47 protein-coding genes (2 of these 47 running past the window's edge) are annotated in these 57671 nt (G+C 54.6%); 25 read left to right on the top strand and 22 right to left on the bottom strand.

What is annotated here, in order from left to right; translation table 11 throughout:
• Positions 1 to 2791: the 5' portion of a S41 family peptidase gene (locus VGM48_RS23440; RefSeq protein ID WP_331583128.1), read on the bottom strand. It extends 446 nt beyond the left edge of the window; the window shows 2791 of its 3237 coding nt (coding positions 1-2791); it begins with the start codon at positions 2789 to 2791; its stop codon lies beyond the left edge, outside the window.
• 148 nt (positions 2792 to 2939) lie between these two features.
• On the opposite strand from VGM48_RS23440, the gene VGM48_RS23435 reads away from it, so the two are divergent.
• The gene (locus VGM48_RS23435; RefSeq protein WP_331583126.1) at positions 2940 to 3491 is read left to right on the top strand and encodes a DinB family protein; all 552 of its coding nucleotides are present in this window, start codon (positions 2940 to 2942) and stop codon (positions 3489 to 3491) included.
• Here the strand turns inward: VGM48_RS23435 and VGM48_RS23430 are convergent.
• Positions 3484 to 4050: a dihydrofolate reductase family protein gene (locus tag VGM48_RS23430; protein ID WP_331583124.1), complete on the bottom strand. Its 567-nt coding sequence runs from the start codon at positions 4048 to 4050 to the stop codon at positions 3484 to 3486. The two genes, VGM48_RS23435 and VGM48_RS23430, sit on opposite strands and share 8 nt — an antisense overlap.
• 239 nt (positions 4051 to 4289) lie before the next feature.
• Here VGM48_RS23430 and VGM48_RS23425 point away from each other — a divergent pair, with 239 nt between their 5' ends.
• A complete protein-coding gene (locus VGM48_RS23425; RefSeq protein WP_331583122.1) occupies positions 4290 to 6947 on the top strand; it encodes an outer membrane beta-barrel protein in 2658 nt (885 codons plus the stop codon).
• A 96-nt stretch (positions 6948 to 7043) separates the two neighbouring features.
• Entirely contained in the window at positions 7044 to 7190 is a 147-nt protein-coding gene (locus VGM48_RS23420; protein ID WP_331583120.1) for a hypothetical protein, read from the top strand.
• Between the two features lie 18 nt (positions 7191 to 7208).
• Here the strand turns inward: VGM48_RS23420 and VGM48_RS23415 are convergent, their stop codons facing one another.
• Positions 7209 to 7589, bottom strand: coding sequence for a response regulator (locus VGM48_RS23415; protein ID WP_331583118.1), 381 nt, complete (start codon positions 7587 to 7589; stop codon positions 7209 to 7211).
• An 81-nt stretch (positions 7590 to 7670) separates the two neighbouring features.
• Between VGM48_RS23415 and VGM48_RS23410 the strand changes: the two genes are divergently transcribed.
• Entirely contained in the window at positions 7671 to 8522 is an 852-nt protein-coding gene (locus VGM48_RS23410) for an NAD(P)-dependent oxidoreductase (RefSeq protein ID WP_331583116.1), read from the top strand.
• A 58-nt stretch (positions 8523 to 8580) separates the two neighbouring features.
• On the opposite strand, the gene VGM48_RS23405 is transcribed toward VGM48_RS23410, so the two are convergent.
• On the bottom strand, positions 8581 to 9381 hold the full coding sequence (locus VGM48_RS23405; protein WP_331583114.1) for a hypothetical protein: 801 nt from the start codon (positions 9379 to 9381) through the stop codon (positions 8581 to 8583).
• A gap of 116 nt (positions 9382 to 9497) precedes the next feature.
• On the opposite strand from VGM48_RS23405, the gene VGM48_RS23400 reads away from it, so the two are divergent.
• Positions 9498 to 10481 (top strand): NAD(P)-dependent oxidoreductase, encoded by a 984-nt coding sequence (locus tag VGM48_RS23400; protein WP_331583112.1) that lies wholly within the window; start codon positions 9498 to 9500, stop codon positions 10479 to 10481.
• Between the two features lie 43 nt (positions 10482 to 10524).
• Positions 10525 to 11010: a hypothetical protein gene (locus VGM48_RS23395; RefSeq protein ID WP_331583110.1), complete on the top strand. Its 486-nt coding sequence runs from the start codon at positions 10525 to 10527 to the stop codon at positions 11008 to 11010.
• Here the strand turns inward: VGM48_RS23395 and VGM48_RS23390 are convergent.
• The 3 genes from VGM48_RS23390 to VGM48_RS23380 all read right to left on the bottom strand — a co-directional run bounded on the left by VGM48_RS23390 (position 11007) and on the right by VGM48_RS23380 (position 16077).
• Entirely contained in the window at positions 11007 to 13802 is a 2796-nt protein-coding gene (locus VGM48_RS23390) for a TonB-dependent receptor (RefSeq protein ID WP_331583107.1), read from the bottom strand. The genes VGM48_RS23395 and VGM48_RS23390 overlap by 4 nt on opposite strands.
• A gap of 107 nt (positions 13803 to 13909) precedes the next feature.
• Positions 13910 to 14602, bottom strand: coding sequence for a response regulator transcription factor (locus tag VGM48_RS23385; protein WP_331583105.1), 693 nt, complete (start codon positions 14600 to 14602; stop codon positions 13910 to 13912).
• The gene (locus tag VGM48_RS23380; RefSeq protein ID WP_331583103.1) at positions 14599 to 16077 is read right to left on the bottom strand and encodes a HAMP domain-containing sensor histidine kinase; all 1479 of its coding nucleotides are present in this window, start codon (positions 16075 to 16077) and stop codon (positions 14599 to 14601) included. The genes VGM48_RS23385 and VGM48_RS23380 overlap by 4 nt, the downstream gene beginning before the upstream one ends.
• A gap of 115 nt (positions 16078 to 16192) precedes the next feature.
• On the opposite strand from VGM48_RS23380, the gene VGM48_RS23375 reads away from it, so the two are divergent.
• Both VGM48_RS23375 and VGM48_RS23370 read left to right on the top strand, forming a co-directional pair.
• A complete protein-coding gene (locus tag VGM48_RS23375) occupies positions 16193 to 16918 on the top strand; it encodes a GLPGLI family protein (RefSeq protein WP_331583101.1) in 726 nt (241 codons plus the stop codon).
• 30 nt (positions 16919 to 16948) lie between these two features.
• The gene (locus VGM48_RS23370) at positions 16949 to 18436 is read left to right on the top strand and encodes a hypothetical protein (protein WP_331583099.1); all 1488 of its coding nucleotides are present in this window, start codon (positions 16949 to 16951) and stop codon (positions 18434 to 18436) included.
• 3 nt (positions 18437 to 18439) lie between these two features.
• On the opposite strand, the gene VGM48_RS23365 is transcribed toward VGM48_RS23370, so the two are convergent.
• The 7 genes from VGM48_RS23365 to VGM48_RS23335 all read right to left on the bottom strand — a co-directional run bounded on the left by VGM48_RS23365 (position 18440) and on the right by VGM48_RS23335 (position 31076).
• Positions 18440 to 21409 (bottom strand): protein kinase domain-containing protein, encoded by a 2970-nt coding sequence (locus VGM48_RS23365; RefSeq protein ID WP_331583097.1) that lies wholly within the window; start codon positions 21407 to 21409, stop codon positions 18440 to 18442.
• Positions 21410 to 21432: 23 nt separating this feature from the next.
• Positions 21433 to 22368: a PP2C family protein-serine/threonine phosphatase gene (locus VGM48_RS23360; RefSeq protein ID WP_331583095.1), complete on the bottom strand. Its 936-nt coding sequence runs from the start codon at positions 22366 to 22368 to the stop codon at positions 21433 to 21435.
• Positions 22369 to 22370: 2 nt separating this feature from the next.
• Positions 22371 to 25268 (bottom strand): tetratricopeptide repeat protein, encoded by a 2898-nt coding sequence (locus VGM48_RS23355; protein WP_331583093.1) that lies wholly within the window; start codon positions 25266 to 25268, stop codon positions 22371 to 22373.
• 27 nt (positions 25269 to 25295) lie between these two features.
• Positions 25296 to 26180, bottom strand: coding sequence for a hypothetical protein (locus VGM48_RS23350; RefSeq protein WP_331583091.1), 885 nt, complete (start codon positions 26178 to 26180; stop codon positions 25296 to 25298).
• A 12-nt stretch (positions 26181 to 26192) separates the two neighbouring features.
• Positions 26193 to 27362, bottom strand: coding sequence for a hypothetical protein (locus tag VGM48_RS23345; RefSeq protein WP_331583088.1), 1170 nt, complete (start codon positions 27360 to 27362; stop codon positions 26193 to 26195).
• 195 nt (positions 27363 to 27557) lie between these two features.
• Positions 27558 to 29978 (bottom strand): serine/threonine-protein kinase, encoded by a 2421-nt coding sequence (locus tag VGM48_RS23340; RefSeq protein WP_331583086.1) that lies wholly within the window; start codon positions 29976 to 29978, stop codon positions 27558 to 27560.
• Between the two features lie 66 nt (positions 29979 to 30044).
• A complete protein-coding gene (locus VGM48_RS23335; protein ID WP_331583084.1) occupies positions 30045 to 31076 on the bottom strand; it encodes a hypothetical protein in 1032 nt (343 codons plus the stop codon).
• Between the two features lie 87 nt (positions 31077 to 31163).
• Between VGM48_RS23335 and VGM48_RS23330 the strand changes: the two genes are divergently transcribed.
• From VGM48_RS23330 to VGM48_RS23310, 5 genes are read left to right on the top strand one after another with little or no spacing between them, the layout of a single operon-like run.
• Positions 31164 to 32063, top strand: a complete 900-nt coding sequence (locus tag VGM48_RS23330; protein WP_331583082.1) for a serine hydrolase — start codon at positions 31164 to 31166, stop codon at positions 32061 to 32063.
• 48 nt (positions 32064 to 32111) lie between these two features.
• Positions 32112 to 32768 (top strand): cytochrome b/b6 domain-containing protein, encoded by a 657-nt coding sequence (locus VGM48_RS23325; protein ID WP_331583080.1) that lies wholly within the window; start codon positions 32112 to 32114, stop codon positions 32766 to 32768.
• Positions 32765 to 33514, top strand: a complete 750-nt coding sequence (locus VGM48_RS23320) for a hypothetical protein (RefSeq protein WP_331583078.1) — start codon at positions 32765 to 32767, stop codon at positions 33512 to 33514. Before VGM48_RS23325 ends, VGM48_RS23320 begins: the two co-directional genes overlap by 4 nt.
• A 49-nt stretch (positions 33515 to 33563) precedes the next feature.
• Positions 33564 to 34133 (top strand): ORF6N domain-containing protein, encoded by a 570-nt coding sequence (locus tag VGM48_RS23315; RefSeq protein WP_331583075.1) that lies wholly within the window; start codon positions 33564 to 33566, stop codon positions 34131 to 34133.
• Positions 34072 to 35421 carry a c-type cytochrome gene (locus VGM48_RS23310; RefSeq protein ID WP_331583073.1) on the top strand — a complete coding sequence of 450 codons (1350 nt, stop codon included), beginning with the start codon at positions 34072 to 34074 and terminating at the stop codon, positions 35419 to 35421. The genes VGM48_RS23315 and VGM48_RS23310 overlap by 62 nt, the downstream gene beginning before the upstream one ends.
• A 1-nt stretch (position 35422) precedes the next feature.
• On the opposite strand, the gene VGM48_RS23305 is transcribed toward VGM48_RS23310, so the two are convergent.
• On the bottom strand, positions 35423 to 37177 hold the full coding sequence (locus tag VGM48_RS23305) for a cytochrome c oxidase subunit I (RefSeq protein ID WP_331583071.1): 1755 nt from the start codon (positions 37175 to 37177) through the stop codon (positions 35423 to 35425).
• 169 nt (positions 37178 to 37346) lie between these two features.
• Between VGM48_RS23305 and VGM48_RS23300 the strand changes: the two genes are divergently transcribed.
• The gene (locus VGM48_RS23300) at positions 37347 to 37826 is read left to right on the top strand and encodes a hypothetical protein (RefSeq protein ID WP_331583069.1); all 480 of its coding nucleotides are present in this window, start codon (positions 37347 to 37349) and stop codon (positions 37824 to 37826) included.
• Positions 37827 to 37974: 148 nt separating this feature from the next.
• Positions 37975 to 38952: an EndoS/ChiA family endoglycosidase gene (locus tag VGM48_RS23295; protein ID WP_331583067.1), complete on the top strand. Its 978-nt coding sequence runs from the start codon at positions 37975 to 37977 to the stop codon at positions 38950 to 38952.
• On the opposite strand, the gene VGM48_RS23290 is transcribed toward VGM48_RS23295, so the two are convergent.
• The 3 genes from VGM48_RS23290 to VGM48_RS23280 all read right to left on the bottom strand — a co-directional run bounded on the left by VGM48_RS23290 (position 38949) and on the right by VGM48_RS23280 (position 42567).
• Complete coding sequence (locus VGM48_RS23290) at positions 38949 to 39797, bottom strand: aminotransferase class IV (RefSeq protein WP_331583065.1); 849 nt, start codon at positions 39795 to 39797, stop codon at positions 38949 to 38951. The genes VGM48_RS23295 and VGM48_RS23290 overlap by 4 nt on opposite strands.
• 4 nt (positions 39798 to 39801) lie before the next feature.
• Positions 39802 to 42042 carry a P1 family peptidase gene (locus VGM48_RS23285; protein WP_331583063.1) on the bottom strand — a complete coding sequence of 747 codons (2241 nt, stop codon included), beginning with the start codon at positions 42040 to 42042 and terminating at the stop codon, positions 39802 to 39804.
• A gap of 123 nt (positions 42043 to 42165) precedes the next feature.
• Entirely contained in the window at positions 42166 to 42567 is a 402-nt protein-coding gene (locus tag VGM48_RS23280; protein ID WP_331583061.1) for a heme-binding protein, read from the bottom strand.
• 107 nt (positions 42568 to 42674) lie between these two features.
• On the opposite strand from VGM48_RS23280, the gene VGM48_RS23275 reads away from it, so the two are divergent.
• Positions 42675 to 43268, top strand: a complete 594-nt coding sequence (locus VGM48_RS23275) for a hypothetical protein (RefSeq protein ID WP_331583058.1) — start codon at positions 42675 to 42677, stop codon at positions 43266 to 43268.
• A 13-nt stretch (positions 43269 to 43281) separates the two neighbouring features.
• On the opposite strand, the gene VGM48_RS23270 is transcribed toward VGM48_RS23275, so the two are convergent.
• The 4 genes from VGM48_RS23270 to VGM48_RS23255 form a co-directional block, all read right to left on the bottom strand.
• Entirely contained in the window at positions 43282 to 44073 is a 792-nt protein-coding gene (locus VGM48_RS23270) for a polysaccharide deacetylase family protein (protein ID WP_331583056.1), read from the bottom strand.
• 224 nt (positions 44074 to 44297) lie between these two features.
• Positions 44298 to 45386 carry a DUF2652 domain-containing protein gene (locus tag VGM48_RS23265; protein WP_331583053.1) on the bottom strand — a complete coding sequence of 363 codons (1089 nt, stop codon included), beginning with the start codon at positions 45384 to 45386 and terminating at the stop codon, positions 44298 to 44300.
• A gap of 118 nt (positions 45387 to 45504) precedes the next feature.
• The gene (locus VGM48_RS23260; protein ID WP_331583050.1) at positions 45505 to 46764 is read right to left on the bottom strand and encodes an alpha/beta fold hydrolase; all 1260 of its coding nucleotides are present in this window, start codon (positions 46762 to 46764) and stop codon (positions 45505 to 45507) included.
• 40 nt (positions 46765 to 46804) lie between these two features.
• A complete protein-coding gene (locus VGM48_RS23255) occupies positions 46805 to 47728 on the bottom strand; it encodes an alpha/beta hydrolase family esterase (RefSeq protein WP_331583048.1) in 924 nt (307 codons plus the stop codon).
• A gap of 212 nt (positions 47729 to 47940) precedes the next feature.
• On the opposite strand from VGM48_RS23255, the gene VGM48_RS23250 reads away from it, so the two are divergent.
• The 9 genes from VGM48_RS23250 to VGM48_RS23210 form a co-directional block, all read left to right on the top strand.
• Complete coding sequence (locus VGM48_RS23250; protein ID WP_331583046.1) at positions 47941 to 48957, top strand: sensor histidine kinase; 1017 nt, start codon at positions 47941 to 47943, stop codon at positions 48955 to 48957.
• Positions 48954 to 49727 (top strand): LytTR family DNA-binding domain-containing protein, encoded by a 774-nt coding sequence (locus VGM48_RS23245; protein ID WP_331583044.1) that lies wholly within the window; start codon positions 48954 to 48956, stop codon positions 49725 to 49727. Before VGM48_RS23250 ends, VGM48_RS23245 begins: the two co-directional genes overlap by 4 nt.
• A gap of 104 nt (positions 49728 to 49831) precedes the next feature.
• Positions 49832 to 50077 carry a hypothetical protein gene (locus tag VGM48_RS23240; RefSeq protein ID WP_331583042.1) on the top strand — a complete coding sequence of 82 codons (246 nt, stop codon included), beginning with the start codon at positions 49832 to 49834 and terminating at the stop codon, positions 50075 to 50077.
• 20 nt (positions 50078 to 50097) lie between these two features.
• Complete coding sequence (locus VGM48_RS23235; protein WP_331583040.1) at positions 50098 to 50478, top strand: hypothetical protein; 381 nt, start codon at positions 50098 to 50100, stop codon at positions 50476 to 50478.
• 359 nt (positions 50479 to 50837) lie between these two features.
• Positions 50838 to 52001, top strand: a complete 1164-nt coding sequence (locus VGM48_RS23230) for an ATP-binding protein (RefSeq protein ID WP_331583038.1) — start codon at positions 50838 to 50840, stop codon at positions 51999 to 52001.
• Between the two features lie 134 nt (positions 52002 to 52135).
• Positions 52136 to 53392 (top strand): lanthionine synthetase C family protein, encoded by a 1257-nt coding sequence (locus VGM48_RS23225; protein ID WP_331583036.1) that lies wholly within the window; start codon positions 52136 to 52138, stop codon positions 53390 to 53392.
• A gap of 63 nt (positions 53393 to 53455) precedes the next feature.
• The gene (gene mnmH, locus VGM48_RS23220; protein ID WP_331583034.1) at positions 53456 to 54574 is read left to right on the top strand and encodes a tRNA 2-selenouridine(34) synthase MnmH; all 1119 of its coding nucleotides are present in this window, start codon (positions 53456 to 53458) and stop codon (positions 54572 to 54574) included.
• Positions 54565 to 55605 (top strand): selenide, water dikinase SelD, encoded by a 1041-nt coding sequence (gene selD, locus VGM48_RS23215; RefSeq protein ID WP_331583032.1) that lies wholly within the window; start codon positions 54565 to 54567, stop codon positions 55603 to 55605. Before mnmH ends, selD begins: the two co-directional genes overlap by 10 nt.
• Positions 55606 to 55741: 136 nt before the next feature.
• A protein-coding gene (locus VGM48_RS23210; protein WP_331583030.1) for a hybrid sensor histidine kinase/response regulator crosses the window boundary here: on the top strand, positions 55742 to 57671 show its 5' end (the start). 2186 nt of this gene lie beyond the right edge of the window; the window shows 1930 of its 4116 coding nt (coding positions 1-1930); the start codon lies at positions 55742 to 55744; the stop codon falls past the right edge of the window.

Raw genomic sequence — 57671 nt, 5'->3', positions numbered from 1 at the left:
CGCGCAGTCGCCGGATCATCAGGTCCACCATATAGTCATCGAGCGATCCGCCGCCGTTGAACCGCTCGTCGATCACCGCGCCCTGCTTATCCTGCTGTGAAAAAAAGTACCGGTTGAACGACACGAAGCCTGGCCCGCCGGTATTCGGCACCCATACATAACCCAGCTTGCCGCCCGACAACTCATCCACTTTCCGCCGGTTATCTTCTACCCAGGCCCGCTGCCGCAATGCCGCCTCGGAACCCACCGGTTCCACGCGGATCGTCCACGCCCCTTCTTCCGAAGGCTTGCTATTCACCAGCAACATCGTCTGCTGTCCCACCTTCCCATCGAGCAACGAATAAGGATCGACATCGCCGCCAAGTGATACGCCATCCACCGCCAGAATATAATTCCCCTCCGTCACCTTCAATCCCGGTTGGGCCAGCGGCGCCTTCAGCTCCGGGTTCCAGCTCTCGGCGCTATAGATACGTTTTATCTGCCATCGTCCCGAAGCCGGAACGAGATCGGCGCCTAACAAACCCACACGGAGCGTATCCACGGCCGGGAAGTCACCCCCAAACACGAAGCTGTGACCCACGCTAAGCTCCCCGCCCAGCTGATCCAGCAGATAGGTCAGATCGCTTCGATGCCGGATATACGGGATCATCGGCGAGTAATACGCCCACACTTCGTCCCAGTCACGGCCGTGCAGCGCCGGATCGTAGAAATAATCCCGCTCGTATCTCCATGCTTCGGTAAAGATCTGTTTCCATTCCTGGGTCCGGTCGAGGTTCATCCGCAGGTTCACCGCCACCGTGCCTTCATTCGGCGCCGGCGGCTTGCCCGCGGCCACGACCCGGAAGCTGTTCCCGGAATGGATCAGCAGCTTTTCACCGTTGGCCGACACATCCGCCTGCCCGACATGCTGGGCATATTCTTCCAGTTTCTTTGTGTCCAAAACAAACCGGCTAAGCGTTCCTTCTCCGGTGAGGATAAATACGGAACCCTTCGGGCCGCCGATCATCCCCCGGTAGTTCGCGACCGGTATCGGCAGGGCAACGGTCCGCCGGTCCAGATTTTCAAAATCGATGCGCACCGACGATGCCAAACTATCTTTCTTCGTACTGTCCTTCTTTGCCGTGCCGGCGGCAGCGCCGCCCTCCGCCTCATCATCACTCTTCAGCGGAAACGGCGCACCGTCCTCTTTCCGCAACACCACCACGTACCCTGCAAAACCCGGTCGCGCCAGGATCGCACTCGTATTGGCCCAACCCGAACCCAACGCCGCATCCGTGCTCGCCAGGAAATACAAATGCCGCCCATCTCTATCCCAGGCGGGCTGTGTCGCATCGGCAAGCGGATCGCTCAACGGGGCGATCTTCCCCGTTGCAAGCGACCATACCATGATCCGGCGGAAATTATTTGTTCCGGTCTTCGAATAGGCCAGCCACTTCGAATCCGGCGACCACACCAATCCCATTCCACCGCGCTCGATATTGGCCCCGCCGACATCCACCGGCGTGATCTTCCCCGTCGCCACCTCCACGACGCGCACCCGCACCTTATTATCTTCAAATGCGATATACTTGCTATCCGGCGACCAGCAAGGTTCCCATGCCAGCTTCGACTCGCCGATCGAAATTTTCTTTGGTTCACCCTTGCCTTCCTGGCCGGTAAGATACAAGGCGTACCCCGCGCCTCCCTTATCCGAAAACCAGGCGATCTGCTTCCCATCCGGCGACCACAACGGCGACCGGTCGGCGGCATCGTTGCTATTCGTCAGATTCCGCGCGTTGCCGTTCTCCACCGGAACGGTAAACACCTCACCCCTCGCTTCCACCAATATTCGCTTGCCCGTCGGCGATAGCGAAACCGATGTCGAACGGCTGGTCACATTCTCCCAATGCGATTCCGCCCACGGGAAATCTCCATGCACGGTGATCTCCAGCTGGCGGCTTGCGCCCGAGGCCGGGTCCAGCAGGAACAGATAACCGCCATGCTCGTAGACCAACTCCTTCCCGTTGCCGCTCAACCATTTGATATCTCCGGTCTTCAGATGGGTCACCTGCCGCAGACTCCCCTTACTCACCGAATAGGCCCATACATTCATGATAAAATCCCGGTCGGACAGGAAAAACACTTCGTCTCCCTGCCACACCGGGTGAATATCCATCGTCCGCTCACCCGGTAATTCCGTCTCGGCGAGCGACTCCAGGTCCAGGATGCGTAACGGGGTGTTCTGTCCGCCGCGATAATGACGAAACTCCACATCCCACCGGCTTACCCGGTCGACGACCATCTTCTTTCCGTCCGGCGACAGGCTTCCGTCGAATCCCCAGGGCGCCGGCAGAAGATCCGAAGCCCCGCCGCCGGAAGCTACACTCCACAAGCGGTTATAGTTGACCGGTCCCGTCTCTCTTGCCGATGCATATATTATCCGTTTCCCATCCGGCGTCCAGCCCCGGGCGGAAGTGGGCGCGGGATACCAGGTCAGCCGGGTCGGGTTGCCGCCTTCGGTACCAACGACATACACCGCCGTCGTCCCGCTTCGGTTGGAGGTAAAGGCGATCCATTTTCCATCCGGTGAGAAATGTGCATCACTCTCGGTCGCTGCCGTGCTCGTGATCCTTCTGGCCTCGCCGCCGTTCTTGTCCACTACCCAGATATCACCACCATATTCAAAGGCGATCTGCGTCGCGCCCAGGCTCGGCTGCCGCAGCAGTCGCGTACCCTGCGCCCATCCGCTTTGTGAAAGAACCAGCAACAGGCCGGCAAGCGTCGCCGTCATTTTTCGAAAAGGAATAGACATATTTGTAGGGGTTGATGTCCCTAAATATACTATTACCTGCCAGAAAAGCCGGTGAAAAGGTCAAACATCACGGTATCCCCTCCACTTATCAAACAGTCGTTACCCCATTCCCAGGAAAACATAAATTTGAGAAAATATCTGCTAAGCCATGCGTAAACATCTCTTATCCATTGCGATCCTAACTCTTACCCTCACCGGCAGCATTCTGGTCGCCACGCCTGCCGCCGCCCAGCAAAAAGAAGCCACGCTGCGCTCTATCCTCCTGGAACAGTTCCGCAATACCTGGAACAAAGAGGACTGGTATGCCCCCATTTCCGTCGCCCTCGAAGGGCTCACCGCGAAACAGGCCATGTGGAAGCCGGCCGACTCCGTCCATTCCGTCGGCCAGCTGGCTTATCATCTGTTGTTCTGGAACCGCGACCAGCTGGACAAATTCTATGGCCGCAAACGGACCCCCTTCAGCGGCGATAACAACGAGACCTTCGCCTTTACAGAGGCGTCCTGGACCACCACTGTCCAGCAACTCAATAAAGTCATGGCAGATTGGGAGAAAGCGATCGAAACTTGCGATGACGCAACACTGAAGAAATGGGCCTCGGCGATCGATCACGTAAACGCCCATACGGCTTATCACACCGGACAGATCCTGATCATTCGCAAACTCGCCGGCAACTGGGATCCCGCCAAAGGAGTTAAATAGGCTTATACTGCAACACGACGATCCCGCACTCGAACGGTGTAGCCGCAACGAGACCAAACTTCTTATACCTTTCAAGCCCGCCAAATATCGTCAACCCCTTGCCGATCGCCGCCGGGTTCACAAACAAATGGTATTCGTCGATCAGATCCTCTTTTAAAAGGCTCCGCACAAACCGCTCGCCGCCATATGCTATGATGTCCTTCCCCGGCTTGCTCTTCAGGTCACGGATCACGGACGCCGCGTCACCCGCTGCCAGCTCGCTGTTATTCCATTCCAGCGGCTGACCCTTCAACGCGGAAGAGAATACAACCTTCTTCATCGCATTAAAACCCTGCGCAGCCGCATACATCTCATTGTCCGGTTTGATCGCCGGCCAATGGGCTGCCATTCCCTGGTATAATACCGTACCCAGTATCATCGTGTCGGAAGACCCGGTAAGATCACCGACATATTTCTTCAACTTCTCATCCCAGTTCCATTCCAGGAAGTCCATCTTGTGATCGGGGGTAGCCATAAAGCCGTCAAGGGAAAGCTGAACCTGCAATTTTACTTTTCTCATAATTTTTACTTTTTCTCAAAACTAGATGGAAAATTCCGCTTCAAAGGGGCGTAAATGCGTAATTATAACGGGGGGATTGCGCCGCAAAGCGCGCTATCTGACCCGTTTTCCGGCGGGTAACGCACCAATTTCGTTTGCCGACAGATTTATGCCGTTTACCGCGTTTTTTGCTCCGTTTGCAGTATTGCTGTCGAAGGAACCAAACACCGAAATTACCTTTGTCATCTAAAATTACAATCGTGAGAAAATTAGTTGCTATCCTTTTCCTTTCTTTCCTGTTTGCTGACCTTGCGCAGGCTCAGGCTCCCGGCGGACAAGGCGCCCCGGGTGCAAAACCCGGCGCTCCCGGCGGAAGACCCGCCGGTCCTCCGCCTTCCATCGGTCGGGCATTCGGTAAAGTGACGGACTCGGCGGGCCAGCCTGTCCAGGCAACGGCCGTCGTATTGAAGTCCACCACCGATCCTGCTACAAAAAAGAAAAAGCTCGTTCTTATAAAGGGGATGGACACCAAGGCTAATGGCGAATTCAATTTCGAAGATCTTCCCATCGTTCAACCCCTTGTTGTCCGCATTTCCGCTACGGGGTACAAACCGCAGGACGTAAACTTCACCATCATACCCGCCGCTGCGCAGACTACGCCGGGAAAGGGCAATAACAATCCGTATGGTGCCATACCCTCTTTCGAAAAGGACCTGGGCGCGGTGAAACTCGTTACCGATGTCGCTCAGCTGGCGACCGCGACGGTTACGGCCAAGACTCCGCCGATGAAACTGGAACTCGATAAAAAGGTGTTCAACGTCGCGCAGAACATTGTCAGCGCAGGGGGTACCGGGGTGGATGTTATGCGTAATGTTCCTTCGGTGAACGTCGACATCGACGGCAATCTCTCCCTCCGCGGCGCGACGCCAACGATCTTTATCGATGGCCGTCCCACGACGCTGACCCTTGATGAGATCCCGGCTGATGCTATCGAAAGCGTTGAGGTCATGACCAATCCCTCCGCCAAATACGATGCGTCCGGCGGTGGCGCGGGTATCGTCAACATCATCCTCAAAAAAAATCGCAAACAGGGATATAATGGCAGTGTTTCGGCCGGCTTCGACTCCCATGGGCAACCAAACGCCCTTGTCGGCCTCAGCCTGCGCCAGAATAAGGTCAACTTCACGCTCAACGGCATGTACAACGGGATGAATCCAAGAACGATAGGTACTACCGATCGTACGACCATCCTTCGCGACACCACGACTCATCTCTATCAGTCGGATCTGCAGCGCAGCAAAGGACATTTTGAGTTTGGACAGGTCGGCATGGACTGGTTCGTAACGAACAAGACCACTCTCTCCGCTTCCTATATTCATGTTCAGGGTTCGTTCAAGCCTACGGATGTTTCGGACATCAGGACGACGATCGTCCCCCCGGTTGGTGACTCCTCGGTCGTCAATTCGCTCCGCAATTCGAATAACGAACGAACCTTCAATGTCAACGGCGTACAAACAGGGATGAAGCATACTTTCGAGAAGAAAGGCGAAGAGTGGACGATCGACGGCTCCTTCTTCGATGTCAAATCCTCGTTGAACTCGCTCTATACAACAGACTATTACACGGACCCTTCCAAAAGCACTATCGCGTATACGACCCGGCAGTTGCAGACGGGAACCGCGGCACCCAGTTTCTATACTTTCCAGACGGATTATGTCAACCCGCTCGGTGAAAAGACCAAGCTGGAAGCCGGTCTCCGCACCAGCATCCAGAAACTGGCCAACGACAACAACACGTATACCCTGGACGATAAAGGCGACCGGACATTCAATCCCCTGGGCGTGAGTGACTATACCAGCACCAGCAACGTCTATGCGGCGTATGTCAACTTCACCAGCGCCATCGGTAACTTCGGCTATGCCCTCGGGCTGCGCGGCGAAAGCTCCCGCTATACGGGCGATCTGCTGAATAACGACCAGCATTTCAAGAACTCGTATCCAACCGCGCTCTTCCCCTCCATCTTCCTTAGCCAGAAGATGAAACACAACCAGGAGCTGCAGCTTAGCGTAACCCGCAAGATCAACCGCCCGGGCTTCTTCCAGCTGATCCCTTTCACGGATTACTCGGATACCCTTAACATCACCCGCGGTAACCCCAATCTCGTACCGGAATTCACGTACAACACCGAGTTGACCTACATGAAGACCTTCCCGCATAACAATACCCTGCTTGTCTCGGCATATTATAAACACACGACCAATCTCATCACGCGTTACCAGGACAGCGGCATCAACCCCATCGGTCAGCCCGTCCTCATCAACACGTACGAGAACGCTAACAACGCCTATACCGTAGGCGGCGAGATCACTTCCACCGACAACATCACCAAGTGGTGGGACATCTCCCTCAATGTCAACGTGTATAATTCGCATATCAACACGGAAAATCTGCAACAGGCATCGCAGGCGGCGCTATGGAGCTGGTTCGGGAAATTCAACAGCAACTTCAAGATCCCGGGGAATTTCACGGTGCAGCTGACGGCGATCTATCAGTCGAAGACCAATCTGCCGATCAACCTCAACAACAACCAGTTCGGCCCTCCCGGAACCGTCCAGCAAAGCTCGGCCCAGGGATATATAAAGCCTTACTATGGGTTCGATCTTGCGGTGAAGTACAGCTTCCTGAAACAGAATGCGGCGTCGATAACGGCCACTATGACCGATATCTTCCGCAACCGCTGGTCTGATCAGTTCAGCAGCAGCCCCTTCTTCTCGCAGGAATTCGATCGGTTGAAGGATCCCCAGCTCTTCCGCCTCGTCTTTTCCTATCGCTTTGGGAAGATGGACCTCAATCTGTTCAAGCGCAAGAGTATGAACGGCCAGGGCATGGGTGATGCCGGTTCCAGTATGCAACAATAATTCACGGAAATCTGTCTTTAGCCGTACCGGTTCGCTCCGGTACGGCTTTTTTATTATTTTTAATCACCATAAGGTACGCCCAGCAGGGGACCGTATATGATCTATGGCCGCGAACACGAGACCGAACTAAAAACAAAGTTCAAGGCTGAAATGCACGGAACGAAGCCGGAGGACTGGCTCTATAACGGAGCCAAATCGCCGCATGCCGATCTCGGCTTCCTCACACGTTCGGCGTATTATTAAACAGGGCCCCGCTCTTGCTTAATTCAACAGGCTGCTCACACTGGTCTTCAGCTGCAACTGGGTAAATGGCTTCGACAGGAAGGTATCGGCCCCGGTCTCCAGTGCCGCATCTTTTGCGGCTATATCGACGCCTGAGATCATCAGGATCTTAATCGCCGGATACTGTGCCTTGAGATAAGCGATGAAATCGATCCCCAGTCCATCGGGGAGCCGGTTGTCCAGCACGATCAGGGAAGGTTGTTCTTTCTCGAGGAATTCCCTGGCGTCCGATAAGGATCGGACATGATCTACTTCCATTCCTTCGGTATCCAGCAACAACTCCAGCAGCAGACACATATCGCCTTCATCTTCAACGACCAAAACCTTTGTCGTCGATTTTTTTCCATTGGTGCGGAACATACTCATTCTTTTAGTGTTAACCCCTTGCAATTCCTGTACCATTCCTCGCCGGTGTTCACAAAAGATTCGCACCTTTGCGGAATGAACAATACAAAACTCGGCTGGATCGGTCTGGGCAATATGGGTGCGCCCATGTCCCGGCGTCACCTCAACGCCGGCTACCCGGTCACCGTCTACAATCGCAGCAAGGAAAAAGAGTCCGCCCTCAAGGCCGCCGGCGCCACGATCGCCGCCACTCCCGCGGAACTGATAAGGAATACCGATATCGTTTTTCTCATGGTCTCCGATGACCAGGCTATCCGGGATTGCTTCACCGGCGACAACGGCTTGTTAGCCGCAAAGACATCCGGGAAGCTGATCATCAATATGAGCACCATCTCTCCCGGCATCAGCCATGAATTCGCTGCGGCCTGCAAACAACAGGGCAACGAATATCTCGATGCGCCGGTAAGCGGCAGCGTCAAGCAGGCAGAAGAAGGTCAACTGGTGATCATGGTGGGAGGATCGGCCGCTGCCTATGAAAAAGCGACCCCTGTTCTCCAATCCCTCGGCAAACTCACCCTTCATCTCGGCGACACCGGCGCGGGCAACACCGCCAAGCTGGCCATCAACCTCCTGCTCGGCCTACACACCCAGGCGCTGGCCGAAGCGACCCTCTTCGCCGAAAAGCACGGCGTCAGGATAGAAGACTTTATGAATATCGTTAACAACGGAGCGATGGCAAACGCATACGCGAAGATAAAAGGCGACCTCGTCATCAATAACAATTACAAGGCGGCATTTGCCCTGAAATGGATCGTCAAGGATCTTGGCCTTGCCCGTTCCGAAGGCTGGCAGACGCCGCTGGCCGAGCAGGCCTTCCAATCTTTCCGTGAGGCGCAAGCCCAATTCGGAGAGGAAGATCTTATCGCGATAAGAAAAAGCCTCGGCTGATAGTTTATCCGAGGTTCAATAAAGGGCTGCGGACGGCCCCGGGCGGGTGGTCCGTTCTTCAATTCGCAAAGGCTCCGCGCTCGAGGCGTTGGCGAGCCCATACCCGCGTCTGCCGGCAGATGGTAAAAGCAGCCCCGCATACCGCCAAAGCGACAAACAGACTCGACCACTCGGGCTCTGCGGTTAACTTTCCGATAGCCCGGGGTCCATGTAATAACAATACCCAAAGCAGGAACATGATCCCCAGCAGCGCCGACGCCAGCGAAAGCTTCAACCCGGTGAAAAAACTCAGGGCGGACAACAAAAAAGCGGCGATCACGACATAGGACAGAAATACATGCCCCGGCATCCATGCCGGGATCAAGGTCTGTATATAATCATTGTATTTGATATGCAGCACGGCAAACACGACGAGCCCCACGGCAAACAGGTACTGGCTCACCAGCCCCATAATATTCAGGGGCTTATCCCATCTTGCATCCCCGGGACCCGAATTGACCAGGTAGGCGGCGATCACGAACCCCCCGCTTCCCAGCATCAACGCTTCGAAAGGCGGAGTCCACACTACGGGGTTGTACAGGTCACCCAGCAGTTTCGGCAAATGCAACAGAAGAAAAAAGACAAAAAAACTCGTTCCCGCCAGCGCCGCGGCAAGATACTTCCGGCCAGGAAAGAGCATTCCCACTGCCGCAAGCAGGAAAACGAGGCTGCTCAGGATCATCCAGACTTGGCGTAGCGGTAATCCCGCGGGCACCGGGAACAAGCCCGTCAGAAAATCTTGCGCCAGCAGCTGATTGACGCCAAAACCGGCGACCGCGATCGCATAAAAGATGGGTCCTAATTCAGTTAGCTTTTTCATACTTCTAAATTTCCCCCAAAAACCCCGGAAACCCCGATCATCCGGTGTACATCTCGGTACAAGATCGTACAAGCGACCCAAAATCCTTACCTTCATCGCTGAATAATCGCTAATCGATGAAAGCTCTCGTCACAGGCAGCGCAGGCCATCTTGGGGAAGCCATGGTCCGAACGCTGAAAGCCGGTTCCACCTCCGTTCTCGGTCTCGACATCCTCGAATCTCCTTTCACCCACCGTGTCGGCACTATCGTCGACCGCGACTTCGTCCGTCAGTGTATGGAAGGGGTGGACACCGTCTACCATACCGCCACCCTCCACAAGCCGCATGTCGCGACCCATACCCCACAGCTGTTTATCGACACCAATATTACCGGGACCCTGAACCTCCTGCAGGAAGCGGTCGCCGCCGGTGTCAAACGCTTTGTTTTCACCAGCACGACCAGCGCTTTTGGGGACGCGCTCATTCCACCCGCCGGCGAGCCCGCCGAATGGGTCACCGAAGACACGCGATCCATCCCGAAAAATATCTATGGGGTGACAAAGGAAGCGGCGGAGGATCTCTGCCAGCTCTACCATCGCAATTTCAGGCTGCCCTGCATCGTCCTGCGGACCTCCCGCTTCTTTCCTGAAGATGATGACAACAAAAAGATGCGGGAGATCTATACCAGTGACAACCTCAAGGCCAATGAATATCTTTTTCGCCGGGTGGATATCGAGGACACCGTCACCGCCCTCCTCGCCGCCGCCCAAAAAGCGGAGTCTCTCGGGTTTGGCAAGTACATCATCAGCGCAACAACCCCTTTCACCCCCGAAGATCTGGCTCTTTTGCGCACCGACACTCCCGCCGTCGTGAGGCGCCTCTTCCCCGGCTATGAAGAGGTATATGCCAAACGCGGCTGGAAGATGTTCACCGGCATCGACCGGGTCTATGACAATGCCCTCGCCCGAATCGAGCTTGGCTGGCAGCCCCGCCACGACTTCGGGTACCTGCTGACCCGGCTGAGTGCAGGCGAGACCCTCCAAAGCCCCCTTGCCAGAGCCATCGGCTGTAAGGGTTATCACGAAGAAGAATTTATGGAAGGCCCTTACCCGGTGCACTGATCCGTAATCTTCGTATCTTCCCGTCAACTCCAAAACCAACACTATGCCCAACCATCTTTCCACGCTCGGGATCATCCATACCGTCATCAGCATCCTGGCTATCATCGCGGCCTTCGTCGCCCTCTTTCAAAGCGGCCGGATCGATCCCCGTTCCTCCGCCGGCCGCTGGTACGTTATCCTCACCTTCTTCACCTGCCTCACCTCCTTCGGCATCAGGAAGACCGGTCAATTCGGGCCACCACATGTTGTCTCCGCGCTGGTCCTTGTCCTTCTGGCCCTGGGCATCTATGCCCACCGCCTCTTCGGCGCCCGCGGCCCCAAGACCGAGACCATCCTCATGTCCACCACCCTCTTTTTTTCCTTCATCCCGGCCATCACCGAAACCCTCACCCGGGTTCCCCTTTCGCATCCCATCGCCGAAAGCCAGGATGCGCCCATCGTCAAACAGTGCTACCTCGGCCTGCTCCTCCTCTTCGCGATCGGCCTCTTCCTCCAGCTTCGAAAACCCAAACCCGCCACCGCCTCCTAGTCCCCGATCGTCCGCGTTCGGATCATCCGTCCCCTGGTCTTCAAGCCGGACTTGTTCAGGCTATACGTAAAACTTACCAAAAAATACCGCCGCAACACATTGTATTGCTCATCCAGGATATTTCCCTGGTTGATGCTCCGGGTGATCCCCGTATTCCGGTTCAGCAGGTCCGTCACGCCCAACTTTACTTCCCCGCGATCGTTCTTCAGGAGTGCCTTCGCGATCGACGCATTCCACAAAGGGATGGTCGTATTGTATCCATCCGCCCGCCCCGTATTGACGGTGGCCGTGAACTCGCTGTGCACCGAGATCCGCCACGGCAGATACCCCGTCACGTTTGCTCCATAGTTCTGTCGCATATAGTGTGTATTCAAGGCAGACTGCAACGAGTACCTGCCCGAATAGAACGAGAGCGACGCCGTCAGCTCGACATCGATCCTGTCCTCCCGGGTATAATCGAACACCATGCGCGGTCCGATCGTCGTAGATTGGATATTATTCCGCAGCCCATTCAGCAGGGATACGTTTTCGCCGTATATAAAATAACTTCCGATCTCCACGCGTGAATAGATCTTCCGCAAAAGAAAGCCGAGATCGACATTACTGAAGAGGTTGCGCACCCCATTTGCATTCACCGGCGTGATCACCCGCGCTCCGGCCGGGTTCACCGAATCACTTTCCACCATGGCATTGGCGGTCTCGTTATAATTGACGGTTGCCATCAGGCTGGTCCGTTTCGACGGGCCGGCGTTGAAGTAGCTCAGCGAGACCTGGTGGTTATACGAGCGCCGGAGATCGGGGTTCCCCGTCCGGATATTCAAGGGATCGCTAAGGTCGGCCACCGGTTGCAGTTTGGTAACACTGGGCTGTATGGTACTGGTGAAGTAGTCCAGTTCGAGATTCTTCGTGCTGCTGAAGAGGTACTTAAAAATGACATTAGGCAGAACATCCGTAAACGCCTGCCGGATCGTCCGCCCCCCGCTGTTGTTCACGGCGCTTAGCGTGGCTGCCTGGAAATTTGCTCCTGCCGTGATCATCGCTTTTCGCGGATTACTTCGGAAACTGATCCCGCCCCCGGAATATTGGTAGTGACTGCTGAAATCATTGCTCAGCAGGGTATTGAAGCTGTCATGCTTACCTGTAGCGGGATCGGGATCAAACGTCTGTTTGTTACTGCTGCCGGTGTTGGAATTGTAGAACCCGCTGAATGCCATCAGCGATCGCCGGCCGATCGGTTCCGTATAAGTGATATTTCCGCCAAGGCTCCTCGTCACGGCGTCTCGCGATAAATATTGGTTTAGGGCCGAGTCGGTCATCAACCCGCCTTCATAAAAGGTATTGTTGGAGACCTGGGTCCCCGTACTGGTACTGTGATTATAATTCAGGTTTAAGTCAACCGAGAGCGTCCGCCCTTTCCTGGCCAGTTTTTTTCGGATCAACGCCTCTGTCGTAACATTAAAAGCTCCCGGCTGCGACTGACTATTGGTGAACCCGGTATTCAGGACCGACCCGTCAGGCAGGGTGCTGAGATAGCTGGAATGGTCGTTCTTTTCGGAGTGCTGCCAGGTAAAGGAAGGCGTCAACTTCAGCGACAGCGAGCTGTCCAGCTGCTGATCGATGATGACGTTGAACCGCTGCTGCGCCGCGCTGTGCACCGTGTGCGAACTGTCCAACGTTGTATAGATATTTCCCGGCAACAGATTCTGCATCGCCGATTCCTTGTCCGTCAGCAGGCGGACATGGCTCATCGTATAGTTGGCGTTCAGGTTGGTTCGCCCCTGGTCCCAGGCGTTATTATAATTCAATCCGCCCGCGGCAGTCGTCGCCACCCCCTGCTGCCCCTGGCCAAGCCCGGTTATCGGTAGTCCGTTATTGTTGCTGGGATCGCCAAGCTGGATTTGTACACCGCCTCCGCCATTTTTCATCCCCCGCGAAAGTTCGCCGGTAAAATTCAGCACATCCATCAGGGTGAAGCCCTGGCGGTTGGTATTATTTCCCATTCCGATAAATGAAAGCTGTTCATCTCCCTTGAAACGGTTGATATTGGCCTGGCCGTCAAACCGGCCTTCAGCACCTCCCCCTGTCATTAATTTTCCGAATAAGGCGTTGTTCCGGTCTTTCTTCAATTTCAAATTGATCGTCTTTTCGCTATTCCCATCATCTACCCCTGTAAAACCGGCCTGATCGCTCTTGCGGTCGAACACCTGCACCTTATCCACGGCATCGGCATTGAGGTTCTTCGTCGCCATCTTCACATCCCCCGTAAAAAATTCCTTGCCATTCACCAACACGCGCTTCACGGTCTGCCCGTTCACCTTGACGGAACCATCGCTCTCGATCGTCACCCCCGGCATCTTCCGCAACAGGTCTTCCACCACGGCATTCGGCTGCGTCTTGAAATTCTCGCTGTTGAACTCCAGCGTGTCATTATTGATCTCTACCGGCGGCCGCCGCGCCACCACCTGCACATCCCGTAATCCCACCGGCGTCAGGGCGACCGTGCCGGCCTCATACTGACCGGCGGCTGACGACACCGGCTTCCAAACCGGAACATAGCCCGCGTAAGAGACCGAGAGCAGGAACTGTCCTTGCCGGATGCCGGTAAGCCGAAACCGGCCGCTGCTGTCCGCCACGGAAAAACCGACCAGCACGCTGTCTTCGGCCCTTACGAGCGAGATCGTCGCATAGGCCAATCCTTTACCCGCAATACTATCGATCACGCGACCGGAGATCGTTTGCGCGGAAGCCGAAAAACGCAGAAAAAGAAGGGCGAAAAATAGAATTTTGGACATGGGATGAATTTGTCCAAAACTAAGATGGGAAAGCACCGGCCGGGGTTAAGTAACCTGTGAGAAAGGTTAAGCAAGGTTAAAATTACGCTGAAGCAGACGCGATGATCTCACGGAATAACAAACCGGTACCCGACACCTTTTATCGTCAGGATCTCCACCCGGTCGTCCGCTTTCAGATAACTCCGCAGCTTGGTGATATACACGTCCAGATTGCGACTGTTCAGGAAAGAATCATTCCCCCAGATAGCCTGCAAAATATCCTCGCGTTCGATGACCTTTTCCTTGTTCATCCACAACTGTCGAAGCAGTTCGCTTTCCCGGTAGGAGAGCTTCCGTTCTTCTCCGCCACCCGCCAACACCTGCCGGTACGGATGAAAGATATATTCGCCGATAGTCAATGACTCGGGGATAACGCCGGCCGACGCCGGTTCCCTCCTTACCCGCAGGCAATTCTCTATCCGCACGATCAGTTCCTCCATGCTAAACGGCTTGCGGATGTAGTCGTTTCCCCCCGTGCGAAAACCGCGGACAAGATCCTCCGTCTGCGTCCTGGCCGTCAGAAAGATGATGGGGATATCGTCATTTCGCGCGCGGATCGCTTCTGCCAGCTCGAAGCCGCTGACGTTGGGCAGCATGATGTCCAGCACACAGATATCCGGCCGGACGTTCTCGAACAGGGTCAGTACTCTTGCCCCATTCGTCTCCATCAGCACTTCAAACCCCCGGCTCTCCAGCGTTTCTTTTACGATCTTTCCGAGAAAGATCTCGTCTTCCACATAAAGTACCCTGATCTTGCTCATGCTGCCGGTAGTTGGATGGTAAATAAACTTCCTTTCCCCTCCTTGCTCTCGACCGAGATAGTTCCTTCATGGCGCATCACGATATGGTGGACATAACTAAGGCCCAGTCCATATCCTTTGATGTTATGATGATCTCCCGATGGTACCCGGAAGAACTTTTCAAATATTTTCTCCCGGTATGCCGCCGGAATACCGATCCCGTTGTCTGCTACCGAAAGCCGGACGACATCCCCTTCCCTCGAGACACCGATCGCCAATACGGGACTCTCGCGGCTGTACTTCAGGGCGTTGTCGAGCAGATTGCTGATCACGCTGGCCAGGTGCATCCGGTCTGCCCGGACAAAAAGAGCGTCTTCTTCGCAACTCAGCCGTACGCTGGCGCCCGCTTTTTCAAAGGACAGTTTCATGCTGGCCATCACTTCGGCTACCAGTGTGGCTACATCGATCCGTTCGGGTTTGAGCTCGATCTGCCGGTTCTCGAAAAGCGAGAGCTTCAGCACCTTGTCGACCAGCAAGGATAACCGTTGTATCTCCAGGGCGGAGATATCCAGGTATTCCCGGGTCTTTTCCGGGTCGTCCAGCGCTCCGAAATGACGCAACGCCTCCACGGCCACCGTCACGGTTGCGATCGGCGTCTTCAGCTCATGGGTCATATTGCTGATAAACTCATTTTTAATGGCTGCGATCTGCCGCTGCTGGACCAGGTTGCGATAGAGGAAGATCAGCGATAGCGCCGTAAACGCCAGTAACAGGAATCCGACGATGATCGGGAGCCGCAGTTTCCTGACGATGTAGGGGAATGGGTTGGCGAAAATGGCTTGATAGGCATAGGCATTGGAGAGCCCGATATAGATAAATCCAGTCTTCAGCTGATCATTGGGTATCGGCTTCTCCAGTTCGGCCGCTTTCCCGGCCGTTCGTTCCAGCCGGTAAGCAACTGTGATACCGGCCCTCAACAAAGTCTTTTTATAGGCACTATCGATCTCCCCAACCGATAAGGGGGGACTGGTGGAATCCTTACCCGACAGATAACGGATGATGAAGGGGAGATTGACTACTACGTCATGGGATAGGGGAGAAGGGAACTCCGAGTGAAAAGTATCATTCCGGGCATCCGTCCGAATGGAGAAGGACATCCTTCTTATCTGTCCCGCCGGTCCGGGCTGAGTATCTTTCCCCAGAGAATCCTTTATTACGGTTTTAAAGCTGTCCAGCACATTGTACATAAAAAGATCGTCGGATGCACCTGCCCGGTGCGTTCCAGCTTCTTCGAGAAAATGCTTGTTCTTACGGAATCGCTGCATCTGCACCTGGTAGACGACATCCCGGAAGGCAACCTCCGTTTCCCGCTTGAGCGTACTCCACTCCTCGACATACAATTTTCGGATCCAGTATCCCTGGAATGCGCCAACCCCGATGATCGTCATGATCATTAATACGGCGGCCAGCATCATCATCTCCGATCTCCTTATCATGCGGTAAAGGTAAAGGGGGCCGGTCATCCAACGAACAGGCATTAACCTTAATTAACCTTATATCCAGTTTGGTTAACCACCTCCTGGGATATATTTGATACAAAGACAAAACAATATGAAGCAGCTCATTTTCCTCCTTTTGATCCCGCCTGTGCTATCCGCTCAGACCCGTCAGGGCGCCATCGTTTATGAAAGAAAGATCGATCTTCATCGCCGGCTGAAGGATGATCAGATAAAGGCCATGGTCCCGCAGTTTCAGACCGCGGTCTATGAGGTTCTGTTCAAAGACAGCATTGTCGTCTACAAGGCAATGCCAAAGGACGAGGCCCCCGATCCTTTTGACAACAACACCGGGAACGGCGCCCACATCAACATGAGATTCAACGGCCCCGGTGACGACGGCATTGTCTATAGAAATTACGGCAGCGGTCGGCTCCTCGAAGAGGCCATGCTGGAGGAAAAGAAATATATCATCAGCGACACGCTCAAACCACTGGATTGGAAGCTGTCCGGCGGCGACACTATTATCCTCGGTCATGACTGTAAAAAGGCAACGACAACCACCCCACGCGGAAGCAAGGTGGTCGCCTGGTATACCGGCGATATCCCCCTGCCTGCCGGTCCTGATCAATTCAACGGTCTGCCCGGCGCCATCCTAAAAGTAGATGCGGGGGAGGGCGAGGTTGTTTTTACCGCAAAAGAGATCCAGGATAAAGTGGAAGGCCGGGACCTGAAGGCCCCCGGTGGCGGCCGCGTCATCAGCCGGGCGGACTATGTGAAGAAAATGAATGAAGTGCTGGGCCCCCCCGACAGCCAGGGCCGCCGGATCATCCGGAATTAACCCCGGCCCCAAAATTGCTGCCTATCCGGCATGCGCAGGCAACAACTCCTTTACCTTCTTTTCCTTTTCGGGATATTCCTCCCCCGGCTGTCCCTTGCTCAGCGTGCCTTTGACGATCTGCCCATCGACGATCCGTCCAAACGTTCGGTCCTCGCCCCCGGCGAGGACCCTGCAAAAAAGATCAGGGATAATATTTTCATCGTCACTACCGTCGATCATGCCGAGTGCTATCCCGGCCAGCAGGTACTCCTTAGCTACAGGCTCTACACCGCATTGCACAGTACGTCCACCGTAACGTCAAAACCCATACTCAACGGGTTTACGGTAAAAGAACGCAAGCCGGATGAGACTCCGCTGCCCGACAAGACGATCGACGGCCGGCATTATCATGGCTTCACGGTCTGGCAGGCCCTGATCACTCCCTTGCAAACCGGCGACTATACTATCGAGCCCCTCCAGGCCGGCAACACGGTGAGTTACACCCGGGCCGATGGGCAGGCCGCCCAATATTCAGGCGTCGTCACCAGCCGTAAGACAACGATCCATGTCCAGCCGCTGCCCGCCATCGACCGGCCGCCGGCATTCAACGGCCTCGTGGGAAAATGGAAGATCCAAAGCCGGCTCACGGCTCCCCGGCCCGATTCCGCCGGTAACGATACCTTGCTGGTGGATATCTCCGGCGCCGGCAGCTTTGACAATATCGCGGTGCCCTATATCCGCTGGCCCGCCGGCTTCCGGCATCTGGAGCCGTTGCAACGCTGGGACGTGAACGACAGCACCATACCCCAAACCGGAACCAAGACCTTTGCCATTCCTTTCACCGCATCGGTCGCCGGACAATATGCCCTGCCGCCCATGGAGCTGGCCTACTTCGATCCGGCCGGCGCAAAATATCACAGCACAAACACCGACAGCCTGATCGTTCACGTCATGGACATCCCGGCGATCGCCCGGCCGGCAGCCCCTGCTCCTACCACAACGGCGCCCCCGGTGTCGACCGGTAGCCCGATCATCGTCAAACTCCTTTTTCCGATCCTGCTCATCGTTGTCGTTCTCGTATTGCTGATCCTTCGATCCCGCCGCCGTCGCGCCACGACGATAACCGATTCCGCGGCGACCGCCCCGGAGCCTGCGACCCCCGCGGCGACCGTCCCTGCGCCTGTGACCCCCGCGGCGACCGTCCCGGAGCCGACGGTCCCTGCCACGACCCTACCCGCCGAACCCCCGCCCGCTACACCTACTCCTGCCGATTTCGGGCAACCCAAACTCCCGGAAGAAGAACGCCAACTGGCCGGCATCAAAGAAACCCTCCTCCACTTTCTCCGATCCCGGTTGAATACCGATGCCTGGGCCGAAGAGCAGCTCGTCCATCTCCTCCAACAAAAAGACCCTTTCCTCGCGGAAAAGGTCACGCCTTTGCTCGAACTCTGTAATCAGCTTTTATATGCTCCGCACCGCTCCGATCCCGCCGTGCTCACGCGGCTCAACAACGGACTGGAGGAGATTTTGAAGCAGTAAGGATTAGAGTGGTATCTTATATTTTCCTACCTGGTTGAGATTCTCTTCCTGAACAACGAGGCGACCGGTATAAACGGCCGATGCATCACTGCTGCTCGTCGCCTGGATGATATAATTCCCCGGCGAGAGGTAGACCTTCATCGTCTTACCGCTCTCCAACACCCCATAGGGTGCATTGTTGATATTGATGGTGCAGGTGGTAGGCGTAGACAGCAACAGCACATACTTCGGCGCCTCCACTCCTGCTGATCCGGCCCGATCGGCGGCGCGCCGGGCTGCGTCTCCGGTGGCAGACCCTCCCGGGACGGTGGCTCCTGTGGACGTTGCGCCTCCGGCTCCCGGCGCAACATGCTCTCGTCTGGCCCTGTGCGGCTTTTTCTCTGCTTCCGCTCCCGTCACAACATTCCCCTGAGTCTTCACGGAATCGGCACGCGAAGGTGTCGCCCCCGCTGCTCCGGCCGCGGGTGTGGTAGCCGGCGATCCGCCGGAACCGATGTTTGCGGGATCCTCCTGCTGCGCGGGGAAGCCCAACGCGGCGCGCAACCGCTGATCCTGACTATAGATATAAAGCCCGGTCGCCAGAATAACGACCACTGCGACGATCGCGATCCTCAAGCCAACCCGCCGTCTCTTTGGCCGGACAGCCCAGGGCTCCGGTTCAAACGGCGTCTCCGGCTCGTATGGCGTATCCATCCCAGAGGAAGCCTCGTCTGTCACGGGCGCTGCCACTGCCTGTTTCTTTACTACCGCTCTCACGCGGGCGAGAACGTCCTGCGCTGCGGCTTCCTCCGTCATTTCCGGCGTGGTCACCGGCGGAGCGCCAACCGGCGTCACAACGGACTCGACCACCGGGGTAGCAACGGACTCGACCAAGGGCGTCGCAACTGACTCGACCACCGGGGTGATCTCGGGTGCGACCACCGGCGCGACTACAACGGGCGTTACCACTACCGGCTCCGTCACCGGGGCCGCAACGGGCGTTACCACCACCGGCCGGTGCAACAGCTCGATCAATTCATCCGCGGTCTGCGCCCGCTCGCGTGCGTCCTTCACTACACAGCGCCGGACGATATCCAAAAATGGCTGCGGCAGCTCGTTGATCTTCTCCGGTAGCTCCGGCGCCATAATATTGGTCATTATCTGCTCGCTGGTATCCCTATCGCTGTTCTTGAACAACACATTTCCCGTAATGATCTCATAGATCGTTACGCCGAGGGACCAGAGGTCCAGATTATAGCCGATCTTCTCGTCGATCCCATATCGTTTGACATTCAGCTGCTCGGGCGCCATATACGGGATCGAAACGACAAGCGCCGAATTATTTTGCTGATTGATCGAATCGGAAAGCTTGCTGATCCCGAAGTCGGTGATCTTGGCCACCGGGCCGTCATAGGATTCCTTTATCAGGATATTCGCCGGCTTGATATCCCGGTGGATGATCCCGTTCTTATGCAGGTATTCCAAACCCTTCAGCACATCGTTCAGCAGCTTTTTCAGGACGTCCTGGGTCGGATGCCCCGTATAATAATCGAGGAGGTTGCCACCATCCAGTAATTCCATCACACAGATCTGCGTCACTTCCTTCTCGCCAAAGGCATTCTCTTTTTCCATCTCCTCGATATCGAGATACCGGCAGATATTGGGGTGGTCGAGGTTGATCACCCGGCGGATCTCCGCAAAGGGACTATAGCGATCCGTAGCTTCGCCGGTCTTGTAAAGTTTCAGCGCTACCCACCGGCTCAACTTAAGGTCAAGCGCCTTATATACCCGCGAGAATCCGCCCTTGCCGATAAACCCGGTCTTCGGATTGTACTCGTACCGGTTGAACAGGAGATGGGGCACCGACGTCTCCGGCAGAGGAGCAGCGGAGCTGACAGCCGCCGCAACACCAGCCGCCGCCGCCGCCGCCGTCGCCGCAACACCTGCCGCCGTTGCCGCAACACCCGCCACCATCGACGCGACCACAGGCCCTCCGGGGCCTCCGACCACCGGTTCCGCAACGGCGGCCCCCACGCCGGCCGTCACCATCACTCCGCCATCCTCGTCCATCCCTTCTTCCTGTTCCGCTTCCACCCTCGCCATCGCCGGCAAGACTACCGTCTCGTAGACATCATCCTGCGTGGTGATCGGTTGCGACAGCAGCTCGAGCAACTCCCGCGTATTCTGCGCCCGGTCGTCCGCATGCTTGGCCAGGCAGCGCGCCACCACCTGGTCAAATGGCGGGGGCAACAGCTTGAGCTTCTCCGGCGGCGCCGGCGAAAGAATATTCTGGATCACCTGCTCCCGGCTGTCATCGGGACTGTTCTTAAAAAGGATATCATTATTCGTCAATGCGGCATAGATGGTCAATCCCACCTGCCAGAAATCGACATGATAGGTCACTTTCCCGTTGACCCCGTACTTCCGGGGATTGAACTGCTCAGGGGCCATGTCCGTGACTTCCAGTACGATCGACGAAAGCCGCGCGTCCCGGAGCGCCGCCTTCCCCGACCCAAGTCCGAAATCGGTGATCTTCACCTGGGGTCCGCGCGTCGTCTCCCCGACAAGCAGGTTGGAGGACTTGAGCCGCCGGTGAACGATACCCATTGAATGCAGATAGGCAAGCCCGCGCAGGATATCGGTGACCATCTTCCGTAAGAGTTCCGGATCCTTTCTCTCCCGGTAATAACTGGCAAAATCCCCGTCGGGTACCAGCTCCATCACGCAGACCTGCGTCCGCTCTTTTTCCCCCGCCGGACTTTCCTTCTCTACATCCTCAATATGTAAATAGCGGCAAATATTGGGATGGTCCATCGCAATAAACTTCTTCACATTCACAAGACCGAATTTCTCCACCGGGTCATTACCCCGGTAGATCTTCACCGCGACAGGCAGATAGATCTGCTTGTCAAGCGCCTTGTACACCCGCGTAAGCTCTCCCCGGCCGATGAGATCGGTGGAAGGCTGATACTGGTACCGGTTAAATAATAACATATCTCGATTGTTTTAAGGCTGGTTTATGGTGTTAATGTGTCCTTCGCCGATGCGGCGGTAGGGATCACGGTTTGGATCTCGCGCTTCGGCGCAAAATAGTTCTTCCGTATAACAAAGGCCGCCGCCGCAACCAGGATCCCCAGCAACGGCAAAAGCCAGCCGATGCGCCGCCATCCCCCGCTCTTCGTCACTTTTTCCCGCGGTGCTTCGACAGGCTCGGGACTCACCCGGATCAGATACATGGAATAGTTGTCGCGGGTCTTGTTATAACAGTATTTTCTAAAGGCCTTTGCCAGGTACATCTCCCGCTGCTCGCTATGCTGCAGCAGGAAGAGGATATCGTTATCCGAAATATTCTCCAGCAACCCATCGGTGCAAAGCAGGAAATAATCTCCATCCCGCAGCTCCCTTATCCAATGCCCTTCCGCCACGGGCCCCGGCTCATCGGCACGGATAGCCTTTAGCAACAGGTTTTTCTGTGGATGGTCCCGTGCGTCTTCCTCCGAAATATCCCCGGTTCGCACAAGGCAATGCACCAGCGAGTGATCCGTCGTCCGGTAAAGGATCTCGTTTCCCCGCAGATGATATACCCGGCTGTCTCCGCACCAGGCAACAAACACCCGGTCACGCATCAGATGGACCAACGTAAAGGTCGTCGCCATATCCTTTCCAAGTCCCTTCAAAAGGGCATGCTCTACAAGTCTGGACCGCGCTTCTTCCAGCAAGCGATTGATCAGTGGCAGCCCCACCTCCGATGGCGGTGTCTGCTGTAAGGCCCGGGCAACCCACTCCGCCACGAACTGGCTGGCAACCTCCCCATTCTCCGCGCCACCGACCCCGTCGCAAACGACAAAGGTCCGGTCCTGGACGGAAGCTGTCCCCGGCAACGGCCAGAGGAAATCTTCTTGATTTTTTTTGGCGCCGGTCTCGTGGAGATAGTCGATTTGGGTTACCCGCATGATCAGAAATATTTTTTTAGCAACTCTTTGAATTTTTTATTGTTATCGCGCATATTGGCCAACAGCCGGTCGCGTTTGATCTCGGCATAGCTGGGCGTTCTCTTCCGGAACGACCGTTCGAACCAAACGATCGACTCATCGGCCTTGCCCTGCAGCGCCAGCGACGACCCGATCCCATAGGAGGCCCAGCCATTGGTGCTGTCGCGCTGATAGGCTTTGTGACAATAATAATAGGCCGAGTCATATTTCCCCGTATTCAGGTAGACGACGCCCATCTCCACCGGAAAGGAGGACTGGGCGGTATCCAGATGCAAGGCAAGACTCCGCGAGTAGAAGGGAAGGGCTACCGTATAGTTCTGCAACATATAGTTACAGTAACCTTGCCGATAGATAGCATCGGGAATGGCCTGCTCCTTGTCCTTTTGCAGATAGACGGCAAACTGGGTCGCGGCATTCGTGAACTCCTTTTTGTCGAGATAGGCCCTGCCCAATACATAATGCCATTCGGGATGCTTGTCAAGCAGCGAGATCGCCTTCGTCAGGTCATCGATGGCGTCGGGCAATTGTCCCTGATGGAAATAGGCATAGCCCCTGTTGAAATACGCATCGGCATAATTCCTGTCGGCGGCAATCGCCTTCTTCTCGTTGGCAATCGTCCGCTCATATTCGCCCATTTCGAAATAACAATAGCCGAGGTTGTTGTATAACTCGGCCTGTAAGGCAGGTTCCGCGGAAGTGTGCCCGCTGGTCGCTATGCGTAACGCGTTCTCATAGGCCTCCGCCGCCCCGGAATGATCCTTCTGCGCCCGCAAGGCATCACCCTTGCCCTTCAGCGCAAGCAGGTTCTGCGGGTCCAGTTTCAGCGCCGTATCGAGATCGTTGATCGCTTCCTTATACTGATCCAGCCCGTACCGGGCCATGCCCCGTTTATAAAACGCCTGGATATAGACAGGATTGTAGCGGATCGCCAGGTCATAGCTGGCGATAGCTTCCTTGTGGTCGCCCAATGAATAACAATAATCCCCCCTTGTAAAACGATAGAGCGCCGACTGCGGCTCGATGGAGATCGCATAGTCGATATAGCGTAGCGCCGAGTCCATATCCTTCCGCGTAAACTGCGCCGTCGCCACGTTATAATAGTTTGCGGCATACAGCGCGATGATCCTGAGGTTGGCCGTATCCAGTCCTTTCGACCGGGCATTGGTGAAATCCGCCGCGGCATCGGGCAGCCGGCCCAGCAGGATATCACACCGGCCCCGGTTGAACAGCGCCTGGGCATTATTGCTGTCGATCCGCAGACAGGTAGTGAAATTATCACTGGCCTTGCGGATATCCTGCTGCACATCCTGCTGCCTGCTGAACATCATTAAAAGCATGCCCTTGGTAAGATAGACATGCGCCGCTTTTGGATCGACCGTCAGCGCTTCGTCCAGGTCCGCGATCGCTTCGCTGTACAGCTTCAACTGGACATGCATCGCCGATTTCCGCTCGTACATTTCGATATTGTTCCGGTCGATCGTCAGATAGACCTTGTAATCGGAAAGCGCCTTGAAATAATCCCGCATATTGGCATACAGCTCGGCCCGGTAACGAATGGCCGAAAGATTATTATGATCCAGATCATAGGCCTTGGAATAATCCTGCAGCGCCAGCAGAAGATTCTTCGGTTCATCGGTGAGTTTTTCGTGGCACCGGCCCCGGCCCAGATAATAGTCCGAATTGTTGGGGTCTTTCTTTATGGCTTCGGTATACTCCCGCAACGCATCCTTTACATAGCCCGCATTGTATTTTTCCTGCAGGTCGGAAAGGATCACGAACTTATCCGTCAGCTGCCGGATATGCGGCTGGAGATTGGCGGACTCGTTGGGCTTTACCCGGATGGCATTCTGATAACTCTCAATGGCTTCCTTATACTGCCGGCTGTTCTCCTGCAGCCTTGCCTTTTCGATGAACCCGGCATACAGCTCGGCCGACTCCACCTTGAATTCGTTCATCGAGTTGCTCGTGTTCTTGAGCCGGGCATTCACCTCAGGGGAATTGGGCCGCATTTGCTGCGCATCCGTGAAATATTTCAGGGCGCCGGTAAAATCCTTCTGGCGATAGGCGCCGTCTCCAAGTACCAGCAGCCGTTTGTACCGTTCGTCATCCAACCGCTCCTGCTCCCTCAATTGGCGGGTGATCCGCTCGGACTGTTCCTCGTCGAAGGTTTGCTGCCGTTGAATGGCCGCGACCGTATCCTGTGCGGTGCTTCTTCCGGTGAGCCCGGTCAGCACAGGGGTCTCATGTTTCAAAGGAATATTGTTCGCCACATCGGCCACCGTATCCGCAGGGTTGAAAAAGGCGAGCCGGACGATGAATAAACGCCACTGATTCTTGTCCCTCTCCGCCTTGATCTCGGCAATACGGTTGGTCATGGAATAGGGTTGCCCGCTGATCGCGCTCTGCCCTTTGAAACGCGAATTGAAATAAACCTTCACATAGATATTCTCTTTCTTCTTTACCGGACTGCTGCGGATATTATTGAACTCCACCGTGGCGCTGTCGGTCTTTTTATAAAGCAGATCGATGTCCCTGAGATATTTTCCAAGAGGTTCATCGCCCGACTGGCTGCTGTTCCGGATGGCGGGGTTGATATCCGGTTCGACCAGGACGAGCGAGTCCCGGAATATCCGGTTACGGCTTTCGGTATAAGAAGAATGAATGCTTTCCGCTACTTCCTGGGTCTCATAACTGGTATTCGAAAGAGAATTCAACAGTTCGTTCAACTCTGTTTTCACCATCCGTTCCGCCTTATACCGGATCTCGGAGGCATCACGGATGGAAAGGGAATCCTGAGCGGCAGCACGTCCAATCGTAAAAAAGGCGGCAACAAACAACAGCACTGGCGACAACTTGCTCATATCTCGGGTTTGTAACATTTTTTATGACTATTCCTGCAATAGCTTTTTTAAGTAATCGGATCGCTGTTCGGTGTTCACCGGCCGGATGCTCGCGATCAGCCATCCGGAGTTGCGCGTCTGGCGCTGGAAGTTCTCCACGGTGAAGACCCAGTCATGCACCTGCAAATAGTGATACCGCAATCGCTTGACCGTGACGAATCTGATCCGGTTGCGGAGCAACGCCTGATAAAATGCGCCGGAATACCGCCGCTCGAAAAAACTCCTGTCAAACAGATCGGCCAACCGGTGCTTATCCGCAAAATCCCGCCCCAGTTCGGCAAAATACGTTTCATTGGCCGCCGGCTGGATGAACCTTCGCCGCGGGACTACCGCGCTGATCGTCGTGATCAGCGGTGATCCATCCTTCACCCGCTGCTTCTTCGGCGCCGCAAGCGGGAAACCCGGCTTAACGGCCGCGATCACCCATTGGGCACTGCCGTCCGGGTTTAGCTGCAGCTTCAGGACAAGGGTTGCTTTTACTATTTCCGCCCGATACAGGAACTGACAGGTCGCCTCGGCATACCATTGGTCCCGCATAAAGCCCAGGTAATCCGGTTGCTCCGGATTCGTCACCCGGCGGATGAAACGATCCATCTGCAGCGTATCCCAGCGTTGTGTGGTATAGTTGAACAAACTTCGGATCAGTTGCTCCCGGCTTTTGTCCCATGGGCGGTTATGGGAAAGATAATATTGGCGGATCTCACTGATGGTATCGTTATTGAACCGGTGAATGAATTCATCCAACTGTACCACCTTCGTCACAAAATTGGCCTCCCGCACCGCGGCATCATTGCTGAAAACCTGGGCGAAAGTGGATATCCGGCAAAGAAGCAGGGTCGGGAAAAGGAGTATCTTCGGCAGGGAGATCGTCATAATTTCAACGGATTACATTGATTTTGTGGCGACGACCCCGACGTCGGACAGCAGCACATCCCAGATCTTCCGATTCGAGCCCTCATACGTTTTATTATAGGTCTTCAGCACCACGTTTGCATGCTTTAAGGTTACATCGCTGTAGACGAGTTTCCCGTCCCGGTAGCCCCTGAACTCCTGTTCGAACGAGACCGTTCCATACAAATTCCCGTCCGGCCCCGGTTTTAGATCACTCACATATTGCACATGGGTCCACTTGACGTCGATCCGGTCATATTGCACTTGTTTCACCTTCCGCAGGTAGTCCCTGATCTTCAGCCGTAAAATGGAATTGCGATTGTTGGACGAGATCTCCACCATCGCATCCTCATTCACAAAAAGGCTCACGGCCTGCGATATGGCCTTGTCCAGCGCCTCATAGCCCGCCGATTTATCGCAGAGGATCTTCAGATAATCGGTAAACTGTGCCGTCTTCTTCTCCGCCTTTTCTTCAAATTCCTTCCGGGACACTTCCCCGAGCAGCGTCGCCACCCGTTTTTGCGTTAAACTGTCCTGGCTGTTCCCGGTTGTATTTTCAATCGACTTTACCGACTCCGTAGATGTCGCCGGTGCGCTTTCCGCCGGCGATCCGGTATTATTCGCTACCACGTCCGATCCGATACCCAGGTTCAGCGGCGTCCGCTGGCAGGCACCCAGGATCTGGGCGGCCTGATTCATCGGGCAGAAGATCTTCGACCTGCCGTCTGCGTAGATGATGGCCGCGATATCCTTCTTAAAGAACCGGCCATTGTCTCCCCAATAGATATTATCCGCATCTTCCCGGGTGATCTTCACTTCCAGCAGCGTATGCTGAAGGGAAAAGACCTGATCCGTTGTGCGCGGATGCGCGCCGGGGGCGAAAAAACGACTTAGGAAACTCCGGATCTTTGGGTTGGTACTGTCCATCTGGGACGGGACAAGATAATCCCCGTCTGAATTAAATAGGATCAACACCCTGTGCAGCGGCAGTAATAAAGGTTGATCCGGCTTGTCAAGGAGAGTATACTTCACAGTGCTCAGAGAAATATCAGCCACCTTGCCTTGACGCACCTCGTTCTCGAGACAGATCTTATCCTGCGCAAAAACCAGGCGAGAAAAAAGAATACACACCCACGCTGCTGTTAGCGACTTATAGCAGTTCATAATTAGCTCAAAATTTGGATGATCGGGATACGGTCAGCAGGGTTACGAATGGCCGGGCCTGGACCTTCAAACGGATTGGAATTTTCTCTGGCTGGAGGGAAGTGAAAGGTACTAGGAAAAGCCGAATTAGCGGCGATTTGCCCTAACAATTTATTGTACCATATTAGTGGTATATGCAGGAGAGTCGGCAGTGTATTATAATTTTATCTTATATTTATGCCGATGATTGATATTGTTTTTGTGTACGACAATTCGTCGCACATCCACGGCCGAAGGGTTGCCGGTACCCATCGCATCCGTGTACTTCACGGATTCGACGCGCTGCGGCCGGATCGTATTGATGGCATCCACCCTCACCGGCAACGGCTGTAGGGCTTTGCTCAACCGGTGGTTCTGCATAATAATATAGGAGGTAATAAATATCAGGACCGAAGCGGCGACGGCGGCAATGCTCATTCCTGTATCCCATTTTGGCTTTCCCAGTGGCACCCTGACGGTATCCCGCACTTCGTCGAGCATGGGTGTGGACACGGCTTCCGCCCATACCCAGCTCTTCTCGGGCATGAACAGGTCCTGGGTTTTTGTATCCGCCCCGGGAATCAGCCGCATTTCAGGCCGGATCTCTGCCGCGCCTTTTGCTTCCGCCGCGGCTTCCAGCTCCGCCGCATCGCTCAGCTCGATCTCCCGGCTCGCGTCATAAGAGGGCATCTCCAGCGTATGGGGTATCCTTTCCACGCCGGGCTGTGGCGGCGGCGCCACAGGCTTGTGAAGCAGCTGGATCAATTCTTCTGCGCGCTGAGCGCGCCGTTTGGCATCTTTCACCAGACACCGTCTGACGATATCCAAAAAGGGTTGCGGCAGTTCGGCTATTTTATCCTGCAGACCCGGCGACAGGATATTAGCCATTATCTCTTCATTGCTGTCGTTGTCCCTGTTCTTAAATAACACCTTTCCGGTCATCACTTCGTAGATGGTTACTCCAAGCGCCCAGAGGTCGAGATTATGCGCGATCTTCTCATCCACCCCGTATTTTTTGACATTCAACTGTTCCGGCGCCATATAAGGGATCGAGACCACAAGCGCCGAAGAATGCGCGGTTTTCGCGGCATCCGATGCCTTGCTGATCCCAAAATCCGTGATCTTGGCCACCGGACCTTCGGAGGTCTCCCGGATCAGGATATTTGCCGGTTTTATATCCCGGTGGATGATGTTGCTGCGGTGCAGATAGGCCAGACCATTCAGCACATCGTTCAGCAGCCTCTTCAGCACTGCTTCCGTCGGATGCGTCGCACAATATTCAAGCAGGTTGCCGCCATCCAGCAGTTCCATCACGCTCACCTGGGTGATCTCTTTTTCTCCAAAGACATTCACTTTCTCCAGCTCCTCGATATCCAGGTAGCGGCAGATATTGGGATGATCCAGGTTGATCACCCGGCGAACCTCCGCGACAGGATTACAACGCTCCGCATAGTCACCGGTCTTGTAGAATTTCAATGCGACCCAGCGATTCAGCTTCTTATCATGCGCCTTATATACCCTCGAAAAACCGCCTTTACCGATGAGCGACCCGACAGGGTTATATTCATACCGGTTAAAAAAAGGATGGACCTCCCTGCTTTTCAACGGCGCTTCCTCCACGCCCTCGTCCTCCGTCACGGTCATCTCCCTCTCCGGGGGGACCGTCGCCGTTCTCTTTTCCGTCACGGAGTTATCTTCCTGATGCGGGAGCTTTGCGACAGGGCTCACATTCACCGGATGCGGCGATGAGATGGGCTGGGCGAGCAACTCGATCAGTTCGCGCGTGTTCTGCGGCCGGTGCCCGGCATGTTTCGCCAGACAACGCATGACAAACCGGTCGAAGGGCGGCGGCAGCAGCTGCACCTTATCCGGCAGCTTTGGCGACAGGATATTGCGGATCACCTGCTCCCGGCTATCCCTGGGACTATTCCTGAAGAGAATATCATTATCGGTGATGGCTTCATAAACCGCCAGGCCCAGCGCCCAGAAATCGACATGATAGGAAACACTCCCGTTGAACCCATACTCCCGGGCATTGAACTGTTCGGGCGCCATCCGCGTCACCTCCAGCACCATCGATGAAAATTGCCCGTCCCGGGAAGTAGCCTTTCCCGAGCCAAGCCCGAAGTCGGTGATCTTGACCACCGGTCCCTGCGTTGTCATTCCGACAAGAAGATTGGAAGGTTTCAACCGCCGGTGCACGATGCGCTGGGAGTGCAGATAGGTGAGGCCGTGAAGGATATCGAGCACCATCTTCCGCAAGAGTTCCGGCTGCCGGTGAGCCCGGTAATAGCTGGCAAAATCCCCGTCCCGCAACAGTTCCATCACGCAGACCTGCCGCTTTTCCGAATTTCCGGCCACATTTTCCTTTCTGATCTCCCCCATATGGAGATAACGGCAGATATTCGGATGATCCAGCCCCATGAATTTATTCACCTGCACGAAGCCAAATTTCTCTGTCGACTCGATGGCGCGATAGATCTTTACCGCCACAGGTAAATAGATGCAGGTATCAAGCGCCTCGTATACAAGGGAAAATTCCCCCTTGCCGATGAGATCGGTGGAAGGCTCATACTGATAACGGTTGAATAATAACATTAAAGGTCGTTTTAAGCATACCGGGGAGTCGGACCTTTAATGGATTGGAGGCATTAGATAAATCAATTAATGTGCCATCGCCTTTACTTCTTTCATCAGGGAATCTCCCCTGCTGGTCTGTTTGGTGGAATAATAAAAGGCGATGAGTTCGAACGTTCCTTTTTTGAATTCGGGCATGGTCTTGTGCAACCGTTCCAGACAGATCTGTTCATTGGCATTATCTCCCATTATCTTATATATCAGCGCCCGCTCATAATCCTGGAAGGGGTCCCTGCCGATCAGCGAATCCAGTTTGTTTACGGATTCCAGCGCCATCGGATAGTTCTTTTGCAGCGTATAGGCATCCACCATCAGCAGGTACATATTCGGATCATGGGGGAATAAGGTCCTGTATTCCTTTAGTGCCTCGACGTATTTGTCATTGGAAAGATGTGAGTAGATACGAACATGGATAAGCTGGTAGGCTTTCTCTTTTTTGAACGCGGCGGGCAGTTTCGCGTATTCTACATCGGCCTTCTCATATTCGTCCCGGTCCATCAGATCCTTGATATCATCCGTTATCTTCAGTTCCTTGCGGGAAGCGTCCTTATTCAGCCGGGTCAGGGCGTTGGCCAGGGTCTTGCTGATGTCTTCGCCGCTGGTATAGATATACAGATCGGCGGCTTTGATCCCTTCATCCCGTTTCACCAGCAGAAAATCATGATAATTGACCCCGTCGTTGCCATACAGCCGGAAAAGGATATGCTGCCGGCCATCCTTCTCGTATTGGCGGATCAGCTGATAAGTGCCGGTCTCGCCCATCGCATGGACGACCTTGCTGCCGAGCCCGCCTTCTTCCACTCCTTTCACCGCGCTGGTGATCAGGCTCCTGCTCAAAAAAATTCCGCTTGCCTCGCCCACCCGCTGCGCAAGCGCTTTTTCATCAAAGATGCGATTCAGCAGAGTGGTATCGTGCTTGCCCACGCTCCTTTCGATCCGGCGTCCCAGGGTCAGCGCCTCCTCCTTGCTCACCGGCGGTTCGGGTATTTGACATGCGGAAAAGAAGATGATTGCGCAGAACGGCAGAAGAACGGTCTTTCGAAGGTTGGCAGGAAGCATAGGATCAATTTCCATGGAATTTAGGAAAAGCTGCCCGTTTCGTCGACATTTTTTAAATTACAACGAAATTCCCTGTAAATGAATGCAATGAGAAAACTCCTGCCCATTCTGACCATCCTTCTTGTCGTCCAGCAAACGGCCTTTGCCCAGCGTCCCGATAAAAAACTGGAGGCTCTTCTCCGGCCGCTGATCGATAGCTTCCACGGCGTAGCCGGTGTCTATGTACAGAATTTACGAACGGGTAGGGAAGTGGCCATCAATGCCGACACGATCTTTCCCACCGCCAGCATTATCAAGGTTCCCATTCTTGCCGGCATCTTCGACAAGATCTCACAGGGTGTCTATGCCTATGAACAACCCCTCATCTATCGCGACTCCATGCTAAAAAGAGGTTCCGGGCTGATGCAATTCTTCAAAGACAGCTCTGTTACCGACCTCCGTACGGCCATCAGTCTGATGATCACCAACAGTGATAATACCACCGCAGTTTGGTGCGAACGGCTTGCCGGCGGTGGCCTCACCATCAACGCCTGGCTCGAAGCGCATGGATTCCGGGACACCCGGCTCAACAATCGTACGCCGGGTCGCGAGGCCAACCGCCAGCTCTATGGCTGGGGACAGACCACCCCCCGCGAAATGGCCCGGCTGGTCACCATGATCCGAAAAGGCGAGGTCGTCAATCCCGACGCCAGTCAGAATATGTATCGCCTCATGACCCACAGCTTTTACGATGACTATGCGTTGTCAGCCGTTCCACCTTATGTGCAGACCGCGTCAAAGCAGGGGATGGTCGATGACTCCCGATCGGAGGTGGTGTTGGTCAACGCCCCCCATGGCGACTATGTCTTTTATATCGCGACAAAGAACAACAAGGACCAGCGCTGGGTGAAGGATAACGAAGCGTGGCAGTTGGCGCGCAAGGTCTCGGCATCGATCTGGACATATTTTGAGCCGCATTTCCCGGATCCCGCCTTGCCCCATATGTAAGATCGTACCCGAATTATTCGCTAACTTGGGCGCCATAAACGGCTCATCTTGAACACCGACAACACCCTGGATCTGAACCAGCGCTACAGCCTGGGCATCCGTATCTGGCATTGGACCTTCTTTATCGTGCTTTCGGCTTCGCTCATCACCGTCGGCCTTGCTTCAACCGTCTTTCGAACGCGTAACAACATCAGCCTGGTACAGGATCAGCTCCGGCAAAAAGGCGTCGCCGTCGACCAGGATCAGGCACGGGCCGTCGCCCATGAATTCAGCGACAAGCTCTGGGGGCTCCACACCTGGCTCGGCTATATCCTCTGTTTTTTCTTAGTGGCCCGGATCGTCATCGAACTCGTTCAACCCGCCAAAGAAAAGTTGCGGTCCCGGCTAAAGGCCGCCCTTACCTTCAGGCCGCAAACTCCGCAACAAAAGGGTGAGCAACAGCACTACCTCCTGGTGAAGCGCAGCTATCTCGTTTTTTATGCCGGCATCGGCGTGATGGCCCTTACCGGCCTGGTCCTGGCATTTGAAGATGTACCTTTGTTCCGCGAGTGGCGCGCACCCGTGAAACAACTGCACGGGTTCGTTCAATATATTATTTATGGGTATGTGATCCTGCATTTAGCCGGCGTCATCCGGGCCGATCTTGGTCAATACCCCGGGATCGTCTCCGGGATGATCCATGGGAAGAAAAGAAGCAGTCGGTGAAACAACAAAAGATCATAGGAACGATACTCTTGCTGCTGCTTGGTCGGGCTGCGCTGGCCCAACAGGAGATCACCGGAACCGTGTTTGACAAATCACAACTCTTCACCATGCCCGGCGTCAGCGTGCTCAGCAACTCCGGGTCCGGCACGATGACCGACTCCTCGGGCCGCTACCGGATACGGCTACCCCTTGACGACAGCATCTATTTCTCCTATCTCGGCCGGCACACCGGCAAAATCGCGGTAAAGCGGATCGCCCGCGGTTATCCGCTGAATATGAGTCTTGCCATCACCGTCGACAGTCTGCCGATCGTCGTCGTAAAACCCAAACCATACCGTTATGATTCCCTCGAGAACCGCGATGAATACCGGAGGGTGTTCGACTATGCGCCCGACTATCTCGCCGGCGGTTCCAGCAGCGGATTGGGCGTCGGTCTCAACCTCGACATGATCTTCAACGCCCGCAAGAACCGCCAGATGCTCTCCCTCCAGCGCCGCCTCATCGAGGAAGAACATGATAAGTATATCGACTATCGATTCAACCGCACGCTCGTCAGAAGGATCACCGGTCTTCAAAAACCGCAGCTCGACTCCTTTATGCATATCTACCGGCCCTCTTACGAATTCATCCGCAGCTTCGAGAACGACTATGACTACTACAAGTACATCAAGGACTGTGCTCTCGCCTTCCGCGAAGCCTGGCGCCGCAACCTCCCCGTCGACCATCCTCATCCCCTCGAGAATTAGGCCCCATCAAGACGAATTTTCCTATTTTTGAGGTATTAATACCCTATCAATGGAAATAATCCAGAGTATCCAAAACAGAATTTACGTTATTAGAGGCGAAAGAGTATTGTTAGACAAGGACTTAGCGGCCCTTTACGAGACTGAGACAAAGATCCTCAATCAAGCGGTAAAGCGCAATCTCAAGCGGTTTCCCGAGGATTTCATGTTCCAATTGACCCGGGAAGAGTGGGACAATTTGAGGTCACAGTTTGTGACCTCAAAAAAGGGTGATTCTCAAAGGTCACAAATTGTGACCTTAGAAGCAGAAGGCCGTGGTCGCTACGCTAAATATCTCCCCTATGCCTTTACAGAACAAGGAGTTGCGATGCTCAGCGGCGTCCTCAACTCCGACAAGGCCATCAATATGAACATCGCTATAATGCGCGCATTCGTCGAGGTCCGCCGGATCATCTACCAGCAAAACGACCTGAAAACGCAACTCGACGCCATCAAGGACCGCCTTGGCGAACACGATGTCCAGCTCAGCCAGATCTATGACGCCATGGAGAACCTCCTCGATGAAAAAGCCGGCGCGCGCAAATGGGACGATCGCGAACGCATCGGCTTCAGGCAACGCTAACGGCTTCGCTTCGCCCTGGCATAGTTTTTTTATCTTCCAGGCCATCATGGGCCATCCTATCCTCAAAAGCATCTTCCTGCTTTTCCCTCTCTTCGTTCTTTTATTTACCCGAGCCGCGGCTCAGGAAGGCAAGACCTTATTCCAGACCAACTGTGCGCAATGTCATAATCCGATCAAGGTCCTCACCGGTCCGGCGCTAAAAGGGGTCACCGAAAGGGTCACCGATCGCCGGTTGCTCCATGACTGGATCCATAACAACACCAGGGTCCTGGCCTCCGGCAACATCTACTTCAACAACCTCTACAATCAATACGGGAAGGCCCCCATGAATACCTTCCCCGGGCTCACCGACCAGGAGATAGACGCGATCCTCAACTATGTCGACAATTACACCGAACCCCTCAGCGCCACCAACACATCGCTAAACCCGACCAAGGCTCCCGAAGACCATAGCCTGCTGTATGGGATCGCCACCTTTGTCCTCGCCATCTTCGCTCTTGGCATGTATCTGCTAAACGTCAATCTGAAACGGTTAGCCGAAGAGAAACGCGGCATCCCGCCCCAACCTTCCATCCCTGTCTACCGCAATAAGATCTATATCGCCGCGGCCCTGATCATTCTCTGCGTCGTTATCGGTTACTTCGTCGTCGAACTGGCCATCGGCGTCGGCCGTCAGCAGGGTTATCAACCCGCACAACCCATCTTCTTCTCGCATCATGTGCATGCGGGTCTCAACCAGATCAGCTGTCTGTTCTGCCATGGCAATGCCTGGGACGGCAAGACCGCGACGGTCCCTTCGCCAAACGTCTGCATGAACTGCCACGCCGCCATCAACGATTACCATGGCGAACGGCTTACCCGCGAAGACGGCTCCCGCGTCGACCCCAACGAAGAAATAAAGAAACTGTATAGCTATACCGGTTACGACCCGGAGAAGGGCCGCTATACAAAACCCGGCAAGCCGATCGAATGGGTGCGCATCCACAACCTGCCCGATCATGTCTATTTCAACCACTCCCAGCATGTGCGCGCCGGTAAGGTGCAATGTCAAACCTGTCATGGCCCCGTGCAGGAATGGAACGAGGTCCGGCAGTTTGCGCCCCTCAGCATGGGTTGGTGCATCAACTGCCATCGCACCACAAAGGTCGACTTCCCCGACTCCGCCGGCCATGGGAATAAATTCTACAGTATCTACACCCGGTTCCGGCACGATCTCGGTACGGGCGCCAGGGACAGCGTCACCGTCGAAGACATCGGCGGCACCGAATGTCAGAAATGTCATTATTAACCTACTGCACTCCCGCCGGCTCGGGCTCGTTCACGGTCTCGGGCGGCTCGGTCTGCGGGATGAAATCCCTTCCATCCTTCCCATATTCATACGGCCCCCGGTATACCCGGGGGATCTCTCCCGGCCAATTCCCGTGCACCGGGACGATCGGCGTCGTCCACTCGAGCGTATTCGCCTGCCAGGGATTGGCCACTGTAACCTTCTCGCCCCGGAAGATCGAATAAAAGAAATTGATCAGAAACACCAGCTGTGTCGAAAAAGCCACGATGGCCACCGCGGAGATAAAGGCGTTCAACCCTTCAAACTGATTAAAGGAGACCCACCCCGAAAAATCGAAATACCGCCGGGGCATTCCCGCCAGTCCCTCATAATACATCGGCCAGAAGATGAGATAGGCACTAGCCAGGGTGATCCAGAAATGCAGGGTCCCCAGCCAGGGGTTCATCATCCGCCCAAACATCTTCGGAAACCAATGATAGATCCCGGCAAACATCCCAAACATCGCCGCCACCCCCATCACCAGGTGAAAATGCGCAACCACAAAATACGTATCGTGTAATTGTATATCGATGGTGGAGTCGCCGAGATAGATACCGGTCAGCCCGCCGGAGATGAATACCGAGACGAACCCGATCGCAAAAAGCATCGCCGGGGTAAAACGGATATTCCCCCGCCATAGCGTCGTGACCCAGTTAAAGACCTTTATCGCCGAAGGAACCGCGATCAGCAGGGTCAGCAGCACAAACAGGGAACCCAACAACGGGTTGAGTCCCGATACGAACATGTGATGCGCCCAGACGGTAAAAGACAAGGTCAGGATCGCAAACATCGACCCCACCATCGCCGAATAACCGAAGATCGGTTTCCGCGAATGGACACTCAATATCTCGGACACCATGCCAAACGCCGGGAAGATCACGATATACACCTCAGGATGACCCAGGAACCAGAACAGGTGCTGGTACAGGATCGCGCTCCCACCCTCATAGGGCAGCGCCTTACCCGTCGTCGACAGGAAGATGTCCGACAGATAGAAGGACGTCCCCCCGTTGCGGTCGAACAGCAACAGGATAAAAGCGGCAAACAGCACCGGAAACGACAGCAGACCCATAATCGCCGTGAACAACAATCCCCAGACGCTCAGGGGCAGCCGGTTCATCGCCATCCCCTTGGTCCGCATGTTCAGGACCGTAGAGATATAGTTGATCCCTCCCATGAGCGTAGAGATGATAAAGAAGCAAATGCTGATGATCCAAAGATCGAGACCCGTCCCGCTGCCCGTATCGGAATCGCGAAGCGCGCTAAGCGGCGCATACGCGGTCCAGCCGACGCCGGAGGGGCCGCCCGGAACAAAGAAGGAGGCGATCATGATCACGCTCGCGAGAAAAAAGAACCAGTAGGAGAGCATATTGATAAAGGGCGAGGCCATATCCCGGGCGCCGACCTGTAAGGGGATAAGAAAATTGGCAAAGGTTCCGCTGAGTCCCGCCGTAAGAACGAAGAAGATCATGATCGTCCCATGCATCGTCATCAGTTGGTAATAGACGGCGGGTTGTATCTTCCCGCCGACAAATCCCTCGCCGCCGAGATGCAGAAAAGAAAAGGAAGAATTGGGATAACCCAGCTGCAGCCGCATCAGCACCGAGAAAAGGCCGCCGACGATGGCCCATCCTATTCCGGTGATCAGGAACTGTTTCGCGATGACTTTATGATCGGTGCTAAAGACATATTTTGTCCAGAATGACTCTTTTTCCATGGCTACCCAAATACCTCAATTCCTATGCCCTCGCCGCCAAAAAATATTTATTGATAATCAGCCCTTTATTCTCTATTTGCGCCTCCAGGGCACTATCTTTTTCCCAAACGCGTTAATAAGGGGACCGTAACCCGTATTTGATCCACATACCCTAAATTGAAAACTCCGTATGAAACCGAGCCCCAAAAATCTCGATGAGCGAAGTTCGAGCCGCCCTTTGAAAAACAATCTATTCCGGCTCAAACACATAGATTATCTGTACTTCAATATCTATAATTATTTCTACAGGTTAAGCCACTACAGGCCCACTCCAAACTACCGAACCCAGGCGATGTACCTTTTTTCTCTTGGCTCCGGCGGTTGGTTTCTCTTACTTGAATCCATCTATTTACATTTTATAAAACATACCCGGTTTGCCTCGCCGATGCAATCCATGGTCTTCGCCAGCTCTATCTATATCCTGACGGCTGCGTTGTTCAACTATATCTATATTGTAAAAGACCGTGACCAGAAGATCTTTGGAAAGTATGAAGATCTTGCCGAAAAGAATCCCAAACAGAAAAAGCATCTTGTTCTTTCGATGTTCGTTCTGGCATTACCGTATATCGTATTGATCACCTTCGCGATCATGTTCCCCCGACCGCATTAGCACTGCGCCCGCAGCGAAATACGCTGCGGGCTTTTTTTTAAGTGCTATTCTTTACCCTCCTTATTTTAGCAGCGCGCATTCGCAAATTCCCTGTTAACTTCCCAAGAGACGGGAAAAACCGTCATTTTAACATTAAACGATTTGCGATATGAAAAAGCAACACTACGCCCTCGCGTTGGTGGCGGCATTTGCCATCACCTCCTGCTCCAAGATGAGCAATCTCAACGAACAAAAACCCGATCTCAACGCCACCGCCGCCGGTTCATCCGCGCTGACGGCAGCCGTGACGCCGCTAACCCTCCCTACTGCACCAAACAATAAGATCGCCTACTATGCCTTCGACGCGACGCCCACCGGCAGCCCCGTCGTCAATCTCCCGCTCACCAACTTTGCCAATTTCGCCAATGAGGTCGTTCTCTTCGAAGGCTCGGCCTGGGAAATGGCCGACTCCGTGCACTATGGCAGCAGCAGCAGCTACATCCTCACCGTCAACCCGCACTATCATTCCTATCACTCTATCATCGCCGATGTTCGCATCCTTCAGTCCCGCGGCGTAAAAGTCCTGATGAATGTCGATGATGCTACCTCCTGGAACACCACAACGCCTTTCACCACCTGGAATGGCACTCACCTTACTTATACCCAGTTCGCCGCCTTTTTAAAGGCCTGTATCATCGACTCCCTGCATTTCGACGGCATCGCCCTCGACGTCGAGCACCTCGGCTCCACCCCCGCCAATACGAACTATACCAACCTGATAAAAGCATTTGGCTCCTATTTCGGTCCCCTATCTTCCAACAGCACCACGACGGTCTATACCGCTGCCATCTATGACGGTGCCGCCGCCGGCACTGCCATCGGCCAGAACACCACTGTCGCACAATACCTCAATTTTGTAGAAGATATGGGCTATTGGGAGAACAACACCACCCGCTTCAATCGCTGGGCTACCCATATCGGTAATTCCAAGACGATGGTCGGTGTTTCAAAACAATACAACTCGCTGAGCAACGCCACCACGGCCGCAGGCTGGGAACCTTCCGGCGCCAAAAAAGCCGGCATCATGGTCTTCGCCGGCAACGTCGATTCTTCCTATACCAACACGATCTTTCGTGCGGTGCATTAAAACCGTCCGCTTGCAGCGCCCTCCGGCGCTGCAAGTTTATATAACTCTCCGCTGACCCATCTCGCCACCGGCCCGATGTTCCCATCGCCGACCCGCAGCCCATCGATGGCCGTCACCGGCAGCACATGTTTCGTCGTACTCGTAATAAATGCCTCCTTCGCCCCGTGCAATTCGCCGATCCTCACCTCCCGTTCTTCATTCGCCAACTTCCCTTTCACCAGTTCCAGCACTTTCATCCGCGTAATGCCTTTCAACACGCCGCTGCCCGGCGTAACCAGCACCCCACGATCGGTGACGAGAAAGAAATTCGACCGCGGACATTCCGTGATCACCCCATTGGAATGATAAAGAACATCGTCCGCGTCCTTCTCCCGTAGCTGGGGCTGTAGCCAGATGGCCATCAGATAGTCGATCGTCTTTACCTCCGGCAGCTGCCGCATATGCGGGTAGGTCATCAGCCGGATGCTCCGGTTGGGCTCCGCGGTGATCGGCGCCGTCAAAGGATGCTGGCTGATCACGAGGTTGGCCCGCGCCAGGCTGTAGCCATCTTCGGAATAGCCGCCTGTCAGCGTCAACCGGATGCCTGAATCGGCAATTTCATTCCGCTTCATCAACACACCGATCATTTCCTTCAATTCGTCGCGGCTCTTTCCCACCGCCAATCGCATCCGCGAAGCCGAAAAGAAGAAGCGGTCCAAATGTTCATCGGGATAGACAGGCACGCCGCCCAGCGTCTTGAAAAAATCGAAGACCCCATACCCCCGCTGGATCGACAGATCGCTGATCCCCAGGGAGGCCTCATCTGCAGCGATGAGAACGTCGTTCACAAAAGCGAAAAGCGCCATAAAATTATTTCAGTCGGTTATATTTCTTCAGTATCGTTATCACCTTATCCATGGGTAGGGCGGGCACCGTTTGATCCGTTCCTTTTGTTGTTTTGGCCGCAAACAGGGAGTTGACGATGGCTTCTTCCGTGGCTTCGATGGCCGCCATGAACAGCGGGCTCACCGCATCGTTCTCCAGCTCGATGCGATGCAGCAGGGGGCCTGAAGGCGCGTGCGGGATGCGCAGCGAGTCATTTGTCGAAAAGGCGATCACATAGTCGCCGCTTCCGTTGGACGCGATGCCGCCTGTCCTGGCAAGGCCCATAAACGCCCGCTTCGCCAGCCGCGCGAGATTCCGGCTATCCAGCGGGGCATCGGTGGCTACCACCATCATACAACTGCCATCGACAGGGTTTTTCAGCCGGTCGCTAAACGCGAATCGTCCCAGTTCTTTGCCTACCGGCACGCCGTCGATCGCCAGCACACCGCCAAAATTCGTCTGCACCAGCACACCCACCGTATACCCGCCAAGAGAAGCCGGCAGCTTCCGCGACGCCGTGCCGATCCCGCCTTTGAACCCGAAACAGACCGTCCCGGTCCCCGCGCCGACACAGCCTTCTTCCACAGGTCCCGGCTTTGCCGCGGTGATCGCGTTCCACACATCCTCCTTATGCACATGCATTCCCCGGATATCGTTCAGCGATCCGTCGTTCGTCTCGCCCACGACGGCATTAACCGAATAGACATGCTCATTTCCCTTCTCCCGCAGAGTATACTCCACGACGGCCTGGATGGCGGTAGCCACACTAAGCGTATTGGTCAGCACCACCGGTGTCTCCAGGTTGCCAAGCTCCATCACCTGCGTCGATCCTGCCAGCTTTCCAAATCCGTTTCCCACAAATATTGCCGCGGGCACTTTCTGCTGGAAGATATTCCCCTCATAGGGCAGGATGGCGGTCACTCCGGTATGCACCGAGTCTCCCGCGTTGAGCGTCGTCTGCCCCACCATTACTCCCGGCACATCCGTGATGGCATCCCATTGACCCGGGGACAGCACGCCGATGGTCAATCCCAACTCGCGCGCCCGCTTGCCCTGCGCCACCTGCTCAAAGAAGAACACGCCCTTCTTGTTTGCCACGATGATATCCGGCAATCCATTCCCGTCGAGATCCTGCACCAGCACCTGCAATCCCACCCCTGAATTGTCGTCGACCAGATGTGGCGTCCACATCGGGACTGCGCCGGGATGAAACTCGAACCAGTACAACCGGGAAGGCTCATACGCGCCCGGGTCCTCTCCATTATGCGCAAAATATCGTTTCCCCGTCACGAGATCGGGATGTCCGTCGCCATTGACATCGGCCAGCGCCAGTGCATGCGTTTCCGAGACGCCGGAAAAGATCGGATGATGCACCCAACCCGTATCCGTCTTCTCATGCCACCAGATGCCGTAACGATGCGCGCTGCTGCTCACAAGACCCAGCTTTCCGTCACCCCTGGCATCCACCGCATATATCTGCGAGCAATCCTCGCCAAGGCCGGCCGGATGAAAGACCCAGCCGGTCTTTGTCGCGTTCGCGGGACGTTCCCACCAGCCTTTCGTGATCACCACATCCTTCCGCCCATCCTTGTTCATATCGATGAGTCCAAGTCCATGCGTATATCGGTTGGTCCCCTGCGCACTCTCGCCGCCGGCGATGACATACCGCTTCCAGGTGGTATCGCCCTTCTTCACCGGGGACTTCAGCCAGATAACCTCCTTCGCTACGGGGTCGTTGCAAAGAAGGTCGGGCCGGCCGTCGCCATCCACATCCACAAAGGCCGGCGACTCGTTCCCGCAATTCGTCAGCAGCGGATGCATCGGCCAGTACCCCGGCTTCTTCCCGGGATTTTCATACCATACCGCTTCCTCTCCCGGCAGGCTGATCCGGATAAGATCGGGCCAGCCATCCTGGTTCACATCCATGCTATAATCCAGAAAGGAATTGCTGAACTGCGTTGCAGGATCATAATGCTTCCCCTCCGCAAGCGCATGCCGCACCCAGTCCGGCGCTTCAAACCAATAGGCCCCCGCCAGGATATCCGGCTTCCCGTCCCGGTTCACATCCGCGATGGCCACCCCCTCTGAAATGAAATCATTTGTCAATACATGTTTCACAAACCGGTTGTCCGTCGCAGGGATGCCGGTGTTTTGGGCGTCGGTCCGCTGCGCGCCGGCTGTCAAAAGCATCAAGGCTGCCAAAAGGCCGGAAAGGGATAATTGCATAGGGTAAAATAACGAAAAAAGCTTATTCTTGATCAATACATTGCGTTGGCAGATGACTTCAACCGCAAAAAGAAAAAGGGACGGCAGTTCGCCATCCCTTTTTTAATTTTTTGTATCGGCGACCTACTTTACCGCGTCGGCTCCCGCCTGTGCTACAGCATGATCATTCTCCACCGTGCTGCCGGAAACCCCGATTGCCCCGATGATCTCGCCTTTCCCGTTTTTGATCGGTATCCCGCCCGGAAACGTGATCAGTCCGCCATTCGAGTGCTCGATGTTATAAAGCGGCCCGCCAGGCTGCGACAACTCCCCGATCTTGCCGGTCTCCATGTTGAAGAACCGCGCCGTTCTGGCCTTGCGTTGCGAGATATCGATACTGCCAAGCCATGCATTGTCCATATGGGCAAAAGCGACAAGGTTAGTGCCGGAATCCACAATAGCAATGTTCATCAGAGTGTTCAATTGTTTAGCCTTTTCTTTTGCCGCTTTGACAGCCGCTTCAGCTTGCTCAAGGGAAATGTTCATATAAAAGTTTTAAGACTGAAAGACCCTCATTTTTCGTGCCAGTAGTCCACTGTCAGCAACAATTTCCGATCCGTCCCATCGTTATAGGAAGGCCAATACCTCTCGCCATGAAAGCCATCGTAAAACTACCTGTCCTTATCCTGGCCCTTTTACCCTTTCTCACCCGGTGTACCAACGCTTCCTCCCATGAGACCCCGGTGAAGCCGGCGGTAAAGAAATCCCATCCAAAGCGGGACAGCCTGTCCAGCGAGCCCCAGATCAACCATATCGCATCCGGCAACCTGGGTTCCCGGATCAGCCGGGTGGTATGTTACTCCTATCTCGACATCGAAGATTATGAAGAAGACACCTTCACCCGGGCGCCTTCCTTTCAAATGATGCCGGGCTTTTCCCGTTTCTTCTGGAAATATGACCCGCACCCAAAGGTCGTGCTGACAAAAAAGCAAACCCGCCGGCTGCTGGCCATCATTAGTACCCCAAGGACGTACAAGCCGATATCTTCGAGCTGCCGTTCGCCACGCACTTGTTTCTGCTTCTATAATAAAAAAAAGGAGATCATCGGGTATTACGAGGTGTGCTTTGAGAACAGCCGCCTCATCGCCGTTCCGAATTTCCACGGTAGCGAGTCGGGCACCCTGAGTGAGCAAGGGGCAAAACGCCTGCGAAGTCTATGCCTCTCGGCCGGGATCAGCGTCCGCTAGGCCGTGGCCGGCATCAGTGTCCGCCGGGATGCCCCTTCTTCTTCACAAAATCCATCACTTCCTGAAAGGTGCCCACCCAGATCGAGCTCCGGTTTCGGGCAAGATAATCCAGCAGCTTTTGATGTACGTCGGTATCCGTCGTAATATAGTCCCCGCCGATGCCATGGAACATGATGATCCCCATCCCGCCGCTTTGTTCGACACTCTTGACAAAGCCGATGACCCTGTCGACAGGAGTATGATCTTCCAGCCCAAGCGCCGGCACCCGAAGAGGATCGACGTTCGCGGGGTCGGCGATCACCGCGCCCGTATCCCCGCCCACCCGCGCATATTTGATCAACCCATAACGGCGCAGTGTATCCACATAATCCTTTCCCCCCACCGTCGTCTCGGTGCAGGGATAAGCATAGGTCCTGCTGTTTCTGCCGTCCACCGCATACAAAAGATGATTCATCACCTCGATCTCCCGGATCATCTGGTAGGGAGTGTAATGATCCGAGGAAACCGGGTTATCTTCTCCGTTTATACAGGGATGATATACAGTATGGTTCGCCAGCTCATAACCTTCCTTTGCCAGCGCCCGCCACCGGGGGATGGTGGCACTGTCGATATCCGCCGTTAAAAAGAACGTAGCCTTCAAACCCGCCCGGCGCAGCTGCGGAACGGCCGTGTCCAGTTGCGACCGCAAGGCATCGTCATAGGTCAGCACGATGGCTGCCTTCTTATGATGGGGCCATTGAACGGGCTGCGCCATCGCGCCATAACCCGCCAACCCGCAGAAAAGGATAGAAATCTTCTTTATCATAATGACTATATAGCATATTTCGGGCCCGTCGGCTCATTGACCCCATCACGGCAAAAGGTGAACGAATATTTCCCGGCCCCGGGAAAATTCAGCGGGATGCGCCTCAGGGGAAATAAAGTATCGCGGGGGTTTCCCTGAACGTCACCCATCGTCACGAGAAAGTAAAGGGCAAACAAAGCCGTTCTCATCGCTGAAAGATACGAATTTTCATTCTCGCCGCGGGGTCACTGCACATGCATGTCCATGACATAATCCGGTATCTCCTTTACCAAGTCACCGATCTTCTCCAGCCCTCGCTGGAAAGACCCTTCCAGTTTTTTCTTTCGGGTAAGGTCAAAAAGCAATCCCCCCAACAGGCCTTTCATCCGGTAATAGTCGATCGTAAGGCGGCAACGGCCGGGCGCCAGCTTTTCGATCGTAAAAAAAAGCAGGTCCTGCGAGCTTTCGTCGGTCTCGCTAAACTCGATGTGTTCGGGTCGAAACAGATAGCTGCTCGCCCGGACGATGGTCTCTCCCTCTTCAAGGATGAACCGGCTGCGCATCCCCACCCTGGGCAGCCAGTGGTTTAGTTCCTCCACCTTCTTCACCCCCTCCTGCCAGCGATGCCGGTACCTGAGATTGCCGGCGGCATGCAGCAACGGGATCATTTCGGCGTCGTACTCCCGGCTAACCGAGAACTCTTTGACCCGCCGTGCAAATTCAGAGGTCGGGAAGGGATCGGGTTCGATGGATTGCTTCAACTCACCCAGCTGCACATATTGGAAAGGGATCTCCCCGGATTCCGTTTGCTTGGCGCTGCTGGTCCATTCCATCCATGGCGCCGGACCGGATAACGGCTTGTTCATGACAAGCGGGTCGGTCACCAGCCAATATTCATGCTGATCGATATCGTTCTTCAGCAACTGATGTGCGACGATGACGTCTTTCCCGATCAGCTTGCTGAAGGTGCTTACATTATACCCCGTGAACTCTCCATAGTGGGTGATGATCTTCAGCGTAAGTCCGCTTGCGGAATTACAGGCCTTGCACTGGCAGAACCGGGTGTTATCATAAGCGCTAAGATGCCGGTGAAACCCGCAGAACATCGCCTCCACCTGCTTGTATAGCTCGTTTATCCCGGGGACATCCCCAAACTTGTAGAACAAGATGGCATCCCCTTCGATCTCCGACACTTCGAGCCCGGACCGGTTCGTGCTGATCAGCGTTTCCAACAGCTCCTGGATGATCAGTCGGCTGTGATCGATATCCGTCTCGTTCACAAACCGGGTAAAACCGCTGATATCCGGGATAAATAGCAGTCCCCTGTTTCCCATTTTTTTCTTTAAAGTTACTATATCTTTAATAAGCTCTCGCAGTGAAAAACACATCTATATCAAAACAGCAGATAGCCGGCCGGGCTGGCGCGGCCCCTCCTGCTTCAACTACCTGAGGTCAAAAGAGTTTATCGATGAGCCCATCGATATGCAGGGGGGCCGCCGCCCTGGCAGAGATGCCAAAAGACGCCGCCACCGAATCACCCGAATAATAGGCTACCCATACTTTCTTCGCGGCATCTTCCCAGGCGATGACCTTTAACGGTAAGGCGATTGCCGCCACCGGGTTCTCCTGCATCACCGGCCCTCCTCCTTTCGGATTTCCGAACAACAGGTATTCCAGCGCCCCGACCGGCAAACCCACCCTGGCCAACTCCCGCTGCTGGTCGATCCGGGCGTAGATAGTAACCCCCTGCTGCTTCAAAAAGTCCTGCAGCCGGGAGATCGACTCCTTCACGGAATACGGACTTGCCCTGACGACGACGTCCGCCGGATGGACCCCCCCGGCGACGGGGAACAGCTTCTGCAAAAAGCCGAGCACATCCTGCCCGATTGCCGCGGCATGCGTTTCCAACGCAAAATGCCCGGTGTCATAGAATTTAACCGTAGCATTGGGGTTGTCGCGTTTGTACGCCTCCGCTCCCTGCGGGAGAAAATAAGGGTCGCGGTTTCCCCAGACAGCCAGCAGCGGCGGCTGTGAGGTGCGAAAATATTCCTGAAAACGCGGATACATCCGCACATTGCTCTGGTAGTCTTTCAGCAGGTCAAGCTGGATCTCGACATTCCCCGGCCGGTCGAGAAAATGCTGATCCAGCGTATAGGTTTCCGGCGCTATCAGTGCCGGATCGCTCGCCCCCTGCTGGTATTGAACTTTCGTAGCGCCGAGGGTAAGAAACTCCTTCAACGCATACCGGTTCTCCTGCGATGGGTCCTGCCAGTATTTTTGTATCGTGTTCCAACCGGTGCTGAGCCCCTCTTCGTAGGCGTTGCCATTCTGGGTGATGATCCCCGCTATCTTCTCCGGGTTGGCCAGGCAAAGCCGGAGACCGACGGGCGCGCCATAGTCAAAAATATATACCGCAAACCGCTTCATTCCAAGGGCGTCGATAAACGCCTGCATGACCCTGGCCAAACGATCGAAGCTGTATTCGAAGACATCGTGACCCGGTGCATCGGAGAACCCAAAACCCGGCAGGTCGGGCGCGATGACATGAAAATGCCGGTTCAGCACGGGGAACAGGTTCCGGTACATAAAAGACGAGGCCGGATATCCGTGCAGTAAAAGGACCGTCGGTGCAGCCGAGGGGCCCGTCTCCCGGTAAAAGATGCGTAACCCTTCGACGGAAATGGTCTTGTAGAGGATCGCTTGCTCGCTCATGGTATAAGTTTTTGCTGATACAAAAATAGCGCTCGTCCCGTCAGGGTAGGGTATATCGCTGAAAGAAATCCCACATCAGGTCGGTGGCGTTGAGATAGACCGAGGGGGGGTCGGCCTGTACGCGGGGCTTTAGCCCGCCGGGCCAGGAGTGACCGCCATCCTGTGTCAGGTAGCAGTCGATGGCCACGTTGCCGCTGTTGTTCTTCCATTCCGTAAGGGTATAGCCGGTATATTGCGTCGCCGTCGGTGCCCCGCAGGTATCGAGGGCTGCCCAGACATTCAGCCCGGAGTCCACCGCGGGGAACCAAACCCCGTCCATTCCATACCCGCCGTTGAAGGGCACCTTACTATCCTGTGAAGAGTGAATTTCCAGGATAGGGACGGAGCGGGATGGGGTACATGGCGAAGAAGCGATAAGCGTACCGCTGACCGAAGTAATGGCGGCGATCTTGCCGGACAGATCGCAGGCAAGGCTATAGGCCATCATCGCGCCATTGGACATCCCGGCCACATACACCTTTTTAGGATCGACCTTATAATTGGCCACCAGATAGTCTATCAGGTTGCTGATAAAATGGACGTCGTTGATGCCGTTGCTTTGAGCCACGAAACAACAATTCCCCGCGTCCCAGCTCCGGAGACGGTAGGGGCCGTCGCTCTGGATACCTTCGGGGTAAACGACGATAAAATGCCCCGCATTGCCCTTGTCCGTGACGCCGTAGTCCGCCTCCGCCTGTTTTGCGGTGCCTGCAAAGCCATGCAGCAGGATAACCAGGGGTAATCCCGTCGTGTCATAAAAATTGGGTGGAAGATTCAACAGGTAGCTGCGGTTCCATCCGTCTACATCCATCACCCCGTTGTACCGGTAATTTTTCCCACCCGTGCTCTTCTGACAATTGGAAAAGGACAACGCCGATACGAACAACGCCAGCAGCGTCCCCCGGCGTACCAAAAACTGTTTCATACTACTTTTTTTTGTTGAAGATTGATTTGGAGGATAGACGCATTGGCAGGAGATCCGTCCGCCGGTCGCGGACAAAACGGGCAGAAGGAACTGCGAAGCAGGCAGGGCCTCCCTTTTTCCTTCATGGGCGTACCGGCCCGTTTCGATGGCTTTTTTTGCCGCTTCGCCGGTTATTTTTTACAACTCAAAGGAAAAACCGGGAATTTTACCCTATGATCGATCGTTACAAAAGCAAGGTAGGCGTCATCTTTGCCTTCGTCATAGCGCTGCTGACAACCGTGTTGCCCAGGATCATCCGGCTCGACATCGATCAGCCGCTGGTCGTCCTCGCCAATTTCCTTTATCTGTCGGTGACTTTCCTGTTCTACTGGCTGACGCATCATTTCTTCCTGTTACATCTGCGATCCGGCACCTTCGCGAACCGGTACCTCAAGGCCATGATCAGCATCGTGGTCAGCGTCACTGTCATCGCCTTCCTGGCCTGGTTGCTGCATATCGCAAGTCCGTTCCCGATCTTCAAAAATTCGACCGGGATACCCGAACGCGGCCAGGCCCGGTTTGTCCGCATCTTCCGCGGGCTAATCGTCAGCACGCTTACCTGGTTCGCGGTTTACTACTACCGGCTCCTGTTCCTGTTGCAGCGGTCCCGGCTGGAGAACGAATACCTCAAACAGGAGAACCTGCAGGCCCAGTTGACATCCATGCGCCAGCAGATCAGCCCGCATTTTCTCTTCAACTCCCTCAATACCTTATCCACCCTTTCCCGCGAGGAAGCAGTAAAAGAATACATTCTGAAGTTGAGCGAAGTATACCGGTACGTACTTCACTACCAGGAACAAAACATCGTTTCCATCCGGGATGAACTGGCCTTTATCCGCAGCTATATCTATATCCTGGAGTCCCGGTTCGAAGAAGGACTGAAGGTGAATATCCAGCTGAACCCCGATTGTCTCAACCGGAAGATATTGCCGTTTGCGCTCCAGCTGCTGGTGGAAAATGCCGTCAAGCATAATGCGATCTCGTACACCGATCCACTCTCCATCGACATCTACGACAAGGGGGATAGCCTGATCGTTGAAAACGACCTCCGCCCGCGCCTGACCATGGAAGACGGTTACGGCATGGGGCTGCACAACCTGGCAGAACGATATCGGCTTACCACGGACAAAGAGATCGTCATCATCCGTGAGACGTCTAAGTTTAAAGTAAAAATCCCCCTTTTGGTATGAGAGTGCTGATCATCGAAGACGAAAGAAAAGCGGCGCAGGAACTAAAGACCCTCGTTTTGGGCCTGCGGCCGGATTGGTATATTGTCGGTGTCCTTCCATCGGCCTCCGAAACCATCGAATGGCTCAGGGAGAATAAGTCTCCGGATCTCATCTTTTCCGATATCCAGCTGGCAGATGCCGTCTGTTTTCGGATATTCGAAACGGTAGAGGTGAAATGCCCCATCATCTTTTGCACGGCCTTTGACGAATATGCGATAAAAGCCTTTGAGACCAGCGGGATCGACTACCTGCTAAAACCCGTGGACAAGCTCCGGCTGGAGCGATCTCTGCAGAAGCTGGACAACCTCCGCTCTTCCCTCAGCCCCGGCGGAAACCCCAACTACCCCGACATCGGCCGGCTGATAGAACATCTCACGCCGCCCACCGGAAAGACCATCCTGGTGCATCATAAAGAAAAGATCATCCCGGTGAACCACGCCGATATTGCGTTTTTTTACTACGACAAGGGAGTCGTCACCATCAAACTCCTGAATGGCGCATCCTATCATTTGAATCAGGGGATCGACGAGTTGGAGAAGAGCACCGATCCCCGGCTGTTTTACCGGGCCAACCGGCAGTTTATCGTCAACCGGAATGCGATCCGGGATATCGAAAAATTCTTCGCCCGCAAACTGGTCGTCAAACTGGATCCCGGGGCACCCGAGACCGTCGTCATCAGCAAGGCGAGGGCAAGCGACTTCCTGGGTTGGCTGGAGAACGGCCACCGGTGATCCCGATCGCGGCTTTGGCCGTTTGATCCGGACATTTGGCCGTTTTGCGGGCAACAGCATTACCAAATCGATCCCGCAACGTCCAATCCCTATAAAAACAGTATATGAAAAAAGCAATCTTACCCGCGATCATGATGATCCTTACGCTGACGGCTGTGTCGGCACACGCTCAGGTGGGCGTCAGTGTCCACATCGGCATCCCTGTGCCTCCCCGGCCGATCCTGCGCCCCATCCTTCCCCCGCCGCCACCCCGGGTGGTCGTCATCCGGCCAAGACCGGTGATCCTGGCGCCCGTCGTGATCCGCCCCGTTGTCGTCCGGCCTGTGCGCAGAGTAGTAGTAGTTCGTTAACCACAAAAAATAAGCAACAAATGAAAATCAGGCTAACCCTCGCGGCCGTCCTGCTGGTCCTTGCCCTCGGGACAAAGGCACAGCCGGCCGACAGTACAAGAACGTCCCAGGGCAGGGCAGCGGCGCTCACCGAAAAAATGAAGACCGAGCTGTCGCTCACCGATGACCAGTACCCACAGGTTCAGGCGATCAACCAAAAGTATGTGCAGCGGAACCAGGAGATATGGACCGGAGCCGATGGCAGGTTTGCAAAGTTCAAGGCATTGAAGTCCTCGCAAAAAGATAAGGACAAAGAGATGAAAGCAATTCTGGATAAGGATCAGTACAAGAAATATGAAACGATGAAGGAAGAGATGAAAGCCAAAGCCAGGGAGGAATACAAGGGTAGACAGGGACAATAGGCCGGTTGAGTGGGCCACGCGGAGAGAGACAGTTACGGCTATTTCTTGTACAAATCCGTTGTGGCCCCCAATTCCTGCCGGGATATCACCACGCAAAGCTATGCCGCTGATAAAGGTCAACTGCGCCGCCATTCCCCGCGGAATTGATCGGTCTGGATCCCGCATCACTCTTATGATAGACAATTAATTATCAACTACTTATTATTATAATTATAGATTAAATTAATTGAAATTAAAATAATTGTATAATTATGCGTATAAATTTATATATTTTAGTATAAATTAAAAGTATAGTTATAATGAATTTCCCGCAGTCGATCGTCTCAAGAGATACCTATTTGCGACAAATACAGCCGTTTATGCGAAAGAATCTTATAAAGGTTCTTTCGGGACAACGTCGTGTGGGGAAAAGTTATCTACTCTTTCAGCTGATTGATTTTTTTAAAAAAGAGGACCCCAAAGCAAATATCATTTATATCAATAAGGAAGATCTGCAATTTGATACGATCAAAGATGCTGCTGGCTTGAATGACTATATTTTGTCGAAATCAAAAATCAATGGGACGAACTACATTTTCATAGATGAGATACAGGATATTATCGAATTTGAAAAAGCATTACGATCCCTTCTTTTGAATGAGAAGAACGATATCTATATTACTGGAAGCAATGCTAAACTTCTATCTGGCGAGTTAGCCACGTATTTAAGCGGTCGATATATAGAATTTACGGTATACAGTTTATCTTATGTGGAGTTTCTTCAGTTCCACAAATTGGATGACAATGATCAAAGCCTGGAATCTTATGTCAAATTCGGTGGATTGCCATATCTCATCCACTTAGGACTTTCAGATAACTCTTTCGAATATCTGAATAGCATCTACAATACCATCATATACAAAGATGTAGTAAGCCGCTATAACCTTCGAAACAATCAATTTCTTGAAAAATTGATAGAATTTCTGGCGGACAATATCGGCAGTCTATTTTCTGCAAAGCGAATAAGTGATTTCCTGAAGTCACAACAAACAAACATTGCCCCCAATCAGATCCAACAATACTGCGCCCACCTGGCAAATGCTTATATCATACACGAGGCCAGCCGGTATGATCTTATCGGGCGTAGAAGATTCGAAATCGGCAGTAAATTCTATTTTGAAAATACGGGTATACGAAATGCAATTATAGGTTACCAACTGAAAGACCGGGGGAAACTCCTGGAAAATATCGTTTTCAACCATCTCCTGTATTTACGATACCATGTCGATGTGGGGACGCTCCATACGAAAGAGATTGATTTTGTGTGCGAACGGGACAATGAGCGAGTTTATATTCAAGTTGCGCTTCGCCTCGACGGACAAGAAACGATCGATCGGGAATTTGGAAACTTACTCGCCATTCCCGATAACTATCCGAAAATAGTGATAAGTGAAGATGATTTCAAAGGAAACACACATAAAGGCATCAGGCATATGCATGTTCGAGACTTTCTAAAAGTGAAACAACTGGATAAACTAACATGAGCTCATCCTCGGGCAGTGACAACCTCGCCGTTCCCAAAACCAGACACGCCGATCCTTAGAACCGCTTTCCTTAAGCGGTTCTTTTTTATTTTATTTGCTCCAGCAATCTGCCCCTCCCTGCTAAAGTCAATATCATGTCATACACACGCAAGATCACCAGCAGGTCTGCATCGGCAGACTATTCCCTGCATCAGCAGATCACCTCGATAGCGGGAGCTCTTTATCACAACAAAAACAGGGTAAGATCATTCGGGCTGTTCAACGGCCGCGCGGGGATCACGCTGCTGTTCGCCTATCTGGCGAAGACCTTTCCCGGCGACGGATATGAAGCCATCACCCATGGCTATCTGGAGGAATTGAGAGAGAGCCTGACGCGAAAGGATTTGTCCCATAGCCTTTCTTCGGGAAAGGCGGGGATCGGATTCGTCTTCCAGCATCTGTGCAATAACGGATCGATCGATCCCTCCGAAGGCCTCGACCTCAATGAACTCGACCGGGTGGTCATTGCCGGCGCCGACCGCGATCAGGTCCTAGGCACTTGGGACCCGGTCTACGGGTTGGTGGGACTCGGGATCTATTTCCTGGAAAGACACAAGGCCACCGGCGAAACAAAGTATCTCGAAAAGATCGTCGGCCATATCGAATCGCTGAGCATCGAATACAACGGCCAACGCGTTTGGACTTCCAACCGGCCGGAGCAGGAACAAAAACAGGCGTACAACTTTGGCATGGCGCATGGCATGCCGGGGCTGCTCTCCTTCCTTGCCCGGGTCTATGAACTGGGCGTTTGCAAAGACAGCATCGCCTCGCTGATCCCAGCCTGTCTGGATTTTCTTTTACAGCATCGCGCCAGCAAGGACCGCTTGTATGCCTTTCCCGTCTCGGTAAGCGCCTCATCTGCCAAGGACGGGAAGACAGCCTTTCAGCCTTCCTGGCGTCACGGTTGGTGTTATGGCGATCTGGGTATGGCGCTCGCGCTCATCCACTGCGGCCGGGCCCTCGGTCAGCCGGAATGGCGGCAAAAAGGGATCGCCATCGCGTTAAGAACAACCGCGATCCCCTTCGAATATGCGGGCTGTGAAGACGCACCCTTCTGCCATGGGACCGTAGGTCTCGTTCATCAATACCATCGTTTGTATCAGGCGACCCGGAATCCGCGGTTCAGGGATGCTGCCGAAAATTGGCTAAAGCTGACCATGCAGCACTACTATCAACCCGGTAAATTCCCGGGCGGCTACGCCTATTGCAGCTTTGATGAGGACGAGCGGAAACTGGTCAACACCATTTCATATGGACTCCTGGAAGGCATTGCCGGTATCGGCCTCGTCTATTTGTATTATCTCCACGGTACGGAGCCGGGCTGGGACAGCATTTTCCAAACAAATATCTGATGGGGTGACGGCATCGGTTATTTTCCGATCTTTACTTTTCGGCCCAACGCCGAAGAGTAAAAGATGATCCGCCGTCTCACCATAGATGAATTGCTCACCGGCTCACCGATACCGATCGTCGACGTTCGCACGCCGGCGGAATTCGACCATGGGCACATCCCCGGCGCGAAGAACATCCCACTGTTCAGCAACGATGAGAGAGTCGTCGTGGGGACCACTTACAAACAACAGGGCCGCGAAGCCGCTATCCTTCTGGGCTTCGATCTTACGGGATCGAAATGGTCGGGCTTTATCCATCAGGCCCTCGGGATCGCCCCCGCGAAAAAGATCGCCGTTCACTGCTGGCGGGGCGGCATGCGCAGTGCGGCCATGGCCTGGGCTCTCGACCTTTATGGCTTCGAGGTTTTCCTCGTTCAGGGCGGCTATAAGCACTATCGTCATTGGGTATTGAGAAAACTGGCGCAGCCCTGGCAGCTTGCTGTTGTCGGCGGCATGACCGGATCGGGAAAGACCCGCATCCTGGCCCGGCTCGATCAAAATGGGGAACAGGTGGTCGATCTCGAAGACCTCGCGCAGCATCAGGGCTCCACTTACGGCACCCTGAACCGGCTCGTACAGCCGACACAGGAGCAGTTCGAGAACGATCTCGCCGCACGACTCTCGGTGCTGGACGCCGGCCGTCGCATTTGGATCGAAGATGAGAGCCAGAGCATCGGGAAATGCATCCTGCCAAAACCTTTCTGGACCCGGCTGCGCGACGGCATCCTTTTCGATCTGCAGGTGCCGCTGCAACATCGCGTGGCTGCGCTCGCGGAAGAATATGGCACACTCGACCGGGAATTCCTTATCGATTGCACGGAACGGATCGTCAAACGGCTGGGACCCGAACAGACCAAATATGCCGTTGCCGCCATCCGCGAAGACCGCATCCCGGATTTTATCCGGCAGGTGCTTGGATATTATGATAAAGCCTATCGGAAAGGCCTGAAATACCGCGAACCATCCCGGATCATCGGGATAGCCTGCGACGATGACGATCCGGTACTGAACATGAAAATTCTGCTCGCCGCCGCGCAAACAAACGCGACAAGCGCAGCAAGCGCAGCAGGCACAGCAGGCACAGCAGGCACAACAGGCGCAGCAGGCGCAACAACCACAATCCCCGACATCGCATGGAAATAAAACTGACCCAATACTCGCATGGCGCCGGCTGCGGATGCAAGATCAGCCCGGCCATTCTCGATAAGATCCTGCATGGCGGCCTCCATTTCTCCGCCGATCCGCGCCTCCTGGTGGGCAACGACAAACGTGACGACGCGGCGGTGTGGGATCTTGGTGACGGCAACGCCCTCATCTCGACGACCGATTTCTTTATGCCGATCGTGGACGACGCCTTCGACTTCGGCCGGATCGCCTCGGCCAACGCCATCAGTGACGTATATGCGATGGGCGGCCGGCCGGTGTTGGCCATCGCCATCCTGGGCTGGCCGGTGGATAAGCTGCCCCCGGAAGCCGCTCAAAAAGTGCTGGAAGGCGCACGAACCATCTGTGCCGAAGCTGGGATCAGCCTGGCCGGGGGGCATAGCATCGACTGCCCCGAACCCGTTTTCGGCCTGGCCGTAAACGGACTCGTCCGCACGACGCAGGTAAAGCGCAATTCGACGGCAACAGCCGGCTGTCTTCTTTACCTCACAAAGGCGCTTGGTGTAGGCATCCTTTCGACGGCGCAAAAGCGAGGTCTCCTCGCTGCCGAAGATGCCGCGATTGCCTTACGGTCCATGGTCACCCTCAACAAATTGGGGGAGCCGCTGGGTAAGATAGAAGCGGTAAAGGCCATGACCGACGTGACGGGCTTCGGCCTCCTCGGTCATCTGACGGAGATGTGTGAAGGAAGCGGACTTTCGGCAACTATCGAACTCCAAAAAGTGCCGGCAATCGCTTCCATCGGCCACTATCTGGAGCAGGGCTGCATCCCCGGCGGCACGAACCGCAACTGGGCAAGCTATGGCAACAAAGTGAAGCTGGCTTCCGAAGAACAAAAACACCTTCTCGCCGACCCGCAAACAAGCGGTGGCCTGCTGATCGCCGTCACTCCGGAAGGGGCACCGGAGGTGGAACAGCTGCTCCGCGAAAACGGCCTTCCGCCCGAATGCTGTACGCCGTTTGGATCCCTGACCCCAAAAGAGCAGAACCTCATCACGGTAAAGGGCTAACGCTCATCGTATTTCCTGATCAAAAATTAGGGGTTTCCTCTTAACGACGGGTCGTTTACGGAGCCGTATGCTAAAATATTTGCATGCTCCGCCACAATAAGAATTGTTTTAATGTGTTGGAATAGGGAGTAATACTATGACCCCTTACCGTCTACTCCTACTATTGCAGGCCATATCCATAACCGCCTTCGGTCAGATCGAAGGGTTAAAGCTGAAACACATCGGCACGGAGGCTGGCCTGTCGCAAACAAACGTGACCTGCATCCTGCAGGACAAGCGGGGTTTTATGTGGTTCGGAACCCGCGATGGGCTTAACAAATACGACGGATACAACTTCACCGTCTATAAGAATCTCGAGGTAGACAAACATTCTGTCAGCAATAATTTTATCACCTCACTCCTGGAGGACAGGAACGGCGACATCTGGGTGGGCACATGGGGTGGGGGAGTCAACCGCTACGATCGTAACAAACGGCAATTTACGCTGATCGACACTACGTTCACCAACACCTTCGTCAACTATCTGCTGCAGGATTCGGAAGGTAATATCTGGATCTGCACCGACGGCGAAGGTTTATATAAGGTCGATCCGGTAACGGGGAAGCATATCTGTTACTATGCCGACTCGCGAAACCCCGCCGGGCTGGCCGACCTGGATATATACACGATCCTCGAGGACAGCCACCATGAATATTGGGTAGGCACGGCTAATGGCGGGCTCTATCAGTTTGACGGCAAAACCGATAAATTCACGCGCTATGTCCACAGCGATCGGGATACTTCTTCCCTGGGTTCCAACGCCGTAAAAAGCATTTATGAAGACCCCAGCCATCGGCTCTGGATCGGGACGCTCGGTGGCGGCCTGGACCTGATGACCGATAGAAAGGGCAGCTTCCGGCATTTTTTCAGCGGGAAGCCAACGGGAAAACTAAAGGAGAACATGGTCCAGGCCCTGGCCTCTGACGACGAGGGCAATCTCTGGGTGGGCACCGACAATGGCGGACTCGTCATCATCGGACCCTCGGCGGAATCCTACAGCGTCTATTACCAGGATGATATCGACAAGAGCAGCCTTTCCAACAACTCCGTTGACTATGTCTACAAGGACAAGCAGGGAAATATGTGGCTGGGGACCTATGGCGCCGGCACCAACCTCTTCGCCAGGGATAACGATAATTTCCTGCACTACCGGCATTCCACCAAACCGGGTAGCCTGAGCAACAATAACGTGCTCGATATCCTGGAAGATTCACGGAACAATCTCTGGGTGGGCACGGACGGTGGTGGACTCGACCTCCTGGATCGCCGTACCGGTGAATTCAGGCACTTCACAAACGATCCGGCAAAGCCCGGCGGCATGAGCGGGAATTATGTGCTGGGTCTAAAGGAAGACCGTCACGGCAACCTCTGGGCCGGAACATGGGGTGGAGGCATCACCGTTATCGATCGGTCGATGACGCGGTTCACGCAGTATAAAAACCATCCGGAAGATCCGGCCAGTCTGGCCGGCAATAACGTATATGATCTCGCCCGGGACCGGGACGGCAATATCTGGATAGGCACTTATGGTCAGGGCCTCGATCGGTTCGACGAAGCAAGCCATCGGTTTATCCATTACCGCCATGATCCCGCTCACGAAAACAGTATCACGAGCGACCGCGTTCACGCCCTGCTCGCGGACAGCAAAGGCATCCTATGGGTAGGCACTTTTGACGGCGGGCTCGACCGCTTCGATGTAAAAGCCAATAGCTTCACCCATTACCGCCATGAGGCCGGCACCGGCAGTCTGAGCAGTAATTCCATCAACTGCATTTCCGAGGACAGTGCCGGCGATATCTGGGTCGGAACCGCGGAAGGATTGAATCGCCTGGACCACACCACCGGTCACATAACCGTATATTCCGTCAAGGAGGGGCTTCCGGGATCGGTCATTTATGGGGTGTTGGAGGATGACAAGGGCGCCTATTGGGTGAGCACCAACAAAGGTTTGGTGAAGTTTGACCCCCGGACAAAGAAGATCAAGACCTTCACCGCCGACGACGGTCTGCAGGCCAACGATTTTAAAG

This window comes from Puia sp. (assembly GCF_036500295.1).
In the GTDB taxonomy this organism is placed as follows: Bacteria; Bacteroidota; Bacteroidia; order Chitinophagales; family Chitinophagaceae; genus Puia.
Note: the sequence above shows the minus strand (reverse complement) of the source record. Positions and strands in the feature narration are given on the sequence as shown.

Excerpts from the sequence above, each read along its gene's own strand:
- VGM48_RS23435 (WP_331583126.1), top strand. The coding sequence starts at position 2,940 with ATGCGTAAACATCTCTTATCCATTGCGATCCTAACTCTTACCCTCACC.
- VGM48_RS23430 (WP_331583124.1), bottom strand. The coding sequence starts at position 4,050 with ATGAGAAAAGTAAAATTGCAGGTTCAGCTTTCCCTTGACGGCTTTATG.
- VGM48_RS23420 (WP_331583120.1), top strand. The coding sequence starts at position 7,044 with ATGATCTATGGCCGCGAACACGAGACCGAACTAAAAACAAAGTTCAAG.
- VGM48_RS23415 (WP_331583118.1), bottom strand. The coding sequence starts at position 7,589 with ATGTTCCGCACCAATGGAAAAAAATCGACGACAAAGGTTTTGGTCGTT.
- VGM48_RS23410 (WP_331583116.1), top strand. The coding sequence starts at position 7,671 with ATGAACAATACAAAACTCGGCTGGATCGGTCTGGGCAATATGGGTGCG.
- VGM48_RS23405 (WP_331583114.1), bottom strand. The coding sequence starts at position 9,381 with ATGAAAAAGCTAACTGAATTAGGACCCATCTTTTATGCGATCGCGGTC.
- VGM48_RS23400 (WP_331583112.1), top strand. The coding sequence starts at position 9,498 with ATGAAAGCTCTCGTCACAGGCAGCGCAGGCCATCTTGGGGAAGCCATG.
- VGM48_RS23395 (WP_331583110.1), top strand. The coding sequence starts at position 10,525 with ATGCCCAACCATCTTTCCACGCTCGGGATCATCCATACCGTCATCAGC.
- VGM48_RS23390 (WP_331583107.1), bottom strand. The coding sequence starts at position 13,802 with ATGTCCAAAATTCTATTTTTCGCCCTTCTTTTTCTGCGTTTTTCGGCT.
- VGM48_RS23385 (WP_331583105.1), bottom strand. The coding sequence starts at position 14,602 with ATGAGCAAGATCAGGGTACTTTATGTGGAAGACGAGATCTTTCTCGGA.
- VGM48_RS23380 (WP_331583103.1), bottom strand. The coding sequence starts at position 16,077 with ATGATAAGGAGATCGGAGATGATGATGCTGGCCGCCGTATTAATGATC.
- VGM48_RS23375 (WP_331583101.1), top strand. The coding sequence starts at position 16,193 with ATGAAGCAGCTCATTTTCCTCCTTTTGATCCCGCCTGTGCTATCCGCT.
- VGM48_RS23370 (WP_331583099.1), top strand. The coding sequence starts at position 16,949 with ATGCGCAGGCAACAACTCCTTTACCTTCTTTTCCTTTTCGGGATATTC.
- VGM48_RS23365 (WP_331583097.1), bottom strand. The coding sequence starts at position 21,409 with ATGTTATTATTTAACCGGTACCAGTATCAGCCTTCCACCGATCTCATC.
- VGM48_RS23360 (WP_331583095.1), bottom strand. The coding sequence starts at position 22,368 with ATGCGGGTAACCCAAATCGACTATCTCCACGAGACCGGCGCCAAAAAA.
- VGM48_RS23355 (WP_331583093.1), bottom strand. The coding sequence starts at position 25,268 with ATGAGCAAGTTGTCGCCAGTGCTGTTGTTTGTTGCCGCCTTTTTTACG.
- VGM48_RS23350 (WP_331583091.1), bottom strand. The coding sequence starts at position 26,180 with ATGACGATCTCCCTGCCGAAGATACTCCTTTTCCCGACCCTGCTTCTT.
- VGM48_RS23345 (WP_331583088.1), bottom strand. The coding sequence starts at position 27,362 with ATGAACTGCTATAAGTCGCTAACAGCAGCGTGGGTGTGTATTCTTTTT.
- VGM48_RS23340 (WP_331583086.1), bottom strand. The coding sequence starts at position 29,978 with ATGTTATTATTCAACCGTTATCAGTATGAGCCTTCCACCGATCTCATC.
- VGM48_RS23335 (WP_331583084.1), bottom strand. The coding sequence starts at position 31,076 with ATGCTTCCTGCCAACCTTCGAAAGACCGTTCTTCTGCCGTTCTGCGCA.
- VGM48_RS23330 (WP_331583082.1), top strand. The coding sequence starts at position 31,164 with ATGAGAAAACTCCTGCCCATTCTGACCATCCTTCTTGTCGTCCAGCAA.
- VGM48_RS23315 (WP_331583075.1), top strand. The coding sequence starts at position 33,564 with ATGGAAATAATCCAGAGTATCCAAAACAGAATTTACGTTATTAGAGGC.
- VGM48_RS23310 (WP_331583073.1), top strand. The coding sequence starts at position 34,072 with ATGAAAAAGCCGGCGCGCGCAAATGGGACGATCGCGAACGCATCGGCT.
- VGM48_RS23305 (WP_331583071.1), bottom strand. The coding sequence starts at position 37,177 with ATGGAAAAAGAGTCATTCTGGACAAAATATGTCTTTAGCACCGATCAT.
- VGM48_RS23300 (WP_331583069.1), top strand. The coding sequence starts at position 37,347 with ATGAAACCGAGCCCCAAAAATCTCGATGAGCGAAGTTCGAGCCGCCCT.
- VGM48_RS23295 (WP_331583067.1), top strand. The coding sequence starts at position 37,975 with ATGAAAAAGCAACACTACGCCCTCGCGTTGGTGGCGGCATTTGCCATC.
- VGM48_RS23290 (WP_331583065.1), bottom strand. The coding sequence starts at position 39,797 with ATGGCGCTTTTCGCTTTTGTGAACGACGTTCTCATCGCTGCAGATGAG.
- VGM48_RS23285 (WP_331583063.1), bottom strand. The coding sequence starts at position 42,042 with ATGCAATTATCCCTTTCCGGCCTTTTGGCAGCCTTGATGCTTTTGACA.
- VGM48_RS23280 (WP_331583061.1), bottom strand. The coding sequence starts at position 42,567 with ATGAACATTTCCCTTGAGCAAGCTGAAGCGGCTGTCAAAGCGGCAAAA.
- VGM48_RS23275 (WP_331583058.1), top strand. The coding sequence starts at position 42,675 with ATGAAAGCCATCGTAAAACTACCTGTCCTTATCCTGGCCCTTTTACCC.
- VGM48_RS23270 (WP_331583056.1), bottom strand. The coding sequence starts at position 44,073 with ATGATAAAGAAGATTTCTATCCTTTTCTGCGGGTTGGCGGGTTATGGC.
- VGM48_RS23265 (WP_331583053.1), bottom strand. The coding sequence starts at position 45,386 with ATGGGAAACAGGGGACTGCTATTTATCCCGGATATCAGCGGTTTTACC.
- VGM48_RS23260 (WP_331583050.1), bottom strand. The coding sequence starts at position 46,764 with ATGAGCGAGCAAGCGATCCTCTACAAGACCATTTCCGTCGAAGGGTTA.
- VGM48_RS23255 (WP_331583048.1), bottom strand. The coding sequence starts at position 47,728 with ATGAAACAGTTTTTGGTACGCCGGGGGACGCTGCTGGCGTTGTTCGTA.
- VGM48_RS23250 (WP_331583046.1), top strand. The coding sequence starts at position 47,941 with ATGATCGATCGTTACAAAAGCAAGGTAGGCGTCATCTTTGCCTTCGTC.
- VGM48_RS23245 (WP_331583044.1), top strand. The coding sequence starts at position 48,954 with ATGAGAGTGCTGATCATCGAAGACGAAAGAAAAGCGGCGCAGGAACTA.
- VGM48_RS23240 (WP_331583042.1), top strand. The coding sequence starts at position 49,832 with ATGAAAAAAGCAATCTTACCCGCGATCATGATGATCCTTACGCTGACG.
- VGM48_RS23235 (WP_331583040.1), top strand. The coding sequence starts at position 50,098 with ATGAAAATCAGGCTAACCCTCGCGGCCGTCCTGCTGGTCCTTGCCCTC.
- VGM48_RS23230 (WP_331583038.1), top strand. The coding sequence starts at position 50,838 with ATGCGAAAGAATCTTATAAAGGTTCTTTCGGGACAACGTCGTGTGGGG.
- VGM48_RS23225 (WP_331583036.1), top strand. The coding sequence starts at position 52,136 with ATGTCATACACACGCAAGATCACCAGCAGGTCTGCATCGGCAGACTAT.
- mnmH (WP_331583034.1), top strand. The coding sequence starts at position 53,456 with ATGATCCGCCGTCTCACCATAGATGAATTGCTCACCGGCTCACCGATA.
- selD (WP_331583032.1), top strand. The coding sequence starts at position 54,565 with ATGGAAATAAAACTGACCCAATACTCGCATGGCGCCGGCTGCGGATGC.